A 56259-nucleotide genomic window follows, 5' to 3' on the forward strand; every position below is an offset into this window, starting at 1 on the left:
GCGTAGTGGACTTTCACCACCTAGTTATCGCCCATGCTGGGCGCACCAAAAAAAGCCGCCGGCTCAGGAGATTTTTCTCTGAGTCTGCGGCTTTTTTTGCTTCTATAAATTAACGTGCATTTAATCCCAATTCATTAATCAAGGCACGCTGCAACAAATTTGAAAAATTAATATCGTTATCAATTGCCAGATTATTAAGCCATGCAGGAATCGAGAGCGTCTTCTTTACAGCCTTCGCATTATACTTTTTGTCATAAGCAAGCTTATCAAAAGCAACCATCATCACAAATTGATTGCCTTCCAGATTGATTTCATTGGGTTTTGATGCCTGAGGATATTCTTCAGGCTTTTTACCTTCCAACATCAGGCCAATCACTTCCTGCACCATCTCCAAAGCTTCTTCCAAAGAATCTCCTTGAGTATTGCAGCCGGGAATATCCGGAACATACACAGAAACGCCTACTTCCTCAGGTTCAAAAATTACCGGATAAAAATATTTTTTAGACATAATACGCTCCTTTCTTCTCCTTATCGTTTTAATCCAGCCTGCTTTAAAATAGCCTGTTCTAAGCCTTTCTTTAATTCTTTAGTATGCAAAGGTACAGCAACAGTTATATTCCGCTGTGGATTAAAATATTTTTGATGAGAACCATTATTGCTCTTCACATAAACAAAACCATTTTGTAAAAGCAATCTGATCATTTCTTTAGGGGTTAGTGGCATAAACGCAACCTCCTTTAATTTATTATACTACGTAATATTACGTATGTAAAGGAATGCACGCTGCAACAAAAAAGTCTTCGCACACATCCGAATATGCACGAAGACCAAAAGATTATTATAAAATTTTTACCTCACAGCAACCAATGGAACATACCGAAATAAGAGAAAACACACAACACGGAAACGCCCAGCGCAGAAACGCCGAACATTTTCATAAACAGATTCTGCTGCTGCTTCTGATTAGCATTAGCGGCCGAAGCATATGCTGCCAACGCCAATGCACCGCCTGTAGAAAGCGGACTGATGGCAGCGACATGTGAAATCGTTGTAATCGAGGAAGCCAATTCGAACTCATTCACCCCGCCAAGCTGCTGGGCAACATGCGGCACAGTCGGCAGCAGCGTAGGCATAACAACACCGCTGCTTGAGCTGAACCAGCTCATAATACCGGAGGTAAGTCCCATAACAGCGGCAGCACTTTTAGCGCTCATCAGCGAAACAAGCACATTGGAAAGCACCTCAATACCGCCGAGATCTATAATCAGCTGCATCAAAACACCGACACCGGTAATCAGCAGCAGCGTATTCCAAGGAATGTGCCTGATAGCTTTGCTCTCATCGGAAACACGTAAAAAGGACAATACCGCAGCAACTGCAAAGCTGACCAGTCCGACATTAATACGCAAAAGCATAACCATAAGCACCATCACTACAATACCGGCAATAGTCGTCAGCTGCCTTTTGTTAAAGCAGGGAACTTCTTTTTTCTGCTCCACAACAGCAGAACGCAGCTTATAGCCTCCCAACAAAATATAGATAATAACGGCATAAATAGTAAATGAAAGAATACCATTCATAAGAAAATCATTTTCAATACCGGTTAAGCCAAACTCTGCGCACAGATTCGCACCGATAATGCCGGTAGCAGCAAGCGGTGATAAACCACCGGCGCAAGAACCCAAAACAGTTAAGGTTGAAAGCAGCACTGGACTGATTTTCATTTCTGCTGCCAAGGACATGGAAAAAACCATCATTATAGCCATAGTCGGTACAGATCCGGGACCAAGCGCAGCAAGTATAATCGAGAATACATAAATAATGATCGGAATCAGGTAAACACGCTTACCTGCTAAGGAAATAACTTTTTGTGCCAGTAAATCCAGACTGCCGTTAATCTGTGCCAAACTGAACAAATAAGTTACACCCAAAAGCATCAGAAACAAAGAAGCATTGAAGCCTTTAATAATTTCCGCATCACTGATGCCTGCCATACGTCCCAAAAGCAAGGCAAAAGCTATGCACAAAAGACCCGTATTCATTTTACGGATAAAACCAAGCATTATCGCCAGCAGTAAAAAACCCAAGGATAACAGAGCCATCGGAAACCTCCAAAAAATTTATTTGAGAGTGTATTTGAGAGTGTAACAACGGGAATATTAAATATAACAGAATCGCCATTTATATAATAACACTTAGGAATTACTTTGTAAAACGGTAGTTTTGTTTATCTTATTCTTGTTTGGCATTAAAATTATTCCACACAGGAATAGTCTTTTTATTGTCGCCAGCAGTGCAGATATATGCTATGCTATTCCAACTCTTCAAAGTAAAATAGTTTATTTCCTGCAAAATAAATGTTACAATAAATAATTGAGAGAAGATTAGACAGGTTTCATGGCTAAGCTGATGCCGTGAACCTGATGATGGAGATGATTGCTTTGCCAAATTACGCAGATATCAACGGACGGCCGATGAAGAAGCTGCAAATAGAACAATACCTGCGCAAGCTGCAGCTCAACGACTTTGAGCCAACTGTTAATTTAGCAACCTTGACTAAATTGCAGGACGCGCACCTCAAATATATTCCCTATGAAAATTTTGACTGTCTAAACGGCAAAATTACCTCGCTCAAAAGACAGGATATGTTCAATAAGGTTATCATGCACAACCGCGGCGGTATCTGCTTTGAGCTGAACGGACTTTACAACTGGCTTTTGGAATCCCTGGGCTTTGATGTGACCAGCTATTCCGCCCGCTTTATCGATAAAATGGAAACCTACCAGCTGCGCCGCCACCGCGTAATGTGTGTAGCTTTAGGCGATAAGCGTTATCTTACCGATGTCGGTGTGAACAGCGAAAGCCCGCGTGTGCCGCTGGAAATTACTGAAGGCCTGATTCAAAGCGACGGCATCAGCCAATACAAATTTACCCGCAGTGAGTTTTGGGGTTGGCTGCTTTGGCAAAAGGAGCGCGGCAAAATTTGGAAACGCCTCTTTGGCTTTACCGAAGAGCCGCAGATAGACAAAGACTTTATTACCGCCAGCTTCTGGTGCGACGCACATCCAGACTCACCGTTTATCAAAAGCAAAAAGCTGTCTATTTTCCGCGAGGACTGCAATATTACCGTTCGCGGCAACTATTTAAAATTTTACCTCGGCGGTCGCGTTAAGTACCGCTATAAAATTAACACCGGTGCCGAGCTTAAGGAAATTCTTTGGGAGTATTTCGGTATTAATGTAGAATACCGGCTCAAGGATGACGGTATAGAATACTAAGCCGGCAGGAGATTTGTAAAATGCCTGATTTATTTTTTCCAAGTTATACAAAAAAAATACTGTCTGCCTTGAACGCTGCCGGCTATGAAGCCTATCTTGTCGGCGGTGCCGTGCGTGACCTGCTTTTAGGCAAATCACCGGACGATTACGATATCACTACCAATGCTCTGCCGGAGCAGGTTCTGGCAGTTTGCAAGCAAAATGGTTGGAAAACTGTTGACCAATTAGGTCATAATTTCGGCTGTGTAGTCATTGTTATCGACGGCGTTGCTACCGAAGTAACAACCTTCCGCGGCGAACGCTATAACGACGAAGATATGCATCGCCCTGCTGCAACGTGGTTTTGCAGCAGTCTGCGCGAGGATTTGAGCCGTCGCGATTTTACTGTCAACGCTATGGCGCTATCACTGGACGGCACATTGTATGATTACTTTGGCGGTCAGCAGGATTTGCAGCAGAAAATTTTGCGCACCGTAGGTGACGCTAAGCAACGCTTTCAAGAGGACGCTCTACGTATGCTGCGTGCCTGCCGCTTTGTGGCACAGCTCGGCTTTACGTACGAGCAGGCAGGCTGCGAAGCACTGCCTGCCTGCGGTGCGCCGAACACCCCCTACTACCTGCCGCATGGCTATAGCTTTCCGATAGAACGCTGCGCCGGTCTTTCGTTGGAGCGTGTACGCAAGGAACTGGAAAAGCTCCTTACATCTGAATATGCAGGCAAGGGCTTAATGCTGATGATGGCAACAGGCCTTTTAGGTACAAACTGTCATGCCCGCGAAAACGGCAACGATACTCTCATTCCCATTCTTCCGGAAGCACTGCACCTTTTAGGACTGCACCAAAATCCGCGCTTTCATTTATACGATACCTGGGAGCACACACTGTTGGCAATTGACAGCAGCCCGCGTGATTTAACCATCCGTTGGGCGTTAGTGCTGCACGATCTTGGCAAGGGCTTGCCGAATGTCCGCAAGCTGAACAAGGAAGGACAGCCAAGCGATCCCGGCCACGAAGCAGAAAGCGCAAAAATGGCTAAAGCTATCCTGACACGCCTAGGCTATAACAAAAGCTTTATACATTTGGTTACCTGGCTGGTAGCGCAGCATATGCGCTTCGCGCCTATGCTGCTCACCGGCGAGCGCACCCTGCTGCGCTGGGTGCGCAGCGAAGCCGCCAACTCCGGCTTTCGCACGCAGGCAGAGCTGACGCAGGCCTACAGTCTGCTGGTCGAAGTTTTTCTTGCTGATATGGGAGCAACCCACGCCCGCGAAAACGAACAGCTGATGGCCGAAGGTCGCCTTTTAGGCCGTCAGGTTGTGGAACTGGTACGCACACGCATGCCTGTATGCACCAAGGATCTTGCCATCGGCGGACGCGGGCTGCTGGAGCTTATTCCCAAGGCTGACATTAAAAATATTTTATCCTACCTGCTGGAACGCGTACAATCAGGTAATCTTCCCAACGAAAAAGAAGCTTTGCTCACAGCAGTCCATAAGCATCTTAAGCGTAAAACTACACTCAGTTTAGGAGAGCAGCTATGAAAACAAAGCGCATTTTAACGGCCATTGTTTGCCTGCTAGTCATTTTAGGCGGCCTTAATTATCTTTTTCAGCAATCCCCTATGCCCATCGGCACACCAGGAAGCACACCGGCAGCCGGTGCCGCACAATTCGTAGGCAAACACGATATCAAGGATTCACCCTATTTTAAACATCCTGATTTTTATAATATGCAATCTGATGAGCATCTTACTATTTTGCCGAAATTTGCCACTACGCAGCAAATCACTCATTATACCTGTGGTCCGGCCGCTGCAAATATGGTTGTAAAATATTACAAAGGCAAAACGCTCGATGATGAGCTGGCTGTTGCCAAAATCATGGGCAGCAGCAAAACCGTCGGCACCAACACCAAGGGCATGGTAAACTACTTTGAAAAAATCGGTTGGGAGTTCCATTCCTCCATCAAAGATAAAACTCCCGACAACTATAAGGATTTCCTTAAATTTATCGAGAGTAATCTGAAACATAATACCCCTATTATTGTAGAAAATGTTGACTGGGGAGGACATTGGCGTGTCATCATCGGTTATGACAGCATGGGCACCGCACACAAAAGTGACGATGTGCTTATTATGGCAGATCCCTATGATACTACCGACCATCTGCAGGACGGCTACAGCATTGTGCCGGCAGAACGCTTCTTCTATATGTGGTTTGACCATCAGCTTTTCCCGCAAAGTGAGCAAAAACGCCAATGGCTGACAGCTAAACCAAAAGATTAAAAAGCATTCCATAATGTTTTTTCAAAACAAAACCGTTGCCGCATTTTCCTGCAGCAACGGTCTTTTATTATATATATATCAATTTAGCTAACAATCTCCTGCTCCACGCCACGCACACGCGTAAAGTACGAATACAAGGCTAAGGCCATAAGCACGCAACCGGCAAACACAAGCACATAACGCGAGCTCATAAAGCTGCCCAAGGCACCGCCAACAAGCGGTCCTACCACACCGCCAAACTGCTGCGCGCTCGTAACCAGACCAAAGGCCTTACCGCGCATATTGGCAGCAGTAACACGTGTCAGGTTAGCATTGATATTAGGCACAGCACCTGCCAGGAACAGGCCGTAAACAAACTGAATAGCAGCAAACTGCCACACAGTATTGATGAACACCTGGAAAAGATTAATAAAACCGGCAATAAAGGTTACAATGCAGAAAACGCGCACATAACCGAAGCGTTGGCCGCGTTTTCCCCAAAACGGCGCAGCCAAAATGCCGGTAATGCCGGACAGCGAGAAAACTACACCGGACATCTTGATAGCAGCATCACCCATATCATGCATCAGCTCGCCTACGTACAAGGTAATCAGCGGCTGAATTAGCATTACGCAGGTCTGCACCACAAAGAACATAGCCATAATATACAACAGGCCCTTGTTATGCAAAGCATTCTTTAAATCAGCTAGCAGATTACTTGCTTCGCGCGCGCCCTTATTCAGTACGGACATATCCTTAACGATAAACACTACGGCACTAGTTGCAATAAACAAGGCCAGACTGCCTACATAAAACGAAGCACGCATGCCAAACCAGCTGCTCAGATAACCGCCCATCAACGGTCCCATGATTGTACCGCTGGCTACCGCAGTCTGCATCAGTCCCATCCCCCAGCCCATACGCTCCTCCGGTAAGGATGAAGACGCCATCGACATACAGGCAGGCACAAAGCCGGCAACAACACCGCACACAATACGCACCAGAAGAAGCTGATAGACATCCTGACAGACGCCGGTAAGAAAATAGGTCAGCGCCAAACCATAGCCGGCGCGAATCGCCATCTTTCTCTGCCCGACATGGTCAGCCAAAGCACCCCAATATGGTGCCATTACGGCAGACCCCATAAAGGTTACGGCAAAGGTAATACCTGCCCAGAAGTTAACATCAGGCTGGGCAACATGCAGCTCACGCAGCAGATAAACAGGCAAAAACGGTATGCACATAGTATAGCTGGCGCAACATAAAAATACTCCCAGCCACAATACAGGCAAATTTGCCTTCCAGCTGCTTTTGTTGTCAGAAGTAAAAGCTTGTATTGACATTTTATCTCCCTCTCATCTCTCTAATTGCTATTATAACACAATGCAGGCAGATAGTCACAGCAGATAAATGCCGAAGCTTTTTCTTTCTAGACAATAGATACACTTTTAGCGTATAATATTGTTTAGATTAAATTCGTATTGTTAGCGATAAAGTAAATCGCTGACAACTTTATCAACGTAAAAATCAAAATGCAGACCTTGAGCCTGTAAAGGAGAGTGCAGAATTTGAAACCATATAGCATGCAAGAATTAGAAGAATGCGGCTTTTTATCAAAAATGTTCGGCAGCAAGCCTACCGAAAACGGCTGGAAGGAGCTCAATAATCTGTTGGCTGCAGCACCCGATGCTTTGGCTGTCAGTGCCGACGATGTACATCACGCTCTGAAAAAATGGGGCGTAAAATTCAACGATGATAATTTCAACCAACGCAGCGGCATTTACCGCAAGCTGGCAGATGTTATCTTCACTGAAGTACAAAATAAAGAAGACAGCCTTTGGGCGCAGCTTGCACACTTAGCTGAAATTTTGGAACTGCCGCCGCATCTGGCAAAGCAGGCTGATAAGGCAGCAAAAACAGCTGCTTATTTTGTCCGTTGCCGTGATTTGCTTGCAGGCACCGAAAAGCTGGATATCAAACAATTGAATGGGTTATTCGGCTATGACTACGAAGACAGTCTTTCCATGCGTAAGCAGGTTTTCCAAGCACACTTCAACCTGAAGTTTGATGAAATCAGCAACGCACAGCGTTATACTCCGGAAGAAGAAGCTGCCCTGCGTGCCGATTGCGCAACGTTGGATATCCCTTACGAATTAAAGAACAATATTGTCAGCGCTCTGGAAAAATACCGCAGCCTGTGGAATGCAGAGCATATGCCTTTAGGTGATATCAAGCAGGATGCCTTCCCGCTCAACCCGGGTGAAATCTGCCACGCCTATACCAACTGCGGTCTCTGCCAAAACAAAATGATAGAACGCGAGGACAATTACTATGAGCTGACACGCAAATTCCGCATTGATGAAACTGTTGCCTTCAAGGGCGAAAAAATCGAGCATCCCAAATTCACCGAGGAAATGACTATTATTGAAGAGCTTGGCATGTTCTTCCTTACTAACCAACGTTTAGTTTATATTGGTAAGAAAAATGCTTTCCACATCCCGCTCAACGTTCTCAGCAGTGCTGATTTTGACGGCATCAACATTGTAACCTTCCATCACACCGATGGTACCGACAGTATCTTTAAATTCAGTGACGAGGCTGCCGGAGTTTTATACATTCTGTTCGAAAGAACCTTAAAGGCTGCTAAAGCATAAAACATCATATATACAAAATACCCCTGCAGAAATTTTTCTGCAGGGGTTAAATTTTTATCAGCTGTAAAATTTACAAGACAGCTAAAGCCGTCAAAGAATTACATGCACTCTTTGATTGCTTTAGCCATGCGTTGGATACCTTCAACAATGCGGTCATCCGGCATGTTGGAGTAGTTGATACGCATGCTGCGGTCAGTCTTCTGGTTCGGATAGAAAGCATCACCGATAACGCCGGCAACCTTCATCTCGATGCATTTGTTGAATACTTTGCGTGCGCTTACGCCTTCAGGGAATGTCAGCCACAGGAACAGACCACCTTCCGGATGAGTCCATTCGGTGCCAGCCGGGAAGTATTTCTCCATGGATTCGAGAATCAGATCACGACGATGTTTGTACAGAGCAACGATTTCTTTAACGTGCTCATCCAGGTCGTATTGTTCCATGTAAGCATCTGCAACGCCTTGGTCAAAGTTAGAGGTGTGCAGGTCAGCACTTTGTTTGATTTTAACAAACTCGCTCAGCAGGCTGTGCTCTGCAGCGATCCAGCCAAGACGCAGGCCCGGGCAGAAGATTTTGGAGAAGGTGCCCAGGAACATAACCAAGCCTTTGGTATCCATAGATTTCAGGGACGGCAGGATAGTGCCTTCATAGCGCAGTTCGCCGTACGGATTATCTTCGAGTACAGGCAGGTTGTGTTTGTTAACAACTTCCATAAATTTTTGACGGCGTTCCATGGACCAGGTACGACCGGTCGGGTTTTGGAAGTCAGGAATTACATAGATAAATTTGCAGTTCGGAGTGGTTTCCAGAATTTTATCCAGTTCTTCCGGAATCAGACCACCGTTATCGGTCGGAACCTCAACAAATTTCGGTTGGTAAGCGTTGAATGCGTTCAAAGCGCCGAGGTATGACGGGCTTTCGCACAGAACAACGTCGCCGGGATCCAGGAACAGCTTGCCTGCGAAGTCCAGGCATTGTTGAGAACCGGTGGTAATCAGAATGTCATCGGGATCAACGTTGGTGTGATATTTATCAGCCATGCGTTTAGCAATTTTTGCACGCAGGGACGGACGGCCTTCGGTAGTTGCATATTGCAGCAGCTGGCGACCTTCCTTCAGTACCAGGTCATGAGAAACCTTGGCAATTTCTTCTACAGGGAACAGCTCCGGTGCAGGCAGACCGCCGGCAAAGGAAATAATATCAGGCTGAGCAGTTAATTTTAACAGCTCGCGGATTTCAGAAGCTTGCATACGCTCCATACGTGTTGCGAATTTCATGTTTAAAAACCTCTCTTCATTGGAAACTATATTATTTTACCGTAACACTTATTGTAGCACCACAATCTAAAACAAACAAGCAAAATACCGTTTTCGATTAATTCTATTTATTTTTACGGCAAATTGTGTTAACTTATTAACGGTTTGCGCGGAAATTTGTTTGTTTTAATATTTCAGATACTTCAGTAAGCCTTCCAAGCCTTCCATGATATCTTTATAGGTCACTTCAAAGTCACCCGTATACCATGGGTCAGCAATGCTTGCACCCTTACGCTCGGTATAATCGAGCAAAAGATGCACCTTACCCTGCGTATCTTCACCAATTACTCTGCGCAAATTACGGATATTATTGCTGTCCATAGCCAGCAGCAAATCGTAATATTCGTAGTCACGCTTCGTTACCTGTACCGCATGCTTGCCTGCGACGCTGATGCCGTACTGCGCCAGCTTATTGCGCGTGCCGTGATGCACAGGATTACCGATTTCTTCCCTGCTCGTCGCTGCCGACTCAATCTCAAAATCAGCGGCAATGCCGCGCTTTTTTACAATGTCCTTCAATAAAAACTCTGCCATAGGCGAACGGCAGATATTGCCGTGGCAGATAAAGAGAATTTTTATCATAATCTCTCTATTCCTCCATAAGTCTCGAAAACATTGATATTACGTTTTTTGGGATTATAGTTAAACTTAATATACTACAACAATACTGGCTGTTTATTCAACAGCAATCCCTTGTCTTTTTTCGTTATTTTTATTTCCCTTGCTAACAGCAAAATTATTACCAGTAACCAAGTTCATGAAACCACGATTATTTAAATTGTCATAGGAATTGTCATCTCTGATAACTGTGCTTCTTTTACTAGGTCTTTGATGATTTCAAAATATATTTTCTGAAGTTCATATTCAGAAAGTTTAACCCTTTGTTCCCGATTCTGTTCTTCGCAGTAATCGTCATCCATCGCAACATTCAACGCCTTTATTGCTTCCAAAAGCTCCTCTGTGGGCTCGACATAAGTTTCTTTAAAATCATCAATAACTCCATATTCATCATCAGATATATACTGATAATCCATGCACTGATAAGCTAGTTAGGCTGTGTTACTCTTAAAAGGCAATACCGTCTTTAACCATTTGTCGCTGGCTTTCTGTCAAAATAGAATTTTCTACATATCCATAATTATCATGCAACCATTGTACAGTCTCCTTGCGGAATGACTCCACCGGTGACACAATATGCGCTGTTTTAAAGTCCAATTTACCGTTTTTGAAATCGCAGCACATAAATCTGTTATCTCCATCACCAGTAATAAAGAGCTGGTCAATCAAAATCCTCCCTGATGAATTAACCATATTAGGAGCTTCTTCAATGCTGCGAAGGTGGTCTATGAGACTTTCAAATGATAACCAAAGGAGGAATCTGTCATATCCGTCTGTATTTGTTTCTTTAATAACAAAAGTATTCATTGCAGCCCCTCCTTTCAAAATATTATTGATTTGTACTGATTAAATCAATACATCTCTTAATAATTTCGTCTGCCTCTTCTTTTGTGTTTATGCTTCTTGTATTGTCGAAATTCTCGCTCAAAACATCGCCAAAATGGAATGACGAATTTCTCTGTGACACGTAATAATTATAACAATTCTCGATATAATTATTTTTGCTTCTATCTGGAAATGCTTCCTGCACTACATATTTATTCGGAATAACCGTTTTATCACACCCAAAGCAGGTGAAGTTTCTTCCAACAATTCCGCCAGCCAAAGTAATCAAGTACTTAATATGCCCCTCTAATGCTTTTAATGCGGGAAAGGCATACTGAGAATAGTCTTCACTTTCTACATAATAATTCATATTGATTACGGCCTGTTTTATCAAACGCTTTATTCCCGGTGGATACGCACTAGGAAGTCCGTTCTCAATAGGACCAAAGGCATTGTCCACAACGTCCTTCTTTATGCTCATTCGGTATGCGTTTCCGAGGATTTGTTCTACTTTAGTATTTTCATCCAGTTCTACCAATGTGGTAGTGATGACTTGGAACAAATACGAGTTTTTACCTTGTACTAGTAGCTTATGCTGTCCTGATTTAAATAATGATACCGTTACTGTGTCACTATTTAGTCTAAAACGATAAATCGCCTTATCAGTTTTATTATCAACTGTATGGGTAATATTCCCATCCGCCTCTTCGATTATTTCTGAAAATGCATCGAAATCATTCTTGTTAAAATACGGAATAGAAAACCAGTGTTCACCCTGAACAGCAACCTTTTTTTTATCATTCAAAGCAGATTTTGCAAGCTGGTCCGCTTTTTCATTGTATATAACATTACTATGTCCCGGAACCTTTATAAACTCAACCTTAATAAAATCTTCAAATTTAGATTTGTATAATGAGACAAACATCTGGCTCACCTTTGCCTTTGCGCCCCATTCACCAGTTATCCACTTTGAAAGGCCTTCATAGTCATGATAGATTTTCAGTTTTTCGAATCCATTAGATATCGCCCAATCAAATGCGTTAATTACACCAAAAATTTCACCGATAATGTTGTTACTATCCAGATACTCCTTATTACTTCCATATCCACAAATGCTCTCCTCTGTTCCATCAGGCAAAACGAATGACACCCCATAGGAATATCTGTTCAAGCTCTTATCGTAGCTTCCATCTGTAAATGCAACCAGATACCCAGCTTTGTTATCCTCAGCAACCTGTTCAACCCAAACATCTCGATTATCGAGGTAGGCTTCTGCTTCTTCCTTCGTTTTAAATTTCTTATATTCTGAACCAGAGAATCCGGATGTTGCAGCTTGTGCTTCTGCCCAATTATCAAAAATACCTGTAGTATGTCCTTTTCTTACCGCATAGTACATTTCGGTGCACCTCCTAAGTGTAGAATATATTATTATATTGTTTTCATACTTATTTGTCAAGCTATCGTCAAAAAAATAAGTCGATTCAAAACCGACACCCTAGCGACACCCCTAAGTTAAGTAATATTAAATTGTATTAAATACATAGTCTTAATTTCGGGCAAGATACCACTTTTAGGTTCAATAATATTTACAATCATTTTCACCAATGATTTCGGTGTAAAAAACACGCCATCATCGGATGCGATGTTTTTTACAAATTTATTGAGGTAGTACTCGTAGATACGACCGATAATATCACCGCCTACTTCATCCAATGCACTGTTATTAAAGATACGAAGAAGCTCAGACAGCAGTTAATCAGAGAAATCTGTATAACTCTTTGGCAATACACCTGTAAGTTGTTCACTCTGATCTTCAATCAGTTGCATAGCATTATTTACAACCTCACCAAGACTGGTCATAGGCTGTCCATCTTTATTCAATAATCCTGCAGCTGAAATATCATTAGGGAGATTCAGTAAATAGTCGTACTGTGCCTCTTTCGGTAAAAAGAGCGCACTTTTAGCAGCAAAGTCACTTGCTTCTACCGGCATAACTCTGCCACCACGAGACGGACGATTATTCAAAATCTCCGCTTCTACCATTTTAAATCTGCTATATGCATAACGCAGAAAAATTAATCCCAATACCGGCATACAGTACTGATTGGATGTCAGTTTTGAGCCTGCACGCAGCAAGTCCGCTGATTCCCATAATTCTGCTTCTAATTTACGAATGTTTATCATTGCTTTACACTCCTATGTATCAAAATCCCATTCTCTGTCGTATATCGTTCAACCATTCTCCCTTATATTTGAAGAATCTTTCGGCATACTTATGTTTATTTAATCCGTTTCTGAATATCTTCAACAGATGGCAGTTGCTTTTCCAGATCATCCGGCAGGCTACTGGTTATTTTGTATTCGCTTACACCAATCGGCTTTGAAATATCCTTGAGTGAATATTCTGCAACCACATTGTTTTTGCTTTTGCACAGAAGCAAACCAATGGACGGATTATCCTGCTCTTTTTTCAAAATGCCGTCCACGGCTGACAGATAAAAGTTTAGCTGACCAGCATATTCCGGCTTGAAATCACCGGTTTTCAATTCGATAACTACATAACAGCGAAGATTCAGGTTATAGAACAACAAATCAATGTAAAAATCATCGCCGCCTACGTTCAGGTGATACTGGTTTCCCAGAAAAGCAAACCCTGTTCCAAGCTCCAGAAGAAGCTTTGTGACATCCCTAACAAGTGCCTGCTCAATATCCCGTTCGAGCATATCCTCCCGGAAAGAAATAAAATCAAATACATATGGATCTTTCATTGTCTGCACCGCAAGTTCACTTTGCGGAGACGGTAAGCGGTGATTAAAATTTGTAACTTTATCTGCCAGAACCTGCCGCTGATACAAGTTGCTTTCAATCTGATGGACAAGAACATTTCGAGACCAGCCGTTTTCCGCTGACTTTTTGATATACCATTTACGTTCATCCATATCAGCGACCTTATCCAGAAGAACTATATTTTGACCCCATGGAATTTGTGCAACAACCTGTTGCACAAATTCTCGGTCTGGATAAATCTCTGCGAATTTTGCCATATACTTCAAATTACGAACAGAATATCCTTTGCTTTCTGGAAAAGCAATCCGAATATCTGCTGCAAGGTTATCAATAAACTTGTTTCCCCATGATTTATGTTCATTGATTACGCAACCAATATCATAATAGAGAAGCAGCATATCTGCATTCACATGAATTGCCGCACGATATTGTGCCGCAGTAATTTCACTCTTAATATTTTCAATAATGGAAAGATACTCAGCCGTATTCATTAGCACACTCATCGCCTCGCTTTCACATAATTCTTATCATTATTTTCTCTATATAAGATGCTTTAATACTCAATCCTAAAATAATCAAGATATGCCTTATATCTATCCTGCGCAGCAAGGCAGGTATCCATCAGATAACCGTTGTCCTTCCCCCACTCCTTTAAGCCTCGATAGTAAAACATTTTCAGATTATCCTCTATAATAAACGGAACAATATTATATTTCAGGCACTCTTTAAACATAATCAGCCTGCCAATGCGTCCGTTGCCATCCTGAAACGGATGAATCCTTTCAAAACACACATGAAAATCCAAAATATCTTTAAACGTCTTACTCTTTTTCGCATTATATTTTGCCAAAAGTGATCGCATCTGCTCGCTAACCTCTTCCGGCAAAGCTGTATCTCTGCCGTCAACCTCGTTCGGAAGCTTTTTATAATCACCGACAGCAAACCAATCCTTACGCGCATCACTCGTGCCGGTTTTCAAAATAAAATGCAATTCCCTAATCAGCTTTTCTGATAAAGCAGTCTTTGCCTTATCTATAAGCAAATCAATACAGCGAAAGTGATTAGCAGTTTCAATAACATCATCCACGTTCAAAACTTCATTTTCCACACCAATCATATTCGTTTCAAAAATATAACGCGTCTGCTCATGTGTCAGTCTGCTGCCTTCCATATGATTAGAGTTATAGGTCAACTCAATTTGCGTTTTATGATAGATACCGCCTGCATATCTGCTTGCTTTTTCTTCCTGCAGAACATTTAACAAGCTACGCTCGCTCTGCTTAATCTTATTAACACGCTCCGGTTTTACTGCCGTTTCCGGAATACTCCATACTCTGCCATGCAGCTCTGCTCCCTGCACACGTCCCTGTGCGCAATAATTACGCACGCTGCGCTCGGATATCTGCCACTTTGCCGCTGTTTCAGCTACTGAAAGATACTTCATCATCTCACCTCCGTTACGTTGTATCTAAGAATAGTATAGCATGTTGACGGCAAAAACTTCAATTAATTTGTTTTGATAGCCAATTATTTTTGCCGTCAACAAGCGCTCCGCAATTTTTTATTATTGCTTTTAGCTTATTTACGTATTCTCACACATAGAAAGAAAAACTAAGGGACTGTCACCGCAAGTAAGCTTTACTTACGCGACAGCCCCTTTTAGCTTATCAATATTACTTCAGCAGTTCCTTTTCTTCCAGATACACTGCCAGCAGCTGCGCCACCTTATTCACCAGCTTCAGACAATTTTTCAAATGCTCACGCGTATTAAACTCATAGGGCATCAAATCACCGCAGGCACAGGAGCCGAATTCCTTGGCAAAGCGCTCATGAAATTCCAGCGTCAGCGGATAAATTTCTGCCAACGGTTTATCGCTAGGCTGATTGCGACCGGCCAACGTACTGATGACCATCACACAGCCTGCCATCGCACCACACAAATCGCGCGCATGGCCAATGCCGCCGCCAAAACCGGAGCACAGACGGAAAGCATTATCATCAATATTCACACCTGCCTCCTTGCGGAAGGTTTCCACAATTGCTTCGCAGCAGTTATAACCGCTCTTAAAATTGTTGCCTGCTGCCATGCCAATTTTTTCGCTAAATTCACTCATGCTTTTCTCCTCCTTGCATAACAATATTAAAATGCTTACTTTTTGTCGTTATCGCTTTCCGTCGCATACGGCCAACCACTCATGCCACCCTCCAGGCTGTAAACATCACTGAAGCCACGGGCGCGCAGGATAACCTCCGCTTCGTAGCCACGCAAATCAATCTGGCAGGCTGTAACTATTTTCTGCTCTTTATCCATCTTGCTGATATCCGCTGTCCGCAAGGTATCAAGCGGCAGATTTACTCTCGACGGAATGTCGGCAATACGCTTAGCTGCTACCTCTGCCGACGTACGTACATCAACGAATAAATAATCCTCCTGCGTGCGGTTTTTTTCAAAGTCTACAGGATTAATGCTGCGCAGCTGTCCGTCAAGTTTATTTTGCAGGACATTGGCTGCCGTTGCGATATTCTCAATCGGCGTATTAAACGGCGGAGCATAAGCCAGATCAAGTCCGGACAAATCCTCTAGCGTTGCACCTAAAGAAATTGCCGCCGCCAATGTATCAATACGCTTCGCTACACTCGCTCCGACAGCCTGCGCCCCCAATACGCGGCCGCTGCTCTTTTCCGCCAACAGCTTCAGCACAATACGCCCTACTCCCGGCATATAACCCAAACGATCGAAGCCTGGTACAACTACGCTTGCAAAATCAATACCGGCCTGCCGCGCAGTCCGCTCGTTCAAACCGGTTGCCCCAGCTTCCTGCGCAAAAAAGCGACAGGCAGCAGTCCCCAGGACACCGGGATATTGCTTCCGCGCTCCGCAGATATTATCCGCAATTACGCGGCCATGCTTGTTGGCGGTAGAACCCATAGGCACAAATACCTTGGCTCCGCTGACACGATGAGTATTTTCCGCACAGTCACCTCCGGCATAAATTGCATCATCGCTTGTCTGCAGGTATTCGTTAACCGCAATACAGCCGCTCGGACCTATAACAAGACCGGCCTCACGCGCCAGCTCCACGTTCGGACGCACGCCGACGGCAACGATAACCAACTGTGCCGGGATTACGCGTTTATCCGTCTGCACTCCGCTAACTTTACCGTTTTCTACGGTAAAAGCACCTGCTCTTTCCTCCAGATAAATATCGAGCAACGGATTTTTCGTATCACGCAGCAGCAGTGCTGCCATATCCTCATCAAGCAACTGCGGCAGCAGTCTGTCCTGCTGTTCCAGAACGCTGGTATGCAAACCGCGGCGCACAAAAGCTTCTGCAAGCTCCAAACCGATAAAGCCTGCGCCGATGATAACTACATCCTTAACGCCGCCTTCGGCAATTTCCTTATCTACTGCATTAACATCCCACGGAAACCAGAAACTGTGAATGCCTGCGGCATCAGCATTAGGCAAGGGAAGCTTCACCGGCGTACTGCCGGTTGCCAACACCAGCACGTCATAAGACAGCTGTTTCAGCTCTCCCTTTTCCATATAATGCACGCATTTTTGCACTCTGTCTATTTTTTGCACATTACAGCCACAGCGGGCATCCACGCCCTTCACGGCCGCAAAATAATTACTGTCGCGCAAGGCTCCCTGCGGTGTATGGTCAAAGCTGTCCATACTCTTAACCTCGCCGCTGATAAAATACGGAAAGCCGCATGCGCCATAACTCAGTTGCGGTCCGCGTTCCAGCACGATAATCTCTGCTTCGGCATCCAGCCTGCGTAAGCGCGCCGCCGTTTTCATACCGGCGGCCACTCCACCGACGATTACTACACGTTTGCCCATAATATCACCTCCAAGAATGATTTAACGTTATCTTACTATTATGAAAATTCAGCTGTCAAACTTGCTTCTGTCAGCAAATATTACTCTATACTTATTATAACAAAACAGCCTCCGAAAGCAAAGCTACGAAGACTGTTTACCAAAATTATTATATGCTATTTTGCTTCATACACACTCAAAGCTTCCATTGCCAACGCATAGCCCGCAAAGCCCAGGCCGCAAATCTGGCCGACGCAGCCTGCCACCGTTACAGAATGATGGCGGAACTCCTCGCGCTGATGGATGTTGCTGATATGCACCTCAATCGCAGGAATATTTACTGCCTTCAATGCGTCCAGAATTGCTACGCTGTAATGCGTAAATGCCGCCGGATTGATAACAATGCCGTCAAAATGACCGTAAGCATTCTGAATAGCGGTAACTATATCGCCCTCATAATTGCTCTGCAGCAGCTCCACCTCTACGCCAAGGCGGTCGGCCGCCGAACGGATGTAAGCACACAGGCTGTCATAATCATCACGGCCATAGATATTTTTTTCACGGATGCCCAGCATATTAATGTTAGGACCATTTAAAACTAAAATTTTACGCATCTTTATCCCTCCAGCTTAGCGGCAATATTCAGCAGCTCATGCAGAACTCTGCCGAAATCGCCGTTATTATCAATAGTATAATCAGCATATCGGCGGTACAGCGCAATACGCTCGTTATATAAAGTATAAAGCTTCTGCTTATCGGCAGCAAGCAACGGACGCGCATCACCGGCAATACAGCCAATGATGTTTTCCGGCTTGCGGTCGATAAAAACTACAACACCGCCCTGCTTCAGCAGCTCCATGTTTTCGGCACGCTTCACGGCACCTCCGCCTGTCGCGATAACAGCTCCGTCACATTCCGCCAGATACGCCAGCGTGCGCGTTTCCGCTGCGCGGAACGCATCTTCGCTTTCAGCGAAGAACGCCTTTATCGTGCGCTGCTCACGCTCCTCGAGGACAGAATCGGCATCATAAAACGGCAGCTGCAAGCGTTTCGCCATACGCTTGCCAAAGGTGCTTTTACCGCAGCCAGGCATACCAATCAGCACGATGTTTTTCATATACTCTGCTCCAAATCCTGCATGATTTTGACGATTAATTCGCTGTCGTATTTTTCACCCTGCCAGATTTCCTGTGCAGCCACAGCCTGCGCCACAAGCATGAACAAGCCGTTGACAGTCTGCATCTTTGCCTCGGCAGCCTGCTTCAAGAACAGCGTCTGCTTAGGGTTATAAATCAAATCGACGGCTGCGTCAAAATTACTGATTTCCTCAGGCGTAACAGGTGCAGCATTTACCTTGGGATACATACCCACAGGCGTACAGTTGACAATCACATCACCGGTCAGCGCTGCCAGGCCGTCATAATCAATAAACTTACACTTAGGCGCAATTTTAATGAAATCCTTATCCACATGCGCAACATCACGCGTAACAAGATACAGCTTGCCGACACGCTTATCAACCATATATTTCACAACTGCACGCGCAGCGCCGCCGGTGCCCAGCACCGCAACACGCTTAGCGCGCACATCAATATTGTTGTATTCCAGCATTCTGCCGAAGCCGAAGTAATCGGTATTGTAGCCTTCAGCACCATTTTCACCGAACTTAATCGTGTTTACAGCTCCGATAGCCTTAGCCTCTCGCGTAATGCTGTCCAAAAATGGCATAACGTGCAATTTATGCGGAATGGTAACATTGCTGCCCGCATAATTGGCACGCAGCTCTTCCATACGCTTAGGCAAGTCCTCCTGCAGCGTTTCCAGAAGCGTATAATCGCCCTCAATGCCGGTATATTTAAAAAACAGCTTGTGAATCTGCGGTGAAAGGCTGTGTCCCAGCTTACCGCCTAAAAGTCCGTAATGCTTCATCTGTCTATTCCTTTCGCTCGTAAGCACGATAATTGCCAAGAACCTTGCAATAGGTGCTCTTTGATTTTATTTCTTCCATCACATCGATAACCAGCGGATCTGCCAGATTACCGGTGACATCAATGTAGAAAAAGTATTCCCACGTTTTGCCGACAATCGGACGCGATTCCAGATTCAGCATATTCAGGCCCATATGATAGAAGCTGGCGAGCATTTTATATAGCGAGCCTGTTTCGTGCTTCACAGCAACAATCAGCGTAATCTTATTTGCGTTCGCTACTATTTCCGGTTTTTTGGCAATAATAACAAAGCGAGTATAATTGTTGCTGTTGCTGTTGATAGCAGGAGCAATAATCTTCAGATTATAAAGCTCTGCTGCCTGCTTGCCGGCAATAGCGCCCAAGCTTACATCCTGCTTTTCTGCAACCTCCTCCGCACTCTTTGATGTACTGAAATAAGGAACCTGCTCTATATCCGGATAATCATGGAAGAAATCAGCGCACTGCTTCAAGCCCTGCGGATGCGAATACACTGTTTTAATCGTGCCAAGTGACGCACCCTCACAGCCTAACAGATTTTGCTCAATCTTTACGCACTGCTCGCCTACAATACTGCAGTCATACTGACGCAGCAAATCATATACCTCGGTAATACCGCCTGTCGAAGAATTTTCAATCGGCAGGACGGCGTAATCCATAGTGCCATCGCTGATGCTGGAAATTACCTCTTCAAAGGTCTGGAAGTGATGACGATTATATTGACGTCCGTGAAAATATTCCTCTAACGCCTGATGCGTAAAAGAGCCGGCAGGACCGAAGCAGGCCACCTCAAAGGTTTTGTCATTTACTTCAGCCAGAGCAGTTTCTTCCAACAGGCAGGCCTGGTCAATAATACCGCGCATAATATTTTTCACAGCAACGGAATAATCCTTATTCTCCAAAAAACCTGCTACCTTTTCGATAACCTTGGCTTCACGGTTTTTGTCCTTAACAGGCAGTCCCTTGGATTTTTTATAGGCAGCTACCTGCATAACTAACTGCAGACGGCTTTCCAGTACGTCTGCCAGCTGCTGGTCAACCTTGTCTATTTCTTTGCGGATTTTTTCTAAATCAAGCTCCTGCATCTTATTTCTCCCATTTCTTCGCTTCTAAAAGTAAATCCCACAGCGTCCACGCAACTACCGCTTCGATAACAGGCACAGCACGCTGCACAATACAGGGATCATGTCTGCCGACGATAGCAAGTGTTGTATCAGCCTGCTCCTTAAGGCTCACAGTCTGCTGCTCGCGTGCAATCGACGGTGTCGGCTTAATGGCCACGCGCACTACCAAAGGCATGCCGTTGGTAATGCCGCCGGTAACGCCGCCGTTGTGGTTTGTCAATGCCAGCACTTTGCCGTCAACGTAATGCAAAGCGTCATTCGCTTCAGCACCCGTCATACAGGCAAAGCCAAAGCCGTCGCCAAACTCTACGCCTTTAACGGCAGGCACAGAAAACAGCGCATGACTCAGCATGCTTTCCACGGAATCAAAATACGGTGCGCCGATTCCTGCAAGCAAATGCAGTGCAATAGCTTCAACTACACCACCCACGCTGTTAAGCTCGCTCTTAGCCTGCAAAATGCGCTCCTGCATTTTTTCGCCGACAGTATCATCCATAACCGCAAACTTTTTCGCATGCAGCTCTGCCAATTCTGCATCACTTACGCCCATTGGATTGAAGCGCTCTTCTTGGATATCGTTAATCTGCAGAATATGCGAACCAACAACAATACCATGTTGTGCCAGTGCCTGCTTGGCTACAGCACCGGCAAAAACGAGCGGTGCCGTCAGTCGACCGGAAAAATGGCCGCCGCCGCGATAATCATTAAAGCCCTGATAACGCACATGGCCTGCGTAATCCGCATGTCCGGGGCGCATTTTATCGGCGAGAATGCTGTAATCCTTAGAATGCTGGTCGCTGTTGATGATACGCGCACACAGCGGCGTACCTGTCGTAAAGCCATTGAAGAAGCCGCTTTGGATTTCTACCGTATCACTTTCCTTGCGTGCCGTGCTCAGCGCATTTTGTCCGGGAGCACGACGCGCCATTTCGGCAGCAATCGTTGCTTCATCAAGCGCCAGTCCCGGCGGCAGTCCGTCCAGCACTACGCCGATGGACTTGCCGTGCGATTCGCCGTATATCGCCATTTTTATATTCATGCCAAAAATTCCGCTCATGCCAGCACCTCAATTTTTCCGCCTACGCTCTTGTAATCCTCCCAGAAGTCAGGATAAGATTTGCTTACACTGCCTGCGCCGGTCAAAGTAATCGGTTCGGCGCAGCATTGTGCAGCAATTGCCAGGCTCATGGCAATACGATGGTCGTTCCAGGCATCTACTTCAACGCCGCCGCGCAAGCCATCAGGCTTGCCGATAATTGTCAGACCTTCGGCCTCTTCCGTAATTGCCGCACCCATTTTATTTAATTCGCTCGTCATAGCCGCCAATCTGTCGCATTCCTTGATACGCAGGCGTCCTGCATTGATAATCTTCGTTGTTCCCTCGCTAACTGCCGCCAGCACGGTAAGCACAGGAATAATATCAGGACAGTTCGATGCATCTATCACCGTTGCCTGCGTTGCACCACTGTTTACGGTTACGCTGTCAGCATTTTTTACAATATCAGCACCCATGCGCTGCATAATTTCTACCACAGCCTTATCACCCTGCAGAGAAGCAAAGTCAAAACCGCTTGCGGTAATGCCTGCACCCAAAGCACCGCCGACAGTCCAGAATGCTGCCTGCGACCAGTCGCCCTCAACCTTGCTGTCCTGCGCTTTGAAACGCTGCTTGCCCGGCACAAGATAATGACGATGTGCGCCATCTACATTTTCTACTTTTACGCCATACTTCGCCAAGCAGTTCAGTGTCATATCTACATAAGAAGCAGATTCCAGTGGCGAAGTAATGATAATTTCGGAATCACCCTTTAATAACGGCAAAGCAAAAAGCAGACCGCTGACAAACTGACTGCTGACATCTCCCGGCAGTTCAAATTTACCCGGCATCAGGTGACCGTTGACCGTCAAAGGCAGATTGCCGTTATCATTAAAATATTGTACAAACTGCTTATCCAGAATATCGTAATATGCCTGCAAAGGACGCGATACCAGCTTACCATGACCGATAAAGGTCAGCGGACAACCAAGATTTGCTCCCAAGGGAATGAAAAAGCGCAAGGTCGAACCGGATTCACCGCAGTCAACATTATCTGCCGCCGCAATCGGATGACCTGTGCCCGTAATCTGCAAAGCCTTACGTCCCTCTAGCATGCTGGGAATTTCGTCAACGCTCACGTTCATAGCACGCAGGACGCGCATTGTTGTTTCAATATCCTTAGACATGCTGATGTTATCAACAATGCTGGTGCCGCCTGCCAGACCTGCACAAATGATTTCTCTGTGTCCCATGCTTTTAGATGACGGAACCTGCACCGTTCCTGCCAATTTTGCAGGATAAATTTTTATCTTTTCCATTTAGCCTCACCCCAAATACTTTGGCACTTCCTGCCAATCAACTTTCTGCAGTACGCCCTCGCCTATCTGCTGCAAAATAATGAGGGTAATGCTGTTGCCGTTCTTTTTCTTATCTCTTGCCATTGTATCAAGCAGCTGCGCTTTTTCTACGCCCGCAGTCAACGGCAAATTATACTTTTCAAGTACGCTCTTAATCCGCTCGGCGCTGCCTTTGGCTGTCATTCCCAGCTCTTCGGTGCGCTTAGTCAACTGATACATGCCAATCGCCACGCCCTCACCGTGCGTAAAGCAGCTGTAGCCGAAGTGCTGCTCTACTGCATGTCCCAAGGTATGACCGAAGTTCAGCAGCATACGCAGGCCCGTATCAAATTCATCCTGCTCAACAATGCGTGCTTTAATAGCGCAACAGGTAGCAACCACGCTGTCAATATCTGCCAAAAGCTCCGCATCATCGGCATAGCCGGCAATTTTTTCAAAAAGCTCCGCGTCTTTAATGCAGCCGTATTTAATCGCTTCTGCCAAACCATCGTGCAAAAAGCGTGTAGAAAGCGTTGCCAGTAAAGCTGTATCAATAAATACAGCTTTTGGCTGATAAAAGGCACCGGCAAGATTTTTGCCGGCCTTTAAATCTACCGCAACCTTACCACCCACGCTACTGTCAATCTGTGCCAGCAGTGAAGTCGGTATCTGCACAAAGGCAATGCCACGCATAAAGCTGGCAGCGGCAAAGCCGCCCAAATCACCGACAACACCGCCGCCAAGTGTCAGCACAACGTCGGTGCGCGTAAGCCCTGCTGCAGCCAGCTGCTCCAGTACATCGCTGAGCACCTGCATATTCTTGCTCTGCTCACCGGCTTCAATTACCACCTTATGCACAACAAGGCCAGCCTCTTCGAGGCTAGCCTGTAGTTTTTCCGCATATAACGGTGCAACATTTGTATCGCTGATAATTGCAGCCTTGCGCGCCTTCGGCAGCAACGCTGCAACCTTAGAGCCGACCTGCGGCAGCAGGCCGGCGGCTATTTCAATATCATAGGCATGAGCGCCTAAAGCAACATGAATTTTCTTCATTAAAAAAGCTCCCTTCTCCGTGCTCCCGCCTTGCGCATCAGCTCCTTCAGCTTTTCGCCGTCGTCACCGCGCAGAGCGTCGCGCCACAGCGCCAGCTGCTCCATATATTTGTCTATTTCATCCGCAACCTTTTCCCTGTTGGCAAGGAATAAATTGCACCATAATTCAGGATTGATATCTGCTACACGAGTGCCATCTCGGAAGCTGCCGGCAACGAAGTACTTGGTCTTATCATCAAAGGAAGCGCTGTCCATGAGCGCTACCGCAGTAACATGCGGCAAATTGCTGGTATAGGCAATAGTGGCATCATGCTGCGCCGGTGTCACCTGCACCGTATGCTTGCAGCCAAGAGCTAAAGCAAATTGCTCCAGCCAGCTGACCGCAGCCTGTGTGTTATGCTTTTCCGGCACGATGATGTAATTTGCATTCTGAAAAATATGCGCATCACTCATGCCCAAGCCACTGCCCTGACGTCCTGCCATCGGATGGCCGGAAATAAATTCCATGCCATCCTTTAAAAGTTCCTGGCCTCTGCTGATCATATCGTTTTTGATACCTGCAACATCAGTCAGCAAAACGCTTTCGTTAAAGAAATCAACGTTTGCAGCTATAAAGCCCACGATTGCTTCAGGATAAATAGCGCAAATGATTACGTTGGCCTCCTTAAGCCGGTTATCAGGCTCAGTCATGCCAATATCAACCAAGCCCTGCTGCTTTGCCTCCTGCAGTGTTGCTGCATCACGCTCTATACCGATAATCTGCTTAACGCCCAGTTTACGCAATGCTTTGGCATAGGAGCCGCCAATCAGCCCCAGGCCAACGATAGCAAAGCTGAGCTCCTGCCACCTTGTACTTCTATTTTCGCCACCAAAATCAGCTTCCAAAAAAATCACTCCTAATCTACCATACTACTATTATAACTCTCTGCCGACAATGTTCGCAATGCCTCTGAGGTCGCCCATCAGCTTAGCAAAACGGTCAGGCTTCAAGGATTGTGCGCCATCGCACCATGCTGCTTCCGGATCGTTATGTACTTCAATCAACAAACCATCGGCGCCAACTGCAACTGCTGCTTTAGCCAAAGGTTCTACCATCCACCACATGCCTGCTGCATGACTCGGGTCAACTACTACCGGCAGATGGCTGAGTCTTTTTACTGCAGGAATAGCACTTACATCAAGCGTATTGCGGGTGTAGGTTTCAAAGGTGCGGATACCGCGTTCGCAAAGGATAACGTTTTCGTCGCCCTCGCTCATAATGTATTCCGCTGCCATCAGCCATTCCTCAATCGTTGCCGCCAAGCCGCGTTTCAACAGAATAGGCTTATTGGTTTTGCCCAATTCCTTCAGCAAATCAAAGTTCTGCATATTGCGAGCACCGACCTGAATCAGATCAACATCTTCAACAAAGCGTTCCACCATGTAAGGTGACATGATTTCCGTAACAATCGGCAGACCGGTTGCTGCTCTGGCATTTTTCAGGAAATCCAGGCCTTTTTCCTTCAGCCCCTGGAAGGAGTACGGAGAGGTGCGGGGTTTGAAGGCACCGCCACGCATCAGCGTAGCGCCTGCGGCCTTAACATCCTTGGCAATTTCCGTAACCTGCTCCTGAGTTTCTACAGAACAGGGACCTGCAATAACCTGCAGCTTTTTGCCACCGAATTTTCTGCCTGCAACATCTATAATGCTGTCCTCGGGATGGAACATGCGGTTCGCACGTTTGAAAGGCTCCTGCACACGCATTACCTTTTCTACACCCTCGACAACACGCAAAAGGTTGATATCCAAAGCGCTGGTATCACCAACTACACCAAAAAGTGAAGCATTTACGCCATCACTGGCATGAATCTGAAAGCCCTTGCTTTCCAATTGGTTTTTCAGCTTAGTTTTTTCCTCAACAGTTGCATTTTGTTTGAATACGATAATCATGATAAAATCTCTCCTTTAATCTAATCTGCTATGCTACAATACTACTCCCAGATCAGGAGTTATTACAAACCCTTACGCTTTTTGATATTGCTAAGGGATAATGCCTTGATTTACATATCTCTGCCAACAATTCTGGCAATACCCTTCAGCTCGCCCATCAGTCTGGCGAAGCGTTCAGGTCTTAAGGACTGTGCGCCGTCGCAAAGCGCCGCTTCCGGATTGTTGTGGACTTCTATCAAAAGTCCGTCGGCACCGACTGCAACTGCGGCCTTCGCCAACGGCTCTACCATCCACCACAAGCCTGCTGCATGACTAGGGTCAACTACTACCGGCAAATGGCTGAGCTTTTTCACAGCGGGAATTGCGCTTACATCCAATGTATTGCGCGTATATGTTTCGAAGGTGCGGATACCGCGTTCGCAAAGGATAACGTTTTCGTTGCCCTCGCTCATGATATATTCCGCTGCCATCAGCCATTCCTCAATCGTTGCTGCCAAACCACGCTTTAACAAAATTGGCTTATTGGTTTTGCCCAGTTCCTTCAGCAGTTCAAAGTTCTGCATGTTGCGAGCGCCAACCTGAATCAAATCTACATCTTCTACAAAGCGCTCAATCATATACGGTGACATGATTTCTGTTACTATCGGCAGGCCTGTTTCTTTTTTTGCACCTTTTAAATATTCCAGGCCAACCTCCTTCAAGCCTTGGAAGGAATAAGGCGATGTGCGGGGCTTAAAGGCGCCGCCGCGAAGCATTGAGGCGCCGCCAAGCTTGATGGACTTGGCAATGTCCGTAACCTGCTCCTGCGTTTCTACGGAGCACGGACCTGCGATAACCTGAATCTTGCGTCCGCCGATTTCAACACCGCCGACATTAATCACTGAATCCTGCGGATGGAACATGCGGTTGGCTCGCTTGAACGGTTCCTGCACACGCATTACCTTGTCTACTGCATCATCAATACGCAGCATATTGATATCCAGTGTGCTGGTATCACCGATAATACCGAAGATGGTCATGTTGACACCGTTGATTTCGTTAATTTGGAAGCCCTTGCTTTCCAAATTGCTGCGCATCTTCGCTTTATTTTCCTCCGGTGCTCCCGGCTTGAATACTATTACCATAAATTGTCTCCCCTTCGTTCTGACACCCTTGTCATTAAATTTACCATACTGCTATAAGCTACCATGCTACAAAAAAAGCAGGCTCCCGTAAAAGAGCCTGCTGTAAAAGCTAAATCTTAATTGCAAGCACTGTGCTCGCAAATACTATTTATAGTCTCCAATACGATGATTACTGCTATATGATTTTTCCCATGCAAAATAACCGGTGCTAAAATAATAGTTAAATACCGGTGCGTAATAAAAACCATATTCAATTGCAGTGTTCATCATTTTAGATTCCATCATTTTCACCTGCAACAACTTCAACATTTCCTTATGCTTCAAAATTTATCGCCGTAATTTGCGATTGAGGTTATTTTACTCCTATCAGTCTGCAAACGTCAAGGAAAAAGCTTCATTTTATTTATTTTTTATCTTATCGCACTATTATTGTAAACTAGGTTACAGTAATAATGCTATCTGCAAAGCTTAGATAGATTTTTTGCTGACTTATAAGCTCGCTTCCACAGCGCACGTATTAGTCAACGCGCCCACGGCATCTGCCCGACAGCGGTTGCAATGCTGCATCTGCGGCATCCACTGCTTGCAAACATTACGCAGCTGCATAATTTCTTCGGCCGCAGGCTCCGCAAAATGCGCAAAGCCGGTTCCCTCCACCGGCAGCATCGGTAAAATATTCTGCAGCTTCGCTCCCAGTAAGGCCATACGTCTGGCAATCGCCGGGATTTCCTGGATATTCACGCCGGGTATCGCCACCGTATTTATCTTCACTTTCACGCCATATTCGCCAAGCAGCTGCAATCCTTCTATCTGCCTTGCTAAAAGCAGTGCAGCAGCCTCTTCACCGACATATTTTTTGCCTTCATCATTAATAAAGCTGTAAATATGCGCCCCTGTATTGCTGGTAATTGCATTCACCGTCACCGTAACATAATCAACACCCAAGGCAGCAATCTCCTTGGCATACTTCGGCAAACACAGACCGTTAGTCGAAAGGCAGAAGAAAACATCCTTATCAACCTCACGAATCATGCTCAGCGTTCTGCTGACCGCCGGCCAGTTGGCCAGCGCATCGCCGGGGCCGGCAATGCCTGCTACCGTAAGCTTCGGCACCTTGGCCTTCATCTGCAGATACCAATCAACTGCATCCTCCGGTACCATAACCCTTGCCACAACACCGGGACGGCTTTCATTTACACAGCTGTATTTGCGCAGGCAATAATTGCACTGCATATTGCATTTAGGTGCCACAGGCAGATGAATACGGGCGTAATCGCTGCATTTAGCGGTAAAACAAGGATGTGTTTCAAGCTCACTCATGATTTACCTCACAAATACTTTCACGTAAGCCGGCATATCGGCCATCTGTTTTATATTGCTGCTGCAAGGCGCCGTTAACAATCTGCTCAATGAATAAAGCAGCGCCACGCGCTCCGACCAGCGTGTTATCGGTAAAACACAGCTGGTCAAAGGCAGGATAAGCACAGCGCACTAACGGCACCTGATATGTATCAGCCAAATTCTTTAAGAACGAAGAACCGCACAGCAATACAGGCTTGTGCTTTGCTGCAGCCTCCGTCATTTTATCCAAGCTGAATTCCGCTGTATCCTCTGCGATTACAACGCGCATGCCCAGTTCTTCGGCAAAAAAGCTCTGCAGACCCTCTAAATGTGCCTTGTCTGCAGCCAAAGCCACAGGCAGCTGATACAAATTCACCAGATAATCAGCACTGCGATAAACGAGCTTTTCAGCCGCAGCTTCCAATTCTGCCAGCTCATCGGAAAAATCAATTTTCAACGCTTCGCCTAACTGACGCAAAAACTTCTGCAAGCCTGCCACACCATAAGGATAAGCGCATTTGATATACGGCATGCCAAATTTTTCCTGCATTTTCTTTGCTAAAGGCTCACCGTAGCCAAAGCAGATATTCAGCTCTGCCTGCGGCATTGCTGCAATATCCCGCAAGCTGCAATCCTGCAGCGCGCAGTTAATTTTTACTTTAGAACCTAAAAAATTCTTCAACTCGGACAAGTCATTATCTGAATAGGGATCATCATTCATTATGCCAAAAATATTTATCGTGGCAGCTTGTTTTTCCTCCGCAGGCCGGAGCAAGGGCAGCAAAGCCAGATAAGCTGCTTCTGCACCGCTGTCAATATTCCCTGCGTATCCCGGCGCTTTTACATGCAACAATTTTTGCGAGCCTTCGGTAGTAGCCAAAATACCGTCGACATCATCGCCAATCATATTCGGCACACAGCCGCTGACTACAAACACCGCACCGCAATGCGCAAAAATACGCTCCGCCTCCTGCAAAGCCTTGCGCAAAACCTTCTCACCGCCATTGACAACATCTTCATCATAGATAACATCAGAGGCCTGACGTACATCATAAGGCTTGCCTGCATATCTGAATACCAGGCTGCCCCACTGACAGCCGACAACAGAATGCTGCAGGATTAAGGCATCCTTAATACCGCCAAGAGCACGCACAGCACCAAACAACGCACAGCTACTTAATGGTTTCATTATTTTCTCTGCCTCCATACTCTGCTATACAGTTCGCGTGATGCTTTACTGTCTTTATCAGCCTCGCGCATCGGATAAAATACCGGGTCATAGGCCAGCTTGCTCAGCAAAAGACTGCTGCCTGTACGCTGCGGTTGCTGCAGCATCTGCCAAACCTCTTCCATAATATCCACAAAGCCCTGATAATTCCACACCGAACGGTCAAACAAATTATAGAGCACCGGAACATTTAAAGAAGCATAGCGCGGATGACCGTTGCAGATAACAAAATCACAGCTCTGCGCAGCTTCACGCAAAGCCTCTTCCGAAGGCTCCAGTAAAATTTCCGCATCACAGCCATACTCAGCCTTAGCAAGCTCAATTCTGTCCTTAAACCTCTGCATCATTGCATCATCCAGCCCTGTTTCCGCCTGGTAGGAAGGATTCATGATAATGCAGATTTTGCTTATAGGCAAACCATAATCCTGCTGATAAACACGCAGCGCATCCGGCAAATACGCAATACCATGCGCAATCAGGCAAAACTTATACTTGGCAAATTCTGCACGCAGCTTCTGATAACGGGCGGCAACCAGTTCATATTCTTCCTGCAGCACGCGTTCAACAGCATCCTCGCAACCAAGCATTTTACCAATCTGCCTGTACAAATCACTGATTCCTTCAATACCATGCCATTCCTGCATATCGGCAACATGCAGAAACGGCGTGCCAAAGCGCTGCTCCATCGCCAACGCCCACTTCTTACGACGTACTATATTCAGCGCTGCCCGCGGAGCCTTTTTGATTGTCTGCAAATCAGCGGCAGGCAGATAGGCATTGACGGTAATCCCCATTTTCTGCAGCATCTCGCTCATGCCCTGCAGCTTATCCTCACCATTATAGCCCCAGACGAAGGTTTCGATATTTACGCTCAGCGGCTGTACGCTTTGAGGCTCCATCACCTGCTCCACAAGTGCGTCCATCACCTCTACATAACCGCAGCCCGGATAGACAGCACTGGAAGAAAACTTTTGCTTCTGCTTTTGGCAAGCCTTTTCACGCAAAACCTTGCGGCCATTGCTCTTGTCCATATGCGAAAAAACCTGCGACGTAATCGGCACAAGCTTTGCTTTGAACTGCGGCTGCAGGCTGCAGGCCAGGCCTGCCAAATCATCATTGATAATATCCGACACCACGGATGGCAAGAGAAAAATAATCTCCGGCTTTTGCTCACGCTCCACCTTTTGCAGTAAAGCCGTCAGCTTTTTCTCACCGCCGAAAATTACCTCATTGTTGCGCAAATCCGCACATTCCAGCTCATAAACCGGGCTTTGACCGCTGCGCACATGACAACGATAATGAAAGCCGCAGCCGCGCGGACTATATAAAACTATTGCGGCATTTTTAATTTCGCTGATGCAGGCAAGATTTCCCGACACTTTGCCGTTGACGGCGTAGCGATGCAGATAGCTGGAAGGGTTCATGCCCAAAAGCATGTTATCCTGATAATATTGGTTCATACTCATCAACTCCGATACACACTTGCTTGTTTTCAGCAAGCAGTAAATTAACTTTGCTCAAACACAATTTAGTAAAAACAGCCTACACACGTTTTTTCCGGCAAGAAAAAACGCCCTCCTGCACTACAACAGAAAGACGCACTTATTCTTCAGCAGTCTCCCGTCACTCGCAGTACACTCCCATTTACTTTTTCAGGCAATTCTTCTGGCTCAGTTTCCACGCAAGCCTTGCCTTCCCAGTTGCCCAGTGACATAATTAAGGCTTGCTCCACTTTACAGCTGCGTGACAGCGCAGGCTTCGCACCTGCTTACTTATTAAGTCTTTCGACACCTAGTAGTCCAAGCATTTTTTGTTTTTAATGTTATATTTGTTACATTTTATTTGTCAGAATTATAACACATCTTCATTTTTCTGTCAATAAAAGGCAATTTAATGAAAAAACTCCAGAAAGCTCAAAGTAAAACCTTTAGTTTTTTGGAGTTTTTTATCATCTGACACATTTATCTAATCGTGATTTGTATAATCTGGATTAGATAAATGATATTAGTTGCCCCTGTTCTATATGTAAGACTCTGTCACAAAGCCAATCAGCAAGCTGTTTATCATGCGTAATAAACAAATAAGCCAGCTGCTTTTCCTTGCGTATATCACGCAGCAAATGCAAAATCTGAGCCTGCACGGAGATATCCAGCATCGATGTCGGTTCGTCTAAAATGAGCAGCTTTGGCTCTAACAGCAGCGCCCTCACCAGGCAGATACGCTGAATTTCTCCGCCGCTTACCTGATGCGGATAACGCTGCAGAAGCTCAATATTCAGCTTTACTAAATCAAGCATCGCTTTAATTTTTTCTTCATCATAAGGCAGATTAAAAACAGTAAATGCTTCCCGCAGACTAGAACCTAAGGTCTGACGCGGATCAAGAAAGCTTTCCGGACGCTGTGAAATAAACTGCACATTACGTCTGAAAACGCTTAAATCTTTGCCTGTCGCATTCGTAATATCTTGCCCCTGAAAATAAATTTTACCGCAATCGCATGGCAGCAGGCGCAGCAAAATACGCGCCAGCGTACTTTTACCGCTGCCGCTGCCACCCATCAGTGCCACTGCTTCCCCGGGCTTAAGCTCCAGTGAAACATCATGCAGAAGCTCAAAGGTTTTTCCGTTGCTACGGTCAACAAAGCTTTTAGAAATATTTTCAGCCTTCAGCATACAAAAAACACCTCACTTCCGCATTACCAACCTGCTGCATAGCAGGCATTTCTTCCTTGCAACGCGTTGTGCAATAAGGGCAGCGTGCCGCAAACTTACATCCGGTAAAGCTTTCCCCCGGCACCGGTGCCTTTCCCGGAATGACCTGTAGACCATTCTTTGGCAAAGCCTGCAAAAAGCCTTTGGTATACGGATGCAATGGTTTATGCCAAATATCCGCATTATGCTCCAAAACCTGTCCTGCATACATCACCAGCACATCATCACACACCTCTTGTGCCAAAGCAATATCATGCGTAATAATCAGCATACTTAAATGCAAATCCTGCTTAATCGTCAGCAAATTTTTGCGTACAACAGCGCCAACCTGTTCATCCAAACCTTTTGTCGGTTCATCAGCTAAAATCCATTCCGGCTTACTGCTGACAGCCATAGCGCACAATACACGCTGCAGCATACCACCGGAAAGTTCATGCGGATACGCTGCCAGAACACGCTCTGCTTCCTGCAGTCCAAACAAATGCAGACACTGCTTTTTATAGCTATTGTCACTATCGGCGATATTATGAACATTCAAAATATCCTGCATCTGCTTGCCTATTTTGCGCACAGGATTCAGCGACTCACTTGGGTTTTGCGGAATAATACCAAAAGCAGATAATATTTTCTTCACCTGCTCGCCATTATAAAGCACTCTACCCTTTTTAACGACTCCTGATGGCAAAATATTTAAAATAGCCTGCCCCAATACAGATTTACCGCAACCGCTTTCACCGATAATCGCAGTAAAATTCCCTCCGGGCAAGTTCAGGCTTACATCATCTACAGCATAAAATACTCCTTGCGACAGCTTAAAGCCTACAGATATATTTTCTAACACCAGATTTTTTACCATTTGCGCACCTCATCAAGCTGAATATCTAATCTGTCACGCAGATGTTCTCCGATGATATTCAAAGAATAAATCAGCAAAAATACAAACAGGCCGGGAATAATAATCAGGTGAGGCGAGCTGCGGTAATACATAATGGCATCATTAATCATTACGCTCCAGTCAGGTGTCGGCGGCTGCACGCCTAAGCCCAAAAAGCTCAAACCGGCAATCGCCAATATGCCTCTGCCAAGACGAATAGTTACCAAAACCAGCAGCTTATTGGCAATATTGGGCAGCAAATGACGGAAAATAATCCGCCAGTCACTGCAGCCAAGGCAGCGCAGGCCTTCAATAAAAGGCTCTCCCATAAGCTGCAGCACTTCTGCACGCACAATACGCGAAAAACCGGCCCAGGATGTCACAACCAAAGCCAAAACCAAGCTATAAATACTCGGGCCAAGAATACCGGCTAAAGCTATCATAAAGCAGCTTCCCGGTATACCCTGAAAAATATTGCTTAAAACAGTAAAGAACATGTCTAATTTACCGCCGTAAAAACCGCACAACAGACCAACGCCCACGCCTAAAATCAACGCCAAAACCGATGAAATCAAGGTCAAAAGCATTGATGCCCGTCCGCCGTAAAGAATACGGCTGAACATGTCACGCCCCAAAGCATCCGTACCGAAGAAATGCTGCCAACAGGGGCTTTGCAGACGATTGGCCATATCCGGTTCAAAGGGATTATGCGTTGCCAGGAGCGGAGCTAAAATACTGCCGAGAATGATAAACGCAAGTACAAATATAGCAAAGTTAAGCTGTATTTTTTTAGTCATGTACTTCAGCGCCTCCTCTCAGCTTCGGATTCAGATAAAACATCAGTAAATCAACCGCTAAGGTTATCAATACCAAAAGCCAGCCGGTAAAAAGCACATAGGCCTGCAATACAGGATAATCACGAAAGCGAATCGCTTCCAAAGCCATGCTGCTGATGCCTGGCAGAGCAAAAATACTTTCCGCAATAACCGAACCGCCCAAAATGCCAGCCAGATAATTGCCCAGCAAAGCAATTACCGGCAGCATGGCATTAGGAAACGCATAGCAAAAAAGCAGCTTTATTTTGCTGATTCCCCGCACACGCGCTACTAGAAAATATTGCGAAGCAAATTCCGTCAGCAGCGAGCTGCGCATATAACGGCACACTGTTGCTGAAGTAGAAAACGAAACCGCCAACGCCGGCATAATAAAATACCGCAGGCTCTCACTGCCGCTTGTCGGCAGCAGACGCAGCGTTTCGCTGAACAGCAAAATCATCAGCAATGCCAGCCAAAAACTGGGTACAGCTAAAAGTATATTAGTCAAAAACTGTACTACATCATCCAGCCAACTGTTTTTGAAAACAGCGCATAAGGTCCCCAAGGCAATACCAACAACTGCGGCAATGACTAAAGCCAGCAGCGCCAGCTCCACTGTCACCGGCAGACGCAGCAAAAGCTCATGCAGAATATCCTTACCTGTAATATAGCTGCTGCCGAAATTACCATGCAGCACCTGCGCAAACCAACTAAAATACTGCACATAAACAGGTCTGTTCAACCCCAGCTCTTCCCGCATCGCTGCAATCTGTGCATCCGTAGGTGCATCCAGCCCATCCTGATTTAAAGCAAACTCCGCCGGATCTCCTGGTGATAACAGCCCCAGAACGAACGCTAAAAGGCTGATGCCAATCATTACAGGCACTGCTAATAAAATTCGTCGATAACAATATCTAATCATAGTCCTCCGCCAGTTCCACCTTACTCAAATCTACACCGTAGATTAAAGGTTTATAATTTTTTAAACGCTTATTGTAGGCAACGATGTTCATGTCGTTGAAAAGAGAGGCGACAGTATAGAATCTGAGAAATCTAAAGTCTGACTTTAATTTACTCGGGTTTTGTTTCTTTTACAATAAACTAACCGGACAATACCAGCTCGTCCTGCTATAAGGCAGCAACTCATCATTCATGCATATTATCAGCCCAGTCTGTACATCCATGTCAAGCTTATCCAAAACCTTAAAATTTTTATCTGCATGATTGGGTAATTTCGCCTTTTTTATTTCTATCGGATAAACCTTTTTCCCATCTATAATAAGCAGGTCTATCTCCTTTTTATCTATATCCCGATAATAATAAAGATTAGGTTGTTTACCTGCGTTATAATAGCTTTTTATAATTTCCGTAATAACATAGGTTTCGAAAAACGCCCCATCCATTGCACCATTTTCAATAGTAGCTGCACTTGGCCACCTGCATAAATATGCTGCTAAACCGGTATCCATGAAATATACCTTCGGCGTTTTTACCAAACGATTACTTATATTTGAATAGTACGGCCTGAGAATAAAGATAATTCCTGAACGCTCTAAAATAGACACCCATTCCTTAGCTGTCGGTGAGGAGACTCCAACCGCGCGGGCAATTTCCTCATATTTCAGTTCTTGCGCCGTCCTTGCAGCCATAAAGATTAAAAAGTCATAAAAAGCACTTAATTTGCCAACCTGAGCTAATTCTTTAATATCTCGCTCAAGATAGGTGTTAACATAATCCATATAGAATCTGTCTCTGTCTATGTTGCTCAAAACAAGCTTCGGCATACCACCTTCAAAAATCCTTTGATAAATTTGATGGATATTTTTATTGGCTACCTGTGAAAAGCGCTTTTTTAATACCTCTATATCAGGGGAAAATAGGGAAGCTTCACGCTTTTCTATTTCCGCCGTTGTTAAAGTAGACATATCAAAAACAGAAATTCTTCCAGCTAAAGAATCTGCCACGCCTTGCATCATTTTAAACTTTTGTGAACCGGTCAGCCAATACATCCCTGCATTATCTTCACCTTGTAAGGCTTTAGCATCAACTATTCTTTTCATTTCCAACAGCAGCGACGGCACACGCTGAAACTCGTCTATTAACAGTGGAAAGCCATAGGTTTCAAAAAACAACGCAGGATCATTCTCTGCCAGCCTGCGCGCATTAGCATCATCTAATGTCACATATTTTCTTTTGTCTTCTTTAATATGGTAAAGCATGGTAGATTTACCAACCTGCCTTTGACCACATACCATTACTACAGGATAATACTTTGACGCTTCAATTATTTGCTTTTCCAGATGCCTTGTAAGATACATATGCTTCACCGCCTTTAAAACTTGAGTAATCTAAAGTCTGACTTTATTTTACTCGAGTTTTTTGTGTATGTCAAACAACAGCCATAGATAGTAAATAAGAACTGAAGAAATTTAATTGCTTCCTAACTTCATCGCTTCTTTGCTGCAATTAGTCCTCCGCCAGTTCCACCTTACTCAAATCTACACCGTAGATTAAAGGTTTATAATTTTTTAAACGCTTATTATAGGCAACGATGTTCATGTCGTTGAAAAGAGGGATGACAGGCTGTTCATATACCACTATTTCTTGAACTCTGTCAAAAACACGTTGCCTTTCAGCCTCATCAGTTATATGCTTAACCTTATTCATTAATTCCGTTACTTCTGGATTATTATACCCAGAACTGTTACTGACATTTAACGCACCATCAGGCATGATAAAAGTATATAATGCACTAAATGGATCACCATTAGCTAACCCCTTTTGAATGCGAACAATATTAAAGTCTCCTTTACGCATCATTTTTGATAACGTAGCATACTCTATTGCTTTAATTTTTACATCTAAGCCAATATCTTGTAACCAATAAGCAATTAACTCAGCTTCTCCTTTTTGCAATGGTTCATTACCATTTATGCAGTATGTAATTTCACAGCGCTTATCTCCTAATACTTCATGTGCCAGGCGTTTCGCTTTCTGTAAATCGTATTCTACAGGAAAAGCTTTATAGCCAGGACTAGTATAATTTAAGATATTGGCTGTCGGTTCAGCATAGTCCAGATACATATTATGTACTAAATTTTTCCTGTCAATTGCTAAACTTACAGCCCTACGCATCCTTACATCATTAAAAGGAAATTTATTACCATTTACACATAAATAACGAATCATTGTTGATTTATTTTTATCTACAGCAAAACGAGGATCTTTTTTTATCTCATCAGCAAGAAATGGAGGTATGGCATTAATATCAACAACTCCGTCAATTTCTCCAGATTTTAATGCCGCATATCGTGTATCTGTATTAGGAATATTACGCACAATAAATTTTTTAATTTTACCTTTATTGCCCCAATAATTATCATTACGTTCCAGCACTACGTACTTGTTTAATACATTTTCAGTAATCTTATATGGTCCAGTACCAATAGCAACACTCTTGAAATTACCATCATCAGCAAAACACTCCGGAGCATATATAGGACTACCAAAATCAGTCATCTTATATAATTCATTAATATTCGCTTCTTTAAAAAGCAGACGAATAGTATATTCATCTAATTTTTCATATTTCAGTAAAGTAGGATAATACATTTCCATATTCAGGCCATAAAAAGAAGACCGCTTATAACCTTTCTTCATACGGTCAAAATTAGCAATTACAGAATCCGCGTTAAATTTTGTCCCGTTATGAAAGTAGACATCCTGTCGCAGATGAAAAATCCACTCTTTACCGCCATCATGCATCTCCCAACTTGTTGCTAAACATGGTGCCGGTTTATTATCATCATCTTTAGTAATCAAAGGCTCCCAAACATCCAAAATACGACTGCAGTAAAGTCCATCTTTATTACCAGGAGCAAGATGACGATAGGCAGCTAAAACTACTGTGTTCTTATCATGTTTTTCTATATTAATTTTTTGCTCTTCCCGTTTTCCACAACCGATTGTAAAAATCGTTACCAACAGAAGAATAAAGCTTAAAAATTTTTTCATTATTACTTACCGCTTATAAGTATAGAATAAAAGAGGGTAGTATAAAACCACCCTCTTAAGTTAACAAATCTTAGATATCAAACTGTGCAGACAGCATAAAGGTTCTAGGCATAGACAAACCAAAAGTTGTAGAACTGCCTCTGCCCATCCAGTAATCTTTGTCAGCAACATTGTAGCACATTGCACTCAGTTTTACAGGAACAGTATTAATTTTAGTCTTATAGTTGGCACCTAAATCAAAGGTTACATAAGACGGAATTTCAGTCTTACCACCTACTGCAGCAGAATCAATATAAGCCTTATCAACCCAGTTAGCACGACCAACAACGCTCCAATCTTCGTCAGGTTTATATTCCAAACCTAATACGCCACTCCATTTGGCAACACCGTTTACAAACCAGCCATCTTTAGAGCCATTGTTGGTATGTTCACGCTGTGCATCAAGATATAATAAGCCACCAATAGCAGTCCATTTTTCAGTTAATTTACCATTAACAGTAACTTCCATGCCTTTATAGCGATTTTTGCCATCATCAACTTTAGTATAAGATTTTCCGCCATTGAAAATATCATATCTGTTAGCTTCGTCAATATCAAAATAGCTTAAAGTAGTCATTACACCAGCATTTTGGTATTTAACACCAATTTCATTTTGCTTGCTCTTTACAGGTTCCATAATTTGATTTTCATTTGTATAATATACATCTTTTGTATTAAGAACCTTAAGTCCACGAGAAAAGCTTTCAGTATGACCAACATACATAGCCAAATTTTCTACAGGTTTATAGGTAAAGCCATATGTCGGTAAAATATTATCATTTGTATAAGTATAATTTGGCGCACCATTCTTATACATTTCCATGTGTTCATGTTTTTTAGAAGCTGCTAAAAGCAAAGAAGCTTTACCATATTCTAAAGTGTCAGCAACAGTAATACCTACATTTGTCTCTTCCCAAGACGGTTTTGCTGCTCCAGAATTCTTCTTAATAGAATTCCAGTCATTAGCAAACCACCAGTTATTCAAGTTACCGCTAAGTCCGGTACCTGCATCAGTACTAGCAGTAGCAGACCAATATTTAGCCCAAGAGCGGTCAACCGCAAAAGAAACATTGTGTTTTACTTCACCAGTTTCAAATTTACCCTTTATACCAATTTGAGCATAAACATTCTTCGCAATCTCATTCATCTGAGAATAAACATTTTTTACAAATTCTCCACCATTTTTAAATTTAATGGACGCACTTTGATTATCTTTATTACCAAAACGATTAGATTGGCCATAATTAGCAAACCAAGACCAATTATCATCCATTTTTTGGTCATGATTCAAAGCCATAATCCAACCATACATTCTCTTAGTTGTACCATCAAAGTCATAATTATTTTTAGAATCAGGAGCATCAGGCAATACACTATTATTATAAGTCTTATCTAAAGAAAACCATCTTTGTGCACCATTAATACGTCTATCATAATGCCCTGCAAATAAATTGGTTTCACTCTTTTCGCCACGATGATCAAAGTTAATGAAAATATTCTTTTCATTATTCTCTGCACCAGGCAGTGAAAGTTTGCCATCCATGTATTCTGCATTCACGCGCAATCCCCACTCATTATCCTTACCAAAACGACGCCCAACTTCAATAGTTTCACTAGTGTTGCCTCTTCCGCTATAAGTCTGTGTATAACGGGTAACAGGAGTATCAGTTGCTCGTTTCGTAACAATATTAATAGTGCCAGGCGCAGGAGTTGCACCACTATTTGTACCATTGTTAGACATACTTACACCATTCACACCAGCATTAGGACCAGATGTAATATCAATTCTATCAATTACATGGGACGGCGGTGTAGTGAACTGAGAGTATAAGCTAGGAACACCATTTAACATCATATGGTTACCGTTCATGTTAATACCGCGCATACTAAAATCACTATACATCGGAGAACTAGTGCTACTACGAATAGAAGGGTTAGCAGTTAAAATATTTGCCAATGGTTGACTAGGATCATCAAAAAGAGCTACAGTTTTTTCCGTCATACTCATTTCAGAATAAGGAATATCCAAAACACTTTTATCGCCCAAGATACCCAATTTAGCAGTTTTTCTAACCAAACCACCCGGCAACACATCCCTGCTGCCTTCAACAACAACCTCATCCAGATTGCCATGCATAGCTTGCTCTGCAGCACTTGCAGACATTACAAAGCCTACGCTGGCAACAGCGCACAGCACTGACATAACCAGCGCTTTTTTGTTTTTCATCATACTCATAATACTCATACACCTCATAAAAAATTTATTTTTCAACCTTCGCCACCGAGCTGTCCGAGTTTCGCGTGCGACTCCGGCTAAAAGCATAATTTACCAAGGGCGTTCAGTATTCCGGCAAGAAAAAAACGCCCTTCTGCACCATGACAGAAGGACGCACTTGTCCTTTACCATTCTCCTGTCACTCGCAGCATACTTTGGTCTTTACTTTCTCAGGCAATTCTTCTGGCTCAGTTTCATCACAAATCCAGCCTTCCCAGTTTCCCAGTGGCATTGTTTGGATTTGCTCCACTTTGCAGCTGCGTGACAGCGCAGGCTTCGCACCTGCTTACTTATTAAGTCTTTCGACACCCGATAGGTCTATATTATTCAAATATATGTACTTATGATATATGTTTCCATTTTTACACGCAAATTATAACATAAGCTTATCTTGATGTCAAGCACGGCAAATCACTCACTGTTTCATATAGTATTTCTTGTACAAACAAATACGTAAACAACTAATGAGCCGCATAATTCACACTTTTAGTTATAGACTGTAGTAAATATTATAAATCCCATCTAAGCGGTACATTCATACTTAAACTTTTTCACGAACTAATCTTATATGCTTACAACCATCTGCTATACTGATGGCTGTTTGCACATTATAGACAGCCTTAATATTATCCACAGTTAAAACATCTTCTGATTTACCGTAAGCAAAAACCTTCCCACCTTTTAGCATCAGCAGTTTGTCGCAAAACATGCTAGCCAAATTTAAATCATGCATTGTCATAAGGACAGCGAGATTTTGTTTTTTCCCCATTTCCTTTATTATCTCAAGAATAAATAGCTGATTATACAAATCAAGACTACTCGTAGGTTCATCCAAAATAATTATTTGGGGATTCTGCGCCATCGCCCTAGCTATCAAAACCCTCTGCCTTTCGCCACCGCTTAACTCATTTACTTTTCTAAACGCATAATTCTCTAAATCAAATTGTTGCAAGACATCAAGCACAATCTGTTTATCATGCTGTGAAAAAGAAAAGCCTGCATATGGTATGCGTCCTTGCATTACAAAATCTATAACAGTTACAGGTGAAAGATTGTTGGCGTATTGAGGAACATAAGCAATTATTTTAGCAATTTCATTTTGTTTACGTTTCGCTATATCTTCTTTGCCAAAACAAATCCCTCCAGCAAGCGGTCTTAAAATATTATTTATGCATTTGAGCAATGTTGTCTTACCTGTGCCGTTAGTTCCTAAAACACCTAAAATTTCACCTTGCTCTACAGCAAAGGAAATATTCTTTAAAATAGTCTTTTCTTGGCTATAGGAAAAGCTCAAATTATCAATCTTCAACTCCATAATGCACCTACTCTAAACTACGTCGTTTCATTAATATCAAATGGATAAATAACGGTACACCTAAAAAGGATATTACTATACCAACAGGTATATTCACCGGATACAAAATAAATTTTCCTATCATATCAGAGAAAAGTAATAAAACTCCACCAAGAACCGAAGCAAATGGCAGATAATAGAAATGGTTATCGCCAATCAAAACTCTTGCTATATGCGGTGCAATCAATCCAACAAAACCAATTACACCAGTAAAGCTGATTATTGTAGCTGTGAGTAATATGGACGTCATTCCACAAATGACTCTTGCTTTATTAATGTTTATACCTAAGCTTTTGGCCATTTCATCATTATTCGTTGCCATAACATTCAACTTAAGACTATATAACATTAATACAACAAATCCTAAACAAATAACACCTGCTGTAATCAAAACGCTATCCCATGTTGCTCTATTAAAAGAACCAAACGTCCATTGCACTACAGCCTCTAACTTATGCTCCTTTGCAAAGAATTCTATGGTTGCTGTCATTGCACTAAAAAGATAATTAAGTGATATACCAACAAGAACGATGGAACTAGGATTTAAACCAATGTAACGTGATATTCCATAAACTATACAACCACAAATGCACGAAGCCAAAAACGCACAACTAATCATTCCCACTTCACTTTGGAAGAATAAACCAACACCAAATACTATGCTCATCGACGCACCAAAAGCAGCTGCTGAGGAGATTCCTAATGTAAACGGGCTTACAAGATAATTTCTCGTTAACGATTGCATTACTGCGCCAGATACAGACAAGCCAATACCTGCTAACATCGCTAAAGCAATACGTGGCAATCTCAAAAGCATAATCATCTTGTTGCTTGCTGCATCAGCGCCATTATCCAATGTTCCGCAAAAAGCTTTACTTATAGCAACAAACGTCTGCATTGCACTAATATTTTTCATTCCTAATGTTGTAAAAACATAGGCAGATACAAGCATAATAATTATTGCTGATGCAATCATCAATAATTTTTTCTTGTTTGTATTCTCATATTCCTTTTCTAAATCTCTCATATCACTCATCCAATTTAAATGCAGGATAAGTATGTCCCGCAACATAATCCAAATGCTGATATTTAGTCAGCCAATCCTTAAAAACATTTTCCGGATGCAAATCTGGTAAATATTCCGGATACAAAAACTTAGCAATATACATAGTACCAACTAACTTAGAAGCACCACCATGCACATAATGCGATAATAATAAGATTTTTTTATTCTTTACCGCATCAATTTGATTCCAACCAGGTCGAGAACAAATATTATCATAAATAGCCTTATGCTCTGCAACTGTTGGCGGATTGTAAGAAGAGAAAACATTTGTATCCGAAACTTTGACAATATACTGTGGATTTTTTTCAATAACTGCTTCGATATCTATATTAACATTTTTGGCTTCTTTAAAAATATTATCACCATGCGCTAGATTAACCATCTCATAAAAATAGTTTCCTGGAATAGTAGTATTTCCCGCTTTACGATATTCAAAATAAATACTTCTTCGCGGAACGTTCTTTAATTGTTCATCTATATATTTCAATTTAGACGAAAAATAATCAGCACACTCGACTGCTTCTTTTTCTTTACCAAAAATTTTCCCCAGTAGCAGCAAATTATCCTCAAATTTATCAGTATAATAGGCATCTACATTAATAACTTTGATACCAAAGGGGCTTAATTTAGCTTCTGCATCTTGCCAAGCACCATTACTCGTTAATATCAAAACTTCCGGTTTTAGCTCAATAATTTTTTCATAATTCAATTCACGCTGACTTTTACCAATCACCATATCTTTCGTAAATTTATTTTTAAACCCTTCCTGATCCTGATAAATATTAAAATCCACACCCACAACATCATCAATAGCACCAATAGCATTGATAAGTTCTGTATTATAAGCATTAGCAACAACAGCTCTGCTCACAGGTTTATCTAAAACGACGTTCCGACCAAGACTATCAGTAATACTTATTTTATTCTTTTCATCGCTACTATGTTGCTTATCATTTCCACAGCCAGCTAACAAGCAAGCACAAAAAACAATAGCAAGAAAAGCTGTTACCAATTGTTTTAACTTCATAGTTTTCTCCTATCGCAAAATAAAGGTTGCTACATTATTGTAACAACCTTTATTCAATCACATATTACAGATCAAATTCAGCAGACAACATTACTGTTCTAGGATTAGACAAAATCGTGGTATTGCCAGAAGTAATCCAATAATCCTTGCCCGTTACATTATAGCACATAGCAGACAAAGTTACAGGAGTATTAGACAATTTAGTCTTATATTTTACTCCCATATCTAAAGTGCAATAAGACGGTACACTCAAAGTTTCGTTTTTAATAGTTGCTGAACCATTGTACAAAACTCTTCCAAGAGCCGAGAATTTATCGTCAGCAGCATATTCTACGCCCAATACACCATTCCATTTAGACAAACCATTGATTCTCGTGCCATTAATTGATTTATCTTGCGCATCATTAACTTTAGCATCCATATACATAACGCCGCCCATCAGATTCCATTTATTCAGTTGAGCACTTGCAGATAATTCAACACCTTTATATTCATTCTCGCCATCTTGAACACGGTACCAACCATCAGCTCTTTGTACATCATAGTTACTTTCCTGTTTAATATCAAAGAAGCTTAATGCAGTATAAAAATTATTATTGTTATATTTGATACCTACTTCATTTTGTTTAGTTTTTGTCGGCGACAGCATTTCGCTTACATTCTGCAAAGAGTTTCCATTCGCACTTTGTGGAACTAATGCACCTCTATTAAAGCTCTCTGTATGGCTTGCATACATAGTCCAATTATCAGTAGGTTTATAGCTTAAAGCATAAGTTGGACTATTAGAACGACTTGTTTCATTGCCCTTCTTCACACCATTATCAGGATTATAGGTAGTTACATCAGCCTTATGACTATGAATACCTAATAACAATGAAGCTTTACCATAATCAATTGTATCTGCCAAAGATATTCCATAATATTTCGACTTAGCCGACCAAGTACCAAATTTTTTATTTGGTAAAGGATCTCCAACGATATGCGTATTATTGTAAATATTGCCATGAACACCATTGTTAAATTGTACACCAGCAATGCCGCTACCATTATTATACCATGCTTCGTCTAAAGAAAGTGCAATATGGTTGGTTACTTCGCCCATCTTTACATCGCCTTTAACACCGATTTGCGCATAATAAGACGATACAGGGAAAGTTTTGGACCAGCTTTGAGCTACAAAATCACCATTGTTATTTTGGATAATATATGCACTACTCTTAGCATTATAGTTAGTAGATAAGTCATATTTGCTATAGCCAGCATTCACATAAGCAGACCAATCATCATTAATCTTTTGCTCATGATTCAGCGTTAACAGCCATGTATCATACTCCATTTGCTGTCCTTGGAAACTGTAATTATTTTTAGCATTCGGTGCAGAAGGAATGTTGGTTACACCATTACCATATTGGAACCATCTAACACCATTTTCATGCTTTACATACCTATAACCAGCTAAGAAATTTGTATTGCTTTTATCATCTTTGTGATCTAAATTCATAAAGAAATCTCTTGCAGCCAATTTTTCACCAGGTACCTGAGTTTCACCAGATATATTTTGTGCATTAACTCTTAAACCCCATTCTTTGTTCTGACCGAATCGACGACCAATATCAATATATTCGCCAAAAGAACTCTTGCCAGAAAAAGTTTGCTTATATTTTGTTACATCTTCTTCACCGGCTCTCTTAGATACCATGTTTACCATACCGCCAGCGGTTTCCTGTGTAGTAGTACCAGTAAAGCTCATAGCCGGACCAGATGTAACTTCAATATTTTCAATAAAATTTGTTGGAATATTAGTTTGAGTCAACAGTCCTGGCACTCCATTAATATAAAATTGATAACCATTAACGCGTTGTCCTCTGATATTAACATCATTGTACATTGTACTAGAAGCAGATTTAATAGACGGTACATTCATAAGAGCGCTAGATAAACCTTCGCCAGGTACTTCAAAAGATGTTACTGATTTATTAGACAGATTCACCTTAGTAAACGGCGTATCACTAATTGGTTTGTCACCAATAATACCAACGGAAGAAGTTTTTAAAGTATAGCCACCGGGCAGTACATCCTTGCTGCCTTCAACAACAACCTCATCCAGATTGCCATGCATAGTTTGCTCTGCTGCACTAGCAGATACAACAAACCCTACACTGGCAATTGCACACAGCACTGACATAGTCAATGCTTTTTTGTTTTTCAACATACTCATACACCTCATAAAAAATTTATTTTTTTACCCTCGCCGCCGAGCTGTCCGAGTTTCGCGTGCGACTCCGGCTAAAAGCATATTTTATCAAGGGCGTTGCATATTCCGGCAAGAAAAAACGCCCTTCTGCACCATGACAGAAGGACGCACTTGTCCTTTACCATGCTCCTGTCACTCGCAGTACACTCTGGTCTTGGCTTCTTCAGGCAATTCTTCTGGCTCAGTTTCCTCACAAATCTAGCCTTCCCGGTTTCCCAGTGGCATAATTAAGGCTTGCTCCACTTTACAGCTGCGTGACAGCGCAGGATTTTCACCTGCTTACTTATTAAGTATAAATACACCTGATACGCTTTTATTCTCTTGTTAGGTTCTTAAATTTTATAGCAATATATCATGCAGTGTTTGCAGTTCCTCAAAGAGGAAGATACTTACATGTAAAACTATCTAAATTGTTAATTATGTATATTGGCTTTTTCCTTATTTTGCAATAACTTAAATTACGTAATTAGTTACTGCTAGAATTATATCATGTTGTCCCCCCCCGTCAAGCAAAAGTACATTGAGTACTTTTGGCTTGCAGGTGCCTACAGCACCTGATAAATCAAAAAGGACTCCGTAATTTTAGAATGAAGCCCTTAATATTTAAAGGGTAGACTGCAAGTCAACACTGTTACATTTTAAACACTCTTAGATAATTAAATTCTCCAACCCCTTGCATTTTACATATTGATAATATATACTATAAATCAGCACAGTTCAGCTTGTAATATTTTACAACTAACTTCGGCAGTTATTGCTGCCAAAAATTTTATGATGAGTATTTTTAGGAGGCAATTCATGGAAGCAATTCAACAAACAATCATGTATTTTCACAAAGGCGGTCTCGTTATGTGGCCGCTGCTTTTCTGTTCAATCGCAGTAATAGCTATTGCTATTGAGCGTTTTCTGTTCTACAAGGCAGAAGACAGTGGTCAGGTCTTTGCCGCTAAGTATTGTGAACTTTTGCGAGCTGATGAAAAAGAAGAAGCTCTTCAATTAGCAGAAGCAGCTAACGGCGAATGCGCTAAAATCGTTGCTGATGCAGCTAAAATTACCGATGGCAGAGAACAACAAAAAGCATTTTTGGAAAGCCAGGCAGGTATTTTCATTGCTAAACTGAAAAATAAACTGGACTACCTTGCTATTATCGTTACTATGTCCCCGCTGCTGGGCCTGCTCGGTACCATCGTTGGTATGATCGGCGCCTTCAGTATCTTCAATCTGGAATCCGGCGCTCCTATCGCTATTACCGGCGGTATCGGCGAAGCACTTATTGCTACCGCTACAGGTCTTTGCGTAGCTATTCTTTCCTTGTGTGCGCACTCCTATTTTGCCCATCGTATGGATAATATGATTACCGACATGGAGCAATGCTTCAGTGCTCTTCTCGAAGCAGAAACAAGGAGTGGTAAATAATGCAGCTGCGCAATGTACGTGACAGAAAAACACCGGAGCTTATTATTATCCCTATGATCGATATCATGTTCTTCCTGCTGGTATTCTTCATGCTCAGCACCATGTACATGATCGACCTGAAAACCATTCCCGTAAAACTGCCGCAGGCAGCACATGCTGCTACTGATACAACTACAACTTTTGCTGTATCCTTGAAAAATGACGGCACTCTTTATCTTGGCGATGCGCCGACAGATATCCAGTCCTTAATAACCCAGGCCTCTATTGAGCAAAAAAATAATCCTCGTTTTGCTATTGTTATCAGAGCAGACAAGGATGTTGATTACGGTCGTGTTATTGAACTTATTGATAAACTTAAAGGCGCAGGTATTACCCGCTTTGGTTTGGCAACGGATGGAGCTGGTAAATAATGAATTCTGGTCAACGCAGTAGAATCGGTTTTATCGGTTCTATCGTAACACATATTTTTATCTTACTTTTCGTAAGCTTCGTCGGACTGTTTAATTTATCGCATCCGCCTGCTAACGATATCGTTGAGGTATCACTGTTCGGCGGCGGCGGCGGTGGCGGCAATGATGCCGACATTGAAGACAGTAATGCAAACGACGAAGAAAACTCTACTGAAGAGGATGTACAGGAAGAGCCTACACCGGATCCGGAGGCTATCTGGAAAAACGATGACAACAAGCCTCAACCTGTACATAAAAAATCTGCTGTGAAAAAGGTGGCCCGTAAGGGCAGCGGCACCGGTCAGGGAAGCGGCCACGGCAGCGGTGTAGGCCCCGGCACAGGCTCCGGCAGTGGCGGCGGTAACGGCAGCGGCCACGGCACAGGCAATGGCAGCGGTTACGGTTCCGGCAACGGTAATGGCGCAGTCGCTGTTATGCCGCGTATTATCCGCAAGATTGACCCTGTATACCCTGCTGCAGAACGCAATGCAGGCATCACCGGTTCAGGCGTTGTACGTCTTCTGGTCAACACCAACGGTACTGTTGATGAGGTTACCCTCGTAAGCTCCAGCGGTAACGCTAACCTCGACCAGGCAGGTATCAATGCCGCTTATAAATGGCGCTTCACCAGCGCTGTCGGTACTAACGGTCAAAAGGTTCGCTGCTATTTACGCTTACCCTTCACCTTCAGGCTGAGATAATTAAAACCTGTTAGCTGAGTTTCAGCTAACAGGTTTTTTTGTGCTTCAAATATTAAATTTACTTTTCTTGCTGACCTTCCGTCAGATAGGTCCAGCCGTTCTCCTGACGCACCTTGCCCTCTTTCATCAGATGGCCCAACGCACGCTTGAAGGCAGCCTTGCTGATACCAAACTTCTGCTTGATAATCTCCAGCGGCGTAGAATCGCAATAAGGCATGCTGCCGTTGCGCTTCACCAGGAAATCATAAATATCCTGAGCATCAGCAACAAGTGCATTCTCCTTCTGCAGACGCATAGAAACGTTAATACGTCCATCCTCGCGCAGATAGGTTACACGGCAGGTAATCTCCTGACCGAAGTCAAGTCTGCCACCGGGCACTTCACTGCGATGCAGGAAAGCAATAAAGCGCTGGTTTGTAAAGAGGAAGAAGCCTTCCGGCAGAATATTATAAATCGTACCGGTAACCTTATCACCGATTTTTAAGCCTTCTGCAGGCTTAGAGGCTTTCACCATATCCTCTTCTACACGCATCGTCACAGCCTGACGGCCGCTCTTATCGCGATACAGTCTTACCCATACGAGTTGGCCGGGGTTTACGTGGCCGCGCATCTGGCTATAGGGCAGGAAAACGCCGCGCTCTGCGCCTATGTCAACGAAACCGCCGTCACGGGTAACGCTCAGCACACGTACATAACCCAACTGACCTTCACGCATCTTCGGCAGCTTCATGCTGGCTGTCAGACGCTTGCTGGGATCAAGATAAAGGTAAACCTTTACCTCATCGCCAATATTAACCTCAGAGGTCTGCTGCAGCTTATGCAGCATGATATCGTCAGAGGTATTACCAGTGCCTGCGTCAAGGAAGGCTGCACTTTCATTCGCACGCACAACCTTTAAACTGACTACATCACCGGGACGGTATTTAGTATTGTTCGTAACAACAGGAGCCTTTTTGCCTCTGCTGAATTTTTTATTATCAATCATCCGTATTCTCCACAAAGCTTTCCGACGGAGCATCTGCCCACAGCTGCTCTAAGTTATAAAAATCGCGTTCTTCCTCCAGGAAAACGTGAGCAACAACATCACCGTAATCCAACAGTACCCAACGTGCGTCGGCATAGCCTTCCTTGTGGGTAGGATGCACGCCTGCTTCTGCCAGCTTATCTTCAATATTGTCAGCAATCGCCTTAACCAAGGTGCTGTTGCCGGCGCTGCATACAACATAAAAATCTGTAACCGGGGACAAGCCCTCCATATTTAATAAAAGTATATCCTTTGCTTTTTTGTCATTGGCCGCAGCCGCAATTTTTTGTGCAATTTCTTTAGTTTCCATTAAGCATCCTCCTTAATTATTACCTACTTTTCCAGCAAGCTTTGATTCTTGTTCTAATTCATCTCTGTCCTTAGGCTGCAGGTGCTCCTTCGGCTCTTCTTCAACCTCCGGCTTTTCCTCTTCCTTCTCTTTCAGATAAGGAATTCCCAGCTCATCCAAGGACTTGTTTACATCAGCCTGCTCAGCCCGCCAATAGCTCACACCGGTGCTATCGTCAAATTTGCCATAAAGCATACAGCTGCGCAGCTTATCATCACCAAACAGCTTAAAACTGTTGGCAGCCTTAAGCATTGTCAAGGTATTAAGATCTGTTTCCACATATTTGTCCAGCGTTGCCAGCAGACTGCTTACCTTGGTTACATTCTGTACAGAAAACATCTGCTCTGCTGCAGCCTTCAGGAATTTTTGCTGTCTTTGCACGCGTCCGATATCACCAAGCTCATCCTTGCGGAAGCGCACATATTTACCGGCAGTTTCGCCATCCATATGCTGATAGCCGTGCTTGATATCAATAACCAGATTAGCATAAGGATCCTCATAATACATATCCTTTTCTACGTAGATATCTACGCCGCCAATTAAATTTACTACATCAATAAAGCCACGCCAGTTGGCCAGCGCATAATAATGGATAGGCACACGCAGCAGATTTGCTACAGTCTGCTTTGCCATAACAACGCCACCATAAGCAAAGGCAGCATTGATTTTTTCCGGATCCTTATGACCTGGAAGCACTACCATCGTGTCACGCGGAATAGATAAAACCGCAACCTTATTATTCTGCGGATCAAAGCTCAGCAGGATAATAGCATCTGTGCGTTTAGGCTCACTTTCCGCTGCTTCGCTGTCGCCATCATCAATGCCCAATAGCAGGACGTTAATGCGTTCATTGAGCTTCTGGTCATCACGTATTTTATCATCTGCTGCAGTCACGCCAAAATGTGGCGGATTGATAAACTTATTATATATCCAGCAGGTTCCCCAGAAAAGCGCTGTTCCCAAAAGGCCTATAAAAATAAGCAGGCAAAGCAATCTTCCCCAACGAATCTTGCGCCTTCTGCGGTGTCTTAACGGCGATTGTTGATTATTATTCTCTTCCATACTCGCCCCGCCTATTTATTATCTGCTTTCTGCGCCAGCATCAGCTCATTGTAGCCATCAATGCAATGCGGATGAATTAATTGGCCACCGGCAAGCAAATATTCTATAGTATTGCTATAGGCCTTAAGCATTGCTTTATCAAGGCTTTTACGTGCCAGCTTGCGCAAATCATCAACACCCGGGAAATCTCTCCCCGGCTCAAGCATATCTGCTAAAAATACAACCTTCGCCAAATCCGTCATGTGGGCAGCACCTGTCGTATGCTGCGCAATACCTGCCAGAATTTCCTTATCATTTACGCCATACTTAGTTTGTGCATAGTACACGCCTAATTTGGCATGCAGCAAAATCGGCTGGTTGCGTTCTACATCATCAATAGCAATTCCCAGTGCATCTGCCTTCGCCGCACTTTCTTTGCTGGCAACCTCACGGCCGCAATCATGCAGCAACGCACAAATCGCAATTTTTTCTTTCGGCAGCTTATGTGCCTCAGCCAGCTCCAAAGCTGTTTCGTAAACATGTACGGAATGTTTATAGCGCTTCGGCGGCAAGGAAGCCTGCAAAAGCTGTTTCATTTCGTCTATTGTCATCATTTCTGCTTCATCCCTGCCTTTGATATAAATTGTGAGCAACGATATATTGCTCCACAGCCCGCGGCACCAAACCCGCCAGGCTTGCTCCTTCGTGCAGCCTTGTCCTTATTTCGGTAGATGAAATATCATATTCAGGTGTATGCAGCAGCATAATTCTTTCCGCAGCAGCAGCACCCAGATGCTGCACTACCTCTTCCATCACACCATCATAGCCCGGTCGGCCGGCAGCTACAAAGGTTGCCAGCTGCAGCATTTCCTCAATCGAATTCCAGGTATGCAGCTGAGCTACCGAATCAGCACCAATAATAAAGTAAAGCTCCTTATCCGGATACATCTGTCGCAGCTCACGCAGTGTATCTATCGTATAGGATACGCCGCTACGTTGAAGCTCCATATCTGATACAGTAAAATGCGGATATTGCTTTACTGCCAGCTCAGTCATCGCATAGCGATGCTCTGCCGGCGCATAATCCTGTCCTACCTTATGCGGTGGTACAAAAGCTGGGATAAAAATAATTTGTTCCAGTGCAATACGTTCGTAAACAGCTTCAGCAATACGCAGATGCCCTATATGAATAGGATCAAAGGTCCCGCCTAAAATACCAAGTCCCTTTCCCGTCACAGTCATCCTCCTTGCTCAACACTTTTCTATTATTTTATTATATCAATCACTCAGCATTTGTACAACCTTCTGCAGCAGAATTATTATCGCAATAAGCAATAAAATTCCCTTTGTACGGTCTTTGAAATCAAAAACAGTTTTAGGCCTTCTCAGATAATCTGAAAAGGCCTGCAAATAATCTTTAAATGTAGGGGGTTTAGGTTCTCGTTTTGTCATTTTTACTCCAATTTTAGAGATAAAGTGAAGAGAACCTCTCTTCACTTTATCATATTATTTTACTCGTATCTCAAAGCATCAATCGGATCAAGCAGCGCTGCCTTACGTGCCGGATAAATTCCGAAGAACAAGCCGATGCCGACCGAAAAGATTACTGCGATAACAATCGCCCAGACGGAAATAACTGTATTCCAGCCTGCCATACTGCTGATGATACAGGAAGCACCAATACCAAGCATTACACCTAAGGTGCCGCCTATAATACCGATGACCATAGATTCAACCAGAAATTGCAGCAGTATATTATTATAGGTAGCGCCTAAAGCCTTGCGGATACCGATTTCACGCGTACGCTCTGTTACCGATACAAGCATAATGTTCATAATACCGATACCGCCGACCAAAAGACTGATAGCCGCAATGCAGCCGAGAAGTATCGTAATATTATTGGCTGTTGAAAGCATCGTTTCCATAATCTGCGCCATGTTGCCTACGGTAAAATCATCGTTATCGCCCTCTTTGATCTTGTGGCGTGTACGCAGCACCTGTTCCACATCGGCCTGCACGTCATTAATAATATTTTCATTCGCAGCCTGCACCGAGATACGCTGTACATTCGTAATACCCATCATACGGTTCTGTGCCGTAGTCAGAGGAACATAAACCACGTCGTCCTGGTCCATACCCATGCTGCCCTGTCCCTTGCTCTTCAAAACACCGATAACCTGAAACGGCGCTTTGTTAATACGCATAATCTTGCCAATAGGACTTCCCTCCGGGAACAGACTGTCAGCAACAGTCTTGCCGATAACTGCCACTCTGCCGCGGCTTACGAGGTCACGCTCGTTCAAAACGCGTCCGTCCTCAACCTCCAGACTGGAAATGGTAAAGTTGCTCGGAGTTGTACCCTCAACACGGCTGGTCCAGTTCTGATTGCCGGCGACCATCTGATAGCTTCTGTTGACACTAGCCGTAATATTGGCAATACCGTCAACCTGCTTCTCGATAGCCTGCATATCATCATACGTCAGCTTAACGCCTTCACCGGCCGCCAGACGAGCGCCGCTGGCAGTACGACCGCCGGAGGTGATAATCAGCAGGTTACTGCCCAATTTAGAGATATTGTTCTTAACATTCTCCTTTAGGCCGAAGCCCAAGCTAACCATCGCAATAACGGCGCCAACGCCGATAATAATACCCAAAAGCGTCAGGAAGGTGCGCAGCTTATTCGAGACCATGCCCTGCAAAGCCATTTTAATGCTTTCATTCAACATAAATATCTACCTTCCTTTATCAGCTCTGCGTACCGTCACGCATCTGCTGCAGCTCCTTGGCCGCATAATCAGTCCTGCCGCCGCTGCGTTCATCACTTACCAGCTGTCCGTCGCGCATTACCAGAATACGCTTCGTCTGCTCGGCAATATCCGGTTCATGGGTAACCATAACCACCGTCTTGCCGCTCTCATTCATTTTCTTAAAAATATCCATAATCTCGTAGCTGGATTTGGTATCAAGATTGCCTGTAGGCTCATCGGCCATAATAATCGCCGGGTTATTGATTAAGGCTCTGGCAATGGCCACACGCTGACGCTGGCCGCCGCTCATCTCCATAGGCTTATGCTCCAGCCTATCGCCCAGGCCAACAGCCTCCAATGCCTTCTTAGCGCGCTCCATGCGCTCTTCCTCGTCTACACCGGCATATACTAACGGTAAGGCTACATTCTCCTGCGCAGTCAGCTTAGCCAGCAGATTGAAGTTTTGGAAGACAAAGCCTATCTTCGCATTACGCGTATGCGCCAGCTCATCGTCATCATAACCGGCAATCTCCTTGCCATCAAGAAAATACTCGCCGGAGGTCGGTCTGTCCAGACAGCCGAGAATATTCATCATCGTAGATTTACCGCTGCCGGAAGGCCCCATAATAGAAGTAAATTCACCCGGTTCAATCTTCAAATTGACGTGATAAAGCGCATGCACCACACTGTCGCCCATCTGATAGGTTTTCATAATATCTTTTAATTCGATAACAGACATAACGCTAACGCCTCCTTAGTGCATCGGCGGTGGGCCCATTCTGTTACTGCTCTGCTTGGTGACAGCCTTCTTCACCAGCAGCTTGTCACCAATGCTGAGACCGGTTGCCGTAACTGCTACTTCGCTGTCACTCGTCAGGCCAAGCTTTACATCTACATCACGTGTTTCCTTAGTCTTCTCGTTATATACCTTGACGTAACGGCGGTTGCCCTCACTATAAATGCAGTTTAAAGGCACAATCGTTACATCATTAGCTTCGTTGATAATAATATCGGTTCTTGCTGTCATAGTCGGCAGCAGCTTGCCCTTAGCATCGTCAACAGTAACATAAACCTTATAATAGATAACATTATTTTCCGTAGTTGCACTGCGGGAAATCAAGCGTACCTTACCGGTAAAGGTTTCGTTAGGATAAGCGTCGACAGTAAACTTTACCTTCTGTCCGTCCTTCACCTGACCGATATCGGATTCATCGACAAGTGCTTCAATCTCCATATTATCAAGCGTTGCCACAGACATAATAACCTGCGGTGTGCTGATACCGGAGCTGATAGTCTGGCCAACCGGTGTAGGCTTACCGATAATGTAACCGGAAATCGGTGTGGTAATAACAGTATCATTAACATCAGAAGCAGCCTTTTCATAGTTGCTCTTGGCTACAAGATAATCTGCTTCCACGCTGTCAAATGTTGATTGGCTGATAGCACCGCGGTTCAGCAGGTTCAGATTACGCTCATAGTTAGCCTGGGCATTATGCAGCTTGGCCTGCATCTGAGCCAGCGTTGCGTTCAAAGATGTTGCATCAAGGCGCACCAGTACGTCACCGGCGTTGACATGCTGGTTTTCCTTAACAAGTACCTCAACAATTCGTCCGGTAATCTTGGAGCTGATATCAACATTATCCTGTGCGCTTAATGCGCCGGTTGCCGAAACAGTTTGCATAATGTTGCCTTTTTTTACTTCGCCCATCTTAACAGCAGCAGTTGTAACCTGCGTGCTTTGATAATATTTATAGCCACCATAGCTGCCTGCGAGCAAAATCGCAGCCGCTACGAGGATATATTTATTCTTTTTCACGAAACTCATCATTCTGCATCCCTCATTATTAAATATATTCCTTTACTATTATAACCTCTACTCTTTTTGAGGTCAAAGCAAGTATAGCAAAAAGATGTGTTTTTTTTATGGCACCATTAACAAAATTCAACACATATGACAAAAACCCCCGTCACTTTCGTGACAGGGGTTGATTTGCATTTTGACTGTCAAAGCATTTGTTGCTTTATCATTTTGAATCACCAGGCTGGCGAGAAAGTGCCAGAGGCGAAGAGCAGATGCCGCCGGCGTACTTCTGGTACGTCAAAGCATTTGCGATGAAGCATATGGTGCTTTATTCGTCTTCAGTTCCAATCACCAGGCTGGCGAGAAAGTGCCAGAGGCGAGGAACGGATGCCGCCGGCGTACTTCTGGTACGTCAAGGCATTTGTGACGAAGCATATGGTGCTTTATTCGTCTTCAGTTCCAATCACCAGGCTGGCGAGAAAGTGCCAGAGGCGAGGAACGGATGCCGCCGGCGTACTTCTGGTACGTCAAGGCATTTGTGACGAAGCATATGGTGCTTTATTCGTCTTCAGTTCCAATCACCAGGCTGGCGAGAAAG

General features: G+C 43.9%; 54 protein-coding genes, 1 pseudogene and 3 riboswitches. Of the genes and pseudogenes, 8 read left to right on the forward strand and 47 right to left on the reverse strand.

The features are described from left to right. Positions 1-109 precede the first annotated feature (109 nt). The 3 genes from Q0612_RS10490 to Q0612_RS10500 form a co-directional block, all read right to left on the reverse strand. Positions 110-508 carry a type II toxin-antitoxin system HicB family antitoxin gene (locus Q0612_RS10490; protein WP_293723088.1) on the reverse strand — a complete coding sequence of 133 codons (399 nt, stop codon included), beginning with the start codon at positions 506-508 and terminating at the stop codon, positions 110-112. Between the two features lie 20 nt (positions 509-528). Next, complete coding sequence (locus Q0612_RS10495; RefSeq protein ID WP_021720504.1) at positions 529-723, reverse strand: type II toxin-antitoxin system HicA family toxin; 195 nt, start codon at positions 721-723, stop codon at positions 529-531. 131 nt (positions 724-854) lie between these two features. Then, entirely contained in the window at positions 855-2102 is a 1248-nt protein-coding gene (locus Q0612_RS10500; protein ID WP_298884427.1) for an SLC13 family permease, read from the reverse strand. A 330-nt stretch (positions 2103-2432) separates the two neighbouring features. Here Q0612_RS10500 and Q0612_RS10505 point away from each other — a divergent pair, with 330 nt between their 5' ends. Genes Q0612_RS10505 through Q0612_RS10515 form a run of 3 tightly spaced genes read left to right on the forward strand, consistent with a single transcriptional unit; the run spans position 2433 to position 5562 of the window. After that, entirely contained in the window at positions 2433-3278 is an 846-nt protein-coding gene (locus Q0612_RS10505; protein ID WP_298884555.1) for an arylamine N-acetyltransferase, read from the forward strand. A 20-nt stretch (positions 3279-3298) separates the two neighbouring features. Then, positions 3299-4819, forward strand: a complete 1521-nt coding sequence (locus Q0612_RS10510; RefSeq protein ID WP_298884430.1) for a CCA tRNA nucleotidyltransferase — start codon at positions 3299-3301, stop codon at positions 4817-4819. Then, a complete protein-coding gene (locus Q0612_RS10515; RefSeq protein ID WP_298884433.1) occupies positions 4816-5562 on the forward strand; it encodes a C39 family peptidase in 747 nt (248 codons plus the stop codon). The genes Q0612_RS10510 and Q0612_RS10515 overlap by 4 nt, the downstream gene beginning before the upstream one ends. Before the next feature lie 83 nt (positions 5563-5645). On the opposite strand, the gene Q0612_RS10520 is transcribed toward Q0612_RS10515, so the two are convergent. Continuing rightward, a complete protein-coding gene (locus Q0612_RS10520) occupies positions 5646-6884 on the reverse strand; it encodes an MFS transporter (protein ID WP_298884435.1) in 1239 nt (412 codons plus the stop codon). 225 nt (positions 6885-7109) lie between these two features. Here Q0612_RS10520 and Q0612_RS10525 point away from each other — a divergent pair, with 225 nt between their 5' ends. Next, positions 7110-8195, forward strand: a complete 1086-nt coding sequence (locus Q0612_RS10525) for a hypothetical protein (protein WP_298884437.1) — start codon at positions 7110-7112, stop codon at positions 8193-8195. Between the two features lie 98 nt (positions 8196-8293). Here Q0612_RS10525 and Q0612_RS10530 read toward each other — a convergent pair whose 3' ends face one another. From Q0612_RS10530 to Q0612_RS10695, 34 genes and pseudogenes are all read right to left on the reverse strand, one after another. Further along, complete coding sequence (locus Q0612_RS10530) at positions 8294-9472, reverse strand: PLP-dependent aminotransferase family protein (protein ID WP_249747784.1); 1179 nt, start codon at positions 9470-9472, stop codon at positions 8294-8296. 165 nt (positions 9473-9637) lie between these two features. Beyond that, positions 9638-10093 (reverse strand): low molecular weight protein-tyrosine-phosphatase, encoded by a 456-nt coding sequence (locus tag Q0612_RS10535; protein WP_298884442.1) that lies wholly within the window; start codon positions 10091-10093, stop codon positions 9638-9640. A gap of 191 nt (positions 10094-10284) precedes the next feature. Then, positions 10285-10545: a hypothetical protein gene (locus tag Q0612_RS10540; protein WP_298884444.1), complete on the reverse strand. Its 261-nt coding sequence runs from the start codon at positions 10543-10545 to the stop codon at positions 10285-10287. A 31-nt stretch (positions 10546-10576) separates the two neighbouring features. Then, positions 10577-10936, reverse strand: coding sequence for a type II toxin-antitoxin system RnlB family antitoxin (locus Q0612_RS10545; protein WP_298884446.1), 360 nt, complete (start codon positions 10934-10936; stop codon positions 10577-10579). 22 nt (positions 10937-10958) lie between these two features. Further along, positions 10959-12350, reverse strand: coding sequence for a viroplasmin family protein (locus tag Q0612_RS10550; protein WP_298884449.1), 1392 nt, complete (start codon positions 12348-12350; stop codon positions 10959-10961). A gap of 161 nt (positions 12351-12511) precedes the next feature. Next, positions 12512-13138: pseudogene (locus tag Q0612_RS10555) on the reverse strand (type I restriction-modification system subunit M N-terminal domain-containing protein); the annotation flags it as partial. 95 nt (positions 13139-13233) lie between these two features. Continuing rightward, complete coding sequence (locus Q0612_RS10560) at positions 13234-14232, reverse strand: YhcG family protein (RefSeq protein WP_298884454.1); 999 nt, start codon at positions 14230-14232, stop codon at positions 13234-13236. A gap of 62 nt (positions 14233-14294) precedes the next feature. Further along, positions 14295-15185 carry a Fic family protein gene (locus Q0612_RS10565; RefSeq protein WP_367181738.1) on the reverse strand — a complete coding sequence of 297 codons (891 nt, stop codon included), beginning with the start codon at positions 15183-15185 and terminating at the stop codon, positions 14295-14297. A gap of 229 nt (positions 15186-15414) precedes the next feature. After that, entirely contained in the window at positions 15415-15855 is a 441-nt protein-coding gene (locus Q0612_RS10570; protein WP_298884460.1) for a C-GCAxxG-C-C family protein, read from the reverse strand. A 35-nt stretch (positions 15856-15890) separates the two neighbouring features. After that, positions 15891-17588 carry an FAD-dependent oxidoreductase gene (locus Q0612_RS10575; RefSeq protein WP_298884463.1) on the reverse strand — a complete coding sequence of 566 codons (1698 nt, stop codon included), beginning with the start codon at positions 17586-17588 and terminating at the stop codon, positions 15891-15893. 155 nt (positions 17589-17743) lie between these two features. Continuing rightward, positions 17744-18181 carry a type II 3-dehydroquinate dehydratase gene (aroQ, locus tag Q0612_RS10580; protein WP_009144674.1) on the reverse strand — a complete coding sequence of 146 codons (438 nt, stop codon included), beginning with the start codon at positions 18179-18181 and terminating at the stop codon, positions 17744-17746. A 2-nt stretch (positions 18182-18183) separates the two neighbouring features. Further along, on the reverse strand, positions 18184-18684 hold the full coding sequence (locus Q0612_RS10585; RefSeq protein WP_298884467.1) for a shikimate kinase: 501 nt from the start codon (positions 18682-18684) through the stop codon (positions 18184-18186). Beyond that, positions 18681-19496 carry a shikimate dehydrogenase gene (gene aroE, locus Q0612_RS10590; RefSeq protein WP_298884470.1) on the reverse strand — a complete coding sequence of 272 codons (816 nt, stop codon included), beginning with the start codon at positions 19494-19496 and terminating at the stop codon, positions 18681-18683. Before aroE ends, Q0612_RS10585 begins: the two co-directional genes overlap by 4 nt. A 4-nt stretch (positions 19497-19500) precedes the next feature. Further along, positions 19501-20619: a prephenate dehydratase gene (gene pheA / locus Q0612_RS10595; protein ID WP_298884473.1), complete on the reverse strand. Its 1119-nt coding sequence runs from the start codon at positions 20617-20619 to the stop codon at positions 19501-19503. Between the two features lies 1 nt (position 20620). Then, complete coding sequence (gene aroC, locus Q0612_RS10600) at positions 20621-21715, reverse strand: chorismate synthase (protein WP_298884476.1); 1095 nt, start codon at positions 21713-21715, stop codon at positions 20621-20623. After that, complete coding sequence (gene aroA / locus Q0612_RS10605) at positions 21712-23013, reverse strand: 3-phosphoshikimate 1-carboxyvinyltransferase (protein ID WP_298884479.1); 1302 nt, start codon at positions 23011-23013, stop codon at positions 21712-21714. Before aroA ends, aroC begins: the two co-directional genes overlap by 4 nt. A gap of 6 nt (positions 23014-23019) precedes the next feature. Next, positions 23020-24084 (reverse strand): 3-dehydroquinate synthase, encoded by a 1065-nt coding sequence (gene aroB / locus Q0612_RS10610; protein ID WP_298884482.1) that lies wholly within the window; start codon positions 24082-24084, stop codon positions 23020-23022. Beyond that, the gene (locus Q0612_RS10615; protein ID WP_298884485.1) at positions 24084-24968 is read right to left on the reverse strand and encodes a prephenate dehydrogenase; all 885 of its coding nucleotides are present in this window, start codon (positions 24966-24968) and stop codon (positions 24084-24086) included. The genes aroB and Q0612_RS10615 overlap by 1 nt, the downstream gene beginning before the upstream one ends. Before the next feature lie 30 nt (positions 24969-24998). Next, positions 24999-26012 carry a 3-deoxy-7-phosphoheptulonate synthase gene (gene aroF / locus Q0612_RS10620; RefSeq protein WP_298884488.1) on the reverse strand — a complete coding sequence of 338 codons (1014 nt, stop codon included), beginning with the start codon at positions 26010-26012 and terminating at the stop codon, positions 24999-25001. A gap of 110 nt (positions 26013-26122) precedes the next feature. Next, the gene (aroF, locus tag Q0612_RS10625) at positions 26123-27136 is read right to left on the reverse strand and encodes a 3-deoxy-7-phosphoheptulonate synthase (RefSeq protein WP_210683909.1); all 1014 of its coding nucleotides are present in this window, start codon (positions 27134-27136) and stop codon (positions 26123-26125) included. A gap of 489 nt (positions 27137-27625) precedes the next feature. Beyond that, positions 27626-28456 carry a radical SAM protein gene (locus tag Q0612_RS10630; protein ID WP_298884492.1) on the reverse strand — a complete coding sequence of 277 codons (831 nt, stop codon included), beginning with the start codon at positions 28454-28456 and terminating at the stop codon, positions 27626-27628. Further along, on the reverse strand, positions 28449-29666 hold the full coding sequence (locus Q0612_RS10635; protein ID WP_298884494.1) for a nitrogenase component 1: 1218 nt from the start codon (positions 29664-29666) through the stop codon (positions 28449-28451). The genes Q0612_RS10630 and Q0612_RS10635 overlap by 8 nt, the downstream gene beginning before the upstream one ends. Then, entirely contained in the window at positions 29666-31165 is a 1500-nt protein-coding gene (locus tag Q0612_RS10640; RefSeq protein WP_298884496.1) for a nitrogenase component 1, read from the reverse strand. The genes Q0612_RS10635 and Q0612_RS10640 overlap by 1 nt, the downstream gene beginning before the upstream one ends. Positions 31166-31342: 177 nt before the next feature. Beyond that, a riboswitch (cobalamin riboswitch) is annotated at positions 31343-31515 on the reverse strand. A 180-nt stretch (positions 31516-31695) separates the two neighbouring features. Next, complete coding sequence (locus Q0612_RS10645; protein ID WP_298884498.1) at positions 31696-32376, reverse strand: ABC transporter ATP-binding protein; 681 nt, start codon at positions 32374-32376, stop codon at positions 31696-31698. Beyond that, positions 32363-33271, reverse strand: coding sequence for an ABC transporter ATP-binding protein (locus Q0612_RS10650; protein WP_298884502.1), 909 nt, complete (start codon positions 33269-33271; stop codon positions 32363-32365). The genes Q0612_RS10645 and Q0612_RS10650 overlap by 14 nt, the downstream gene beginning before the upstream one ends. Next, positions 33265-34086, reverse strand: coding sequence for an ABC transporter permease (locus tag Q0612_RS10655; protein WP_293689635.1), 822 nt, complete (start codon positions 34084-34086; stop codon positions 33265-33267). Before Q0612_RS10655 ends, Q0612_RS10650 begins: the two co-directional genes overlap by 7 nt. Next, a complete protein-coding gene (locus Q0612_RS10660; protein ID WP_298884505.1) occupies positions 34079-35026 on the reverse strand; it encodes an ABC transporter permease in 948 nt (315 codons plus the stop codon). The genes Q0612_RS10655 and Q0612_RS10660 overlap by 8 nt, the downstream gene beginning before the upstream one ends. 169 nt (positions 35027-35195) lie before the next feature. Then, positions 35196-36422, reverse strand: a complete 1227-nt coding sequence (locus tag Q0612_RS10665) for an ATP-binding protein (RefSeq protein WP_298884507.1) — start codon at positions 36420-36422, stop codon at positions 35196-35198. A gap of 148 nt (positions 36423-36570) precedes the next feature. After that, positions 36571-38118, reverse strand: coding sequence for an ABC transporter substrate-binding protein (locus Q0612_RS10670; protein ID WP_298884510.1), 1548 nt, complete (start codon positions 38116-38118; stop codon positions 36571-36573). 70 nt (positions 38119-38188) lie between these two features. Beyond that, positions 38189-40393: a TonB-dependent siderophore receptor gene (locus Q0612_RS10675; RefSeq protein WP_298884513.1), complete on the reverse strand. Its 2205-nt coding sequence runs from the start codon at positions 40391-40393 to the stop codon at positions 38189-38191. Between the two features lie 194 nt (positions 40394-40587). Beyond that, a riboswitch (cobalamin riboswitch) is annotated at positions 40588-40760 on the reverse strand. Positions 40761-40973: 213 nt separating this feature from the next. Beyond that, complete coding sequence (locus Q0612_RS10680; protein WP_298884516.1) at positions 40974-41747, reverse strand: ABC transporter ATP-binding protein; 774 nt, start codon at positions 41745-41747, stop codon at positions 40974-40976. 7 nt (positions 41748-41754) lie between these two features. Beyond that, the gene (locus Q0612_RS10685) at positions 41755-42813 is read right to left on the reverse strand and encodes an iron ABC transporter permease (RefSeq protein WP_298884519.1); all 1059 of its coding nucleotides are present in this window, start codon (positions 42811-42813) and stop codon (positions 41755-41757) included. 1 nt (position 42814) lies between these two features. Further along, entirely contained in the window at positions 42815-43879 is a 1065-nt protein-coding gene (locus tag Q0612_RS10690) for an ABC transporter substrate-binding protein (protein ID WP_298884523.1), read from the reverse strand. 64 nt (positions 43880-43943) lie between these two features. Then, the gene (locus tag Q0612_RS10695; RefSeq protein ID WP_298884526.1) at positions 43944-46091 is read right to left on the reverse strand and encodes a TonB-dependent siderophore receptor; all 2148 of its coding nucleotides are present in this window, start codon (positions 46089-46091) and stop codon (positions 43944-43946) included. Positions 46092-46281: 190 nt separating this feature from the next. After that, a riboswitch (cobalamin riboswitch) is annotated at positions 46282-46454 on the reverse strand. Positions 46455-46931: 477 nt separating this feature from the next. Between Q0612_RS10695 and Q0612_RS10700 the strand changes: the two genes are divergently transcribed. The 3 genes from Q0612_RS10700 to Q0612_RS10710 are packed head-to-tail and all read left to right on the forward strand — an operon-like array spanning position 46932 to position 48699. Beyond that, positions 46932-47549 carry a MotA/TolQ/ExbB proton channel family protein gene (locus Q0612_RS10700; RefSeq protein ID WP_040564600.1) on the forward strand — a complete coding sequence of 206 codons (618 nt, stop codon included), beginning with the start codon at positions 46932-46934 and terminating at the stop codon, positions 47547-47549. Further along, a complete protein-coding gene (locus Q0612_RS10705) occupies positions 47549-47959 on the forward strand; it encodes a biopolymer transporter ExbD (RefSeq protein WP_298884533.1) in 411 nt (136 codons plus the stop codon). The genes Q0612_RS10700 and Q0612_RS10705 overlap by 1 nt, the downstream gene beginning before the upstream one ends. Next, positions 47959-48699 carry an energy transducer TonB gene (locus Q0612_RS10710; protein ID WP_298884535.1) on the forward strand — a complete coding sequence of 247 codons (741 nt, stop codon included), beginning with the start codon at positions 47959-47961 and terminating at the stop codon, positions 48697-48699. Before Q0612_RS10705 ends, Q0612_RS10710 begins: the two co-directional genes overlap by 1 nt. 58 nt (positions 48700-48757) lie before the next feature. On the opposite strand, the gene Q0612_RS10715 is transcribed toward Q0612_RS10710, so the two are convergent. From Q0612_RS10715 to Q0612_RS10755, 9 genes are read right to left on the reverse strand one after another with little or no spacing between them, the layout of a single operon-like run. Then, positions 48758-49684 (reverse strand): S1 RNA-binding domain-containing protein, encoded by a 927-nt coding sequence (locus Q0612_RS10715; RefSeq protein ID WP_298884537.1) that lies wholly within the window; start codon positions 49682-49684, stop codon positions 48758-48760. Further along, positions 49677-50033: a ribosome silencing factor gene (gene rsfS / locus Q0612_RS10720; protein WP_293722965.1), complete on the reverse strand. Its 357-nt coding sequence runs from the start codon at positions 50031-50033 to the stop codon at positions 49677-49679. Before rsfS ends, Q0612_RS10715 begins: the two co-directional genes overlap by 8 nt. A gap of 12 nt (positions 50034-50045) precedes the next feature. Continuing rightward, entirely contained in the window at positions 50046-51134 is a 1089-nt protein-coding gene (locus Q0612_RS10725) for an LCP family protein (RefSeq protein ID WP_298884540.1), read from the reverse strand. Positions 51135-51145: 11 nt separating this feature from the next. After that, entirely contained in the window at positions 51146-51727 is a 582-nt protein-coding gene (yqeK, locus tag Q0612_RS10730) for a bis(5'-nucleosyl)-tetraphosphatase (symmetrical) YqeK (RefSeq protein ID WP_293722961.1), read from the reverse strand. A gap of 7 nt (positions 51728-51734) precedes the next feature. Continuing rightward, the gene (nadD, locus tag Q0612_RS10735) at positions 51735-52355 is read right to left on the reverse strand and encodes a nicotinate-nucleotide adenylyltransferase (protein ID WP_367181737.1); all 621 of its coding nucleotides are present in this window, start codon (positions 52353-52355) and stop codon (positions 51735-51737) included. 36 nt (positions 52356-52391) lie between these two features. Then, entirely contained in the window at positions 52392-52565 is a 174-nt protein-coding gene (locus tag Q0612_RS10740; RefSeq protein ID WP_021720142.1) for a hypothetical protein, read from the reverse strand. 59 nt (positions 52566-52624) lie between these two features. After that, on the reverse strand, positions 52625-53839 hold the full coding sequence (locus Q0612_RS10745; RefSeq protein ID WP_298884547.1) for an ABC transporter permease: 1215 nt from the start codon (positions 53837-53839) through the stop codon (positions 52625-52627). 19 nt (positions 53840-53858) lie between these two features. Then, a complete protein-coding gene (locus tag Q0612_RS10750) occupies positions 53859-54599 on the reverse strand; it encodes an ABC transporter ATP-binding protein (protein ID WP_021720144.1) in 741 nt (246 codons plus the stop codon). Positions 54600-54614: 15 nt separating this feature from the next. After that, on the reverse strand, positions 54615-55688 hold the full coding sequence (locus Q0612_RS10755; RefSeq protein WP_298884550.1) for an efflux RND transporter periplasmic adaptor subunit: 1074 nt from the start codon (positions 55686-55688) through the stop codon (positions 54615-54617). A 360-nt stretch (positions 55689-56048) separates the two neighbouring features. Between Q0612_RS10755 and Q0612_RS10760 the strand changes: the two genes are divergently transcribed. Then, positions 56049-56259, forward strand: a 211-nt coding sequence (locus Q0612_RS10760) for a hypothetical protein (protein WP_298884553.1), incomplete at its 3' end; no start/stop codon positions are given.

The organism is uncultured Phascolarctobacterium sp., from assembly GCF_937920985.1.
Lineage (GTDB): Bacteria > Bacillota > Negativicutes > Acidaminococcales > Acidaminococcaceae > Phascolarctobacterium_A.

Coding starts and splice junctions, on each gene's coding strand:
- Q0612_RS10490 (WP_293723088.1), bottom strand. CDS start 508: ATGTCTAAAAAATATTTTTATCCGGTAATTTTTGAACCTGAGGAAGTA.
- Q0612_RS10495 (WP_021720504.1), bottom strand. CDS start 723: ATGCCACTAACCCCTAAAGAAATGATCAGATTGCTTTTACAAAATGGT.
- Q0612_RS10500 (WP_298884427.1), bottom strand. CDS start 2,102: ATGGCTCTGTTATCCTTGGGTTTTTTACTGCTGGCGATAATGCTTGGT.
- Q0612_RS10505 (WP_298884555.1), top strand. CDS start 2,433: ATGATTGCTTTGCCAAATTACGCAGATATCAACGGACGGCCGATGAAG.
- Q0612_RS10510 (WP_298884430.1), top strand. CDS start 3,299: ATGCCTGATTTATTTTTTCCAAGTTATACAAAAAAAATACTGTCTGCC.
- Q0612_RS10515 (WP_298884433.1), top strand. CDS start 4,816: ATGAAAACAAAGCGCATTTTAACGGCCATTGTTTGCCTGCTAGTCATT.
- Q0612_RS10520 (WP_298884435.1), bottom strand. CDS start 6,884: ATGTCAATACAAGCTTTTACTTCTGACAACAAAAGCAGCTGGAAGGCA.
- Q0612_RS10530 (WP_249747784.1), bottom strand. CDS start 9,472: ATGAAATTCGCAACACGTATGGAGCGTATGCAAGCTTCTGAAATCCGC.
- Q0612_RS10535 (WP_298884442.1), bottom strand. CDS start 10,093: ATGATAAAAATTCTCTTTATCTGCCACGGCAATATCTGCCGTTCGCCT.
- Q0612_RS10540 (WP_298884444.1), bottom strand. CDS start 10,545: ATGGATTATCAGTATATATCTGATGATGAATATGGAGTTATTGATGAT.
- Q0612_RS10545 (WP_298884446.1), bottom strand. CDS start 10,936: ATGAATACTTTTGTTATTAAAGAAACAAATACAGACGGATATGACAGA.
- Q0612_RS10550 (WP_298884449.1), bottom strand. CDS start 12,350: ATGTACTATGCGGTAAGAAAAGGACATACTACAGGTATTTTTGATAAT.
- Q0612_RS10560 (WP_298884454.1), bottom strand. CDS start 14,232: ATGAATACGGCTGAGTATCTTTCCATTATTGAAAATATTAAGAGTGAA.
- Q0612_RS10565 (WP_367181738.1), bottom strand. CDS start 15,185: ATGAAGTATCTTTCAGTAGCTGAAACAGCGGCAAAGTGGCAGATATCC.
- Q0612_RS10570 (WP_298884460.1), bottom strand. CDS start 15,855: ATGAGTGAATTTAGCGAAAAAATTGGCATGGCAGCAGGCAACAATTTT.
- Q0612_RS10575 (WP_298884463.1), bottom strand. CDS start 17,588: ATGGGCAAACGTGTAGTAATCGTCGGTGGAGTGGCCGCCGGTATGAAA.
- aroQ (WP_009144674.1), bottom strand. CDS start 18,181: ATGCGTAAAATTTTAGTTTTAAATGGTCCTAACATTAATATGCTGGGC.
- Q0612_RS10585 (WP_298884467.1), bottom strand. CDS start 18,684: ATGAAAAACATCGTGCTGATTGGTATGCCTGGCTGCGGTAAAAGCACC.
- aroE (WP_298884470.1), bottom strand. CDS start 19,496: ATGAAGCATTACGGACTTTTAGGCGGTAAGCTGGGACACAGCCTTTCA.
- pheA (WP_298884473.1), bottom strand. CDS start 20,619: ATGCAGGAGCTTGATTTAGAAAAAATCCGCAAAGAAATAGACAAGGTT.
- aroC (WP_298884476.1), bottom strand. CDS start 21,715: ATGAGCGGAATTTTTGGCATGAATATAAAAATGGCGATATACGGCGAA.
- aroA (WP_298884479.1), bottom strand. CDS start 23,013: ATGGAAAAGATAAAAATTTATCCTGCAAAATTGGCAGGAACGGTGCAG.
- aroB (WP_298884482.1), bottom strand. CDS start 24,084: ATGAAGAAAATTCATGTTGCTTTAGGCGCTCATGCCTATGATATTGAA.
- aroF (WP_298884488.1), bottom strand. CDS start 26,012: ATGATTATCGTATTCAAACAAAATGCAACTGTTGAGGAAAAAACTAAG.
- aroF (WP_210683909.1), bottom strand. CDS start 27,136: ATGGTAATAGTATTCAAGCCGGGAGCACCGGAGGAAAATAAAGCGAAG.
- Q0612_RS10630 (WP_298884492.1), bottom strand. CDS start 28,456: ATGAGTGAGCTTGAAACACATCCTTGTTTTACCGCTAAATGCAGCGAT.
- Q0612_RS10635 (WP_298884494.1), bottom strand. CDS start 29,666: ATGAAACCATTAAGTAGCTGTGCGTTGTTTGGTGCTGTGCGTGCTCTT.
- Q0612_RS10640 (WP_298884496.1), bottom strand. CDS start 31,165: ATGAACCAATATTATCAGGATAACATGCTTTTGGGCATGAACCCTTCC.
- Q0612_RS10645 (WP_298884498.1), bottom strand. CDS start 32,376: ATGCTGAAGGCTGAAAATATTTCTAAAAGCTTTGTTGACCGTAGCAAC.
- Q0612_RS10650 (WP_298884502.1), bottom strand. CDS start 33,271: ATGGTAAAAAATCTGGTGTTAGAAAATATATCTGTAGGCTTTAAGCTG.
- Q0612_RS10655 (WP_293689635.1), bottom strand. CDS start 34,086: ATGACTAAAAAAATACAGCTTAACTTTGCTATATTTGTACTTGCGTTT.
- Q0612_RS10660 (WP_298884505.1), bottom strand. CDS start 35,026: ATGATTAGATATTGTTATCGACGAATTTTATTAGCAGTGCCTGTAATG.
- Q0612_RS10665 (WP_298884507.1), bottom strand. CDS start 36,422: ATGTATCTTACAAGGCATCTGGAAAAGCAAATAATTGAAGCGTCAAAG.
- Q0612_RS10670 (WP_298884510.1), bottom strand. CDS start 38,118: ATGAAAAAATTTTTAAGCTTTATTCTTCTGTTGGTAACGATTTTTACA.
- Q0612_RS10675 (WP_298884513.1), bottom strand. CDS start 40,393: ATGAGTATGATGAAAAACAAAAAAGCGCTGGTTATGTCAGTGCTGTGC.
- Q0612_RS10680 (WP_298884516.1), bottom strand. CDS start 41,747: ATGGAGTTGAAGATTGATAATTTGAGCTTTTCCTATAGCCAAGAAAAG.
- Q0612_RS10685 (WP_298884519.1), bottom strand. CDS start 42,813: ATGAGAGATTTAGAAAAGGAATATGAGAATACAAACAAGAAAAAATTA.
- Q0612_RS10690 (WP_298884523.1), bottom strand. CDS start 43,879: ATGAAGTTAAAACAATTGGTAACAGCTTTTCTTGCTATTGTTTTTTGT.
- Q0612_RS10695 (WP_298884526.1), bottom strand. CDS start 46,091: ATGTTGAAAAACAAAAAAGCATTGACTATGTCAGTGCTGTGTGCAATT.
- Q0612_RS10700 (WP_040564600.1), top strand. CDS start 46,932: ATGGAAGCAATTCAACAAACAATCATGTATTTTCACAAAGGCGGTCTC.
- Q0612_RS10705 (WP_298884533.1), top strand. CDS start 47,549: ATGCAGCTGCGCAATGTACGTGACAGAAAAACACCGGAGCTTATTATT.
- Q0612_RS10710 (WP_298884535.1), top strand. CDS start 47,959: ATGAATTCTGGTCAACGCAGTAGAATCGGTTTTATCGGTTCTATCGTA.
- Q0612_RS10715 (WP_298884537.1), bottom strand. CDS start 49,684: ATGATTGATAATAAAAAATTCAGCAGAGGCAAAAAGGCTCCTGTTGTT.
- rsfS (WP_293722965.1), bottom strand. CDS start 50,033: ATGGAAACTAAAGAAATTGCACAAAAAATTGCGGCTGCGGCCAATGAC.
- Q0612_RS10725 (WP_298884540.1), bottom strand. CDS start 51,134: ATGGAAGAGAATAATAATCAACAATCGCCGTTAAGACACCGCAGAAGG.
- yqeK (WP_293722961.1), bottom strand. CDS start 51,727: ATGATGACAATAGACGAAATGAAACAGCTTTTGCAGGCTTCCTTGCCG.
- nadD (WP_367181737.1), bottom strand. CDS start 52,355: ATGACTGTGACGGGAAAGGGACTTGGTATTTTAGGCGGGACCTTTGAT.
- Q0612_RS10740 (WP_021720142.1), bottom strand. CDS start 52,565: ATGACAAAACGAGAACCTAAACCCCCTACATTTAAAGATTATTTGCAG.
- Q0612_RS10745 (WP_298884547.1), bottom strand. CDS start 53,839: ATGTTGAATGAAAGCATTAAAATGGCTTTGCAGGGCATGGTCTCGAAT.
- Q0612_RS10750 (WP_021720144.1), bottom strand. CDS start 54,599: ATGTCTGTTATCGAATTAAAAGATATTATGAAAACCTATCAGATGGGC.
- Q0612_RS10755 (WP_298884550.1), bottom strand. CDS start 55,688: ATGATGAGTTTCGTGAAAAAGAATAAATATATCCTCGTAGCGGCTGCG.